Annotated in this window: 70 protein-coding genes (2 of these 70 cut by a window edge); 49 read left to right on the top strand and 21 right to left on the bottom strand. The window is 53.1% G+C overall.

Translation table 11 applies throughout. From position 1 onward, the window contains the following. Positions 1–798, bottom strand: the start of a protein-coding gene (locus ACO6S1_RS19795) for a primosomal protein N' (RefSeq protein WP_422344241.1). The gene continues 1392 nt to the left of window position 1, outside the view; only the first 798 of its 2190 coding nucleotides appear in the window; the start codon lies at positions 796–798; the stop codon falls past the left edge of the window. 75 nt (positions 799–873) lie between these two features. Here ACO6S1_RS19795 and ACO6S1_RS19790 point away from each other — a divergent pair, with 75 nt between their 5' ends. Both ACO6S1_RS19790 and fsa read left to right on the top strand, forming a co-directional pair. Then, positions 874–1548 (top strand): DUF4197 domain-containing protein, encoded by a 675-nt coding sequence (locus ACO6S1_RS19790; protein WP_422344240.1) that lies wholly within the window; start codon positions 874–876, stop codon positions 1546–1548. A gap of 138 nt (positions 1549–1686) precedes the next feature. Continuing rightward, positions 1687–2340, top strand: coding sequence for a fructose-6-phosphate aldolase (fsa, locus tag ACO6S1_RS19785; protein ID WP_422344239.1), 654 nt, complete (start codon positions 1687–1689; stop codon positions 2338–2340). A gap of 222 nt (positions 2341–2562) precedes the next feature. Here the strand turns inward: fsa and ACO6S1_RS19780 are convergent, their stop codons facing one another. Beyond that, positions 2563–3783 carry a penicillin-binding protein activator gene (locus ACO6S1_RS19780; protein WP_422344238.1) on the bottom strand — a complete coding sequence of 407 codons (1221 nt, stop codon included), beginning with the start codon at positions 3781–3783 and terminating at the stop codon, positions 2563–2565. Between the two features lies 1 nt (position 3784). On the opposite strand from ACO6S1_RS19780, the gene rsmI reads away from it, so the two are divergent. The 3 genes from rsmI to gshB all read left to right on the top strand — a co-directional run bounded on the left by rsmI (position 3785) and on the right by gshB (position 6084). Next, complete coding sequence (gene rsmI, locus ACO6S1_RS19775; RefSeq protein ID WP_422344237.1) at positions 3785–4630, top strand: 16S rRNA (cytidine(1402)-2'-O)-methyltransferase; 846 nt, start codon at positions 3785–3787, stop codon at positions 4628–4630. After that, positions 4627–4995, top strand: coding sequence for a YraN family protein (locus ACO6S1_RS19770; RefSeq protein ID WP_422344236.1), 369 nt, complete (start codon positions 4627–4629; stop codon positions 4993–4995). Before rsmI ends, ACO6S1_RS19770 begins: the two co-directional genes overlap by 4 nt. A 129-nt stretch (positions 4996–5124) precedes the next feature. After that, positions 5125–6084, top strand: a complete 960-nt coding sequence (gene gshB, locus ACO6S1_RS19765; RefSeq protein WP_422344235.1) for a glutathione synthase — start codon at positions 5125–5127, stop codon at positions 6082–6084. 250 nt (positions 6085–6334) lie between these two features. Here gshB and ACO6S1_RS19760 read toward each other — a convergent pair whose 3' ends face one another. The 3 genes from ACO6S1_RS19760 to hemW all read right to left on the bottom strand — a co-directional run bounded on the left by ACO6S1_RS19760 (position 6335) and on the right by hemW (position 8979). Further along, a complete protein-coding gene (locus ACO6S1_RS19760; RefSeq protein WP_422344234.1) occupies positions 6335–6685 on the bottom strand; it encodes an endonuclease domain-containing protein in 351 nt (116 codons plus the stop codon). Positions 6686–6772: 87 nt separating this feature from the next. Continuing rightward, entirely contained in the window at positions 6773–7672 is a 900-nt protein-coding gene (locus ACO6S1_RS19755; RefSeq protein ID WP_422344233.1) for a tyrosine recombinase XerC, read from the bottom strand. 110 nt (positions 7673–7782) lie between these two features. Then, the gene (gene hemW, locus ACO6S1_RS19750; RefSeq protein WP_422344232.1) at positions 7783–8979 is read right to left on the bottom strand and encodes a radical SAM family heme chaperone HemW; all 1197 of its coding nucleotides are present in this window, start codon (positions 8977–8979) and stop codon (positions 7783–7785) included. On the opposite strand from hemW, the gene ACO6S1_RS19745 reads away from it, so the two are divergent. Next, complete coding sequence (locus ACO6S1_RS19745; RefSeq protein WP_422344231.1) at positions 8971–9669, top strand: CAP domain-containing protein; 699 nt, start codon at positions 8971–8973, stop codon at positions 9667–9669. The genes hemW and ACO6S1_RS19745 overlap by 9 nt on opposite strands. Before the next feature lie 13 nt (positions 9670–9682). On the opposite strand, the gene rdgB is transcribed toward ACO6S1_RS19745, so the two are convergent. Both rdgB and rph read right to left on the bottom strand, forming a co-directional pair. Beyond that, entirely contained in the window at positions 9683–10315 is a 633-nt protein-coding gene (gene rdgB / locus ACO6S1_RS19740; protein ID WP_422344230.1) for an RdgB/HAM1 family non-canonical purine NTP pyrophosphatase, read from the bottom strand. Between the two features lie 8 nt (positions 10316–10323). Beyond that, positions 10324–11037, bottom strand: coding sequence for a ribonuclease PH (gene rph, locus ACO6S1_RS19735; RefSeq protein ID WP_422344229.1), 714 nt, complete (start codon positions 11035–11037; stop codon positions 10324–10326). A 124-nt stretch (positions 11038–11161) separates the two neighbouring features. On the opposite strand from rph, the gene hrcA reads away from it, so the two are divergent. Both hrcA and grpE read left to right on the top strand, forming a co-directional pair. Further along, on the top strand, positions 11162–12205 hold the full coding sequence (gene hrcA, locus ACO6S1_RS19730) for a heat-inducible transcriptional repressor HrcA (protein WP_422346250.1): 1044 nt from the start codon (positions 11162–11164) through the stop codon (positions 12203–12205). Continuing rightward, positions 12202–12816: a nucleotide exchange factor GrpE gene (gene grpE, locus ACO6S1_RS19725; RefSeq protein ID WP_422344228.1), complete on the top strand. Its 615-nt coding sequence runs from the start codon at positions 12202–12204 to the stop codon at positions 12814–12816. The genes hrcA and grpE overlap by 4 nt, the downstream gene beginning before the upstream one ends. A gap of 62 nt (positions 12817–12878) precedes the next feature. Here grpE and ACO6S1_RS19720 read toward each other — a convergent pair whose 3' ends face one another. Further along, on the bottom strand, positions 12879–13667 hold the full coding sequence (locus tag ACO6S1_RS19720; RefSeq protein ID WP_422344227.1) for an SDR family oxidoreductase: 789 nt from the start codon (positions 13665–13667) through the stop codon (positions 12879–12881). 207 nt (positions 13668–13874) lie between these two features. Between ACO6S1_RS19720 and ACO6S1_RS19715 the strand changes: the two genes are divergently transcribed. Then, on the top strand, positions 13875–14468 hold the full coding sequence (locus ACO6S1_RS19715) for a PadR family transcriptional regulator (RefSeq protein ID WP_422344226.1): 594 nt from the start codon (positions 13875–13877) through the stop codon (positions 14466–14468). Positions 14469–14470: 2 nt separating this feature from the next. On the opposite strand, the gene ACO6S1_RS19710 is transcribed toward ACO6S1_RS19715, so the two are convergent. Further along, positions 14471–14956 (bottom strand): GNAT family N-acetyltransferase, encoded by a 486-nt coding sequence (locus ACO6S1_RS19710; protein WP_422344225.1) that lies wholly within the window; start codon positions 14954–14956, stop codon positions 14471–14473. 135 nt (positions 14957–15091) lie between these two features. Here ACO6S1_RS19710 and ACO6S1_RS19705 point away from each other — a divergent pair, with 135 nt between their 5' ends. Continuing rightward, on the top strand, positions 15092–15880 hold the full coding sequence (locus tag ACO6S1_RS19705) for a hypothetical protein (protein ID WP_422344224.1): 789 nt from the start codon (positions 15092–15094) through the stop codon (positions 15878–15880). A 37-nt stretch (positions 15881–15917) separates the two neighbouring features. On the opposite strand, the gene ACO6S1_RS19700 is transcribed toward ACO6S1_RS19705, so the two are convergent. Then, complete coding sequence (locus ACO6S1_RS19700) at positions 15918–17273, bottom strand: GntP family permease (RefSeq protein ID WP_422344223.1); 1356 nt, start codon at positions 17271–17273, stop codon at positions 15918–15920. Positions 17274–17792: 519 nt separating this feature from the next. On the opposite strand from ACO6S1_RS19700, the gene ACO6S1_RS19695 reads away from it, so the two are divergent. Together ACO6S1_RS19695 and ACO6S1_RS19690 are read left to right on the top strand one after the other, a co-directional pair. After that, positions 17793–18137, top strand: a complete 345-nt coding sequence (locus tag ACO6S1_RS19695) for a PilZ domain-containing protein (protein ID WP_422344222.1) — start codon at positions 17793–17795, stop codon at positions 18135–18137. Positions 18138–18188: 51 nt separating this feature from the next. Continuing rightward, positions 18189–18716 carry a thermonuclease family protein gene (locus ACO6S1_RS19690; RefSeq protein ID WP_422344221.1) on the top strand — a complete coding sequence of 176 codons (528 nt, stop codon included), beginning with the start codon at positions 18189–18191 and terminating at the stop codon, positions 18714–18716. On the opposite strand, the gene ACO6S1_RS19685 is transcribed toward ACO6S1_RS19690, so the two are convergent. After that, complete coding sequence (locus tag ACO6S1_RS19685; protein WP_422344220.1) at positions 18688–19281, bottom strand: rhodanese-like domain-containing protein; 594 nt, start codon at positions 19279–19281, stop codon at positions 18688–18690. The genes ACO6S1_RS19690 and ACO6S1_RS19685 overlap by 29 nt on opposite strands. 161 nt (positions 19282–19442) lie before the next feature. Here ACO6S1_RS19685 and ACO6S1_RS19680 point away from each other — a divergent pair, with 161 nt between their 5' ends. Together ACO6S1_RS19680 and ACO6S1_RS19675 are read left to right on the top strand one after the other, a co-directional pair. Next, the gene (locus tag ACO6S1_RS19680; RefSeq protein WP_422344219.1) at positions 19443–20081 is read left to right on the top strand and encodes a lysophospholipid acyltransferase family protein; all 639 of its coding nucleotides are present in this window, start codon (positions 19443–19445) and stop codon (positions 20079–20081) included. Then, on the top strand, positions 20078–20875 hold the full coding sequence (locus ACO6S1_RS19675) for a DUF1295 domain-containing protein (protein WP_422344218.1): 798 nt from the start codon (positions 20078–20080) through the stop codon (positions 20873–20875). Before ACO6S1_RS19680 ends, ACO6S1_RS19675 begins: the two co-directional genes overlap by 4 nt. A gap of 3 nt (positions 20876–20878) precedes the next feature. On the opposite strand, the gene ACO6S1_RS19670 is transcribed toward ACO6S1_RS19675, so the two are convergent. The 3 genes from ACO6S1_RS19670 to ACO6S1_RS19660 all read right to left on the bottom strand — a co-directional run bounded on the left by ACO6S1_RS19670 (position 20879) and on the right by ACO6S1_RS19660 (position 22595). Further along, positions 20879–21538 (bottom strand): DsbA family oxidoreductase, encoded by a 660-nt coding sequence (locus tag ACO6S1_RS19670; protein WP_422344217.1) that lies wholly within the window; start codon positions 21536–21538, stop codon positions 20879–20881. 27 nt (positions 21539–21565) lie between these two features. Then, on the bottom strand, positions 21566–21928 hold the full coding sequence (gene clpS / locus ACO6S1_RS19665) for an ATP-dependent Clp protease adapter ClpS (protein WP_422344216.1): 363 nt from the start codon (positions 21926–21928) through the stop codon (positions 21566–21568). Positions 21929–22166: 238 nt separating this feature from the next. Next, positions 22167–22595: a phasin family protein gene (locus tag ACO6S1_RS19660; RefSeq protein WP_422344215.1), complete on the bottom strand. Its 429-nt coding sequence runs from the start codon at positions 22593–22595 to the stop codon at positions 22167–22169. Positions 22596–22614: 19 nt separating this feature from the next. Here ACO6S1_RS19660 and ACO6S1_RS19655 point away from each other — a divergent pair, with 19 nt between their 5' ends. Then, the gene (locus ACO6S1_RS19655) at positions 22615–23019 is read left to right on the top strand and encodes a hypothetical protein (protein ID WP_422344214.1); all 405 of its coding nucleotides are present in this window, start codon (positions 22615–22617) and stop codon (positions 23017–23019) included. A gap of 397 nt (positions 23020–23416) precedes the next feature. Here the strand turns inward: ACO6S1_RS19655 and ACO6S1_RS19650 are convergent, their stop codons facing one another. Together ACO6S1_RS19650 and ACO6S1_RS19645 are read right to left on the bottom strand one after the other, a co-directional pair. Further along, on the bottom strand, positions 23417–24274 hold the full coding sequence (locus ACO6S1_RS19650; RefSeq protein WP_422344213.1) for a sterol desaturase family protein: 858 nt from the start codon (positions 24272–24274) through the stop codon (positions 23417–23419). Positions 24275–24388: 114 nt separating this feature from the next. After that, the gene (locus ACO6S1_RS19645) at positions 24389–25402 is read right to left on the bottom strand and encodes a helix-turn-helix domain-containing protein (protein WP_422344212.1); all 1014 of its coding nucleotides are present in this window, start codon (positions 25400–25402) and stop codon (positions 24389–24391) included. Positions 25403–25588: 186 nt separating this feature from the next. Between ACO6S1_RS19645 and ACO6S1_RS19640 the strand changes: the two genes are divergently transcribed. Together ACO6S1_RS19640 and ACO6S1_RS19635 are read left to right on the top strand one after the other, a co-directional pair. After that, positions 25589–26638, top strand: coding sequence for a type III polyketide synthase (locus ACO6S1_RS19640; protein WP_422344211.1), 1050 nt, complete (start codon positions 25589–25591; stop codon positions 26636–26638). Beyond that, positions 26635–27177, top strand: coding sequence for an isoprenylcysteine carboxyl methyltransferase family protein (locus tag ACO6S1_RS19635; RefSeq protein ID WP_422344210.1), 543 nt, complete (start codon positions 26635–26637; stop codon positions 27175–27177). Before ACO6S1_RS19640 ends, ACO6S1_RS19635 begins: the two co-directional genes overlap by 4 nt. 1 nt (position 27178) lies before the next feature. Here ACO6S1_RS19635 and ACO6S1_RS19630 read toward each other — a convergent pair whose 3' ends face one another. Both ACO6S1_RS19630 and ACO6S1_RS19625 read right to left on the bottom strand, forming a co-directional pair. After that, on the bottom strand, positions 27179–29497 hold the full coding sequence (locus ACO6S1_RS19630) for a TonB-dependent receptor (RefSeq protein WP_422344209.1): 2319 nt from the start codon (positions 29495–29497) through the stop codon (positions 27179–27181). Between the two features lie 267 nt (positions 29498–29764). Continuing rightward, positions 29765–29965 (bottom strand): hypothetical protein, encoded by a 201-nt coding sequence (locus ACO6S1_RS19625; RefSeq protein WP_422346280.1) that lies wholly within the window; start codon positions 29963–29965, stop codon positions 29765–29767. On the opposite strand from ACO6S1_RS19625, the gene ACO6S1_RS19620 reads away from it, so the two are divergent. Next, complete coding sequence (locus ACO6S1_RS19620; protein ID WP_422344208.1) at positions 29898–30065, top strand: DUF4019 domain-containing protein; 168 nt, start codon at positions 29898–29900, stop codon at positions 30063–30065. The genes ACO6S1_RS19625 and ACO6S1_RS19620 overlap by 68 nt on opposite strands. 140 nt (positions 30066–30205) lie before the next feature. Here ACO6S1_RS19620 and ACO6S1_RS19615 read toward each other — a convergent pair whose 3' ends face one another. Further along, the gene (locus ACO6S1_RS19615) at positions 30206–32239 is read right to left on the bottom strand and encodes a proprotein convertase P-domain-containing protein (protein WP_422344207.1); all 2034 of its coding nucleotides are present in this window, start codon (positions 32237–32239) and stop codon (positions 30206–30208) included. A 53-nt stretch (positions 32240–32292) separates the two neighbouring features. Continuing rightward, complete coding sequence (locus ACO6S1_RS19610; RefSeq protein WP_422344206.1) at positions 32293–32706, bottom strand: hypothetical protein; 414 nt, start codon at positions 32704–32706, stop codon at positions 32293–32295. A 336-nt stretch (positions 32707–33042) separates the two neighbouring features. On the opposite strand from ACO6S1_RS19610, the gene rpsL reads away from it, so the two are divergent. The 31 genes from rpsL (at position 33043) to rimK (ending at position 53577) form a co-directional block, all read left to right on the top strand. Beyond that, entirely contained in the window at positions 33043–33414 is a 372-nt protein-coding gene (rpsL, locus tag ACO6S1_RS19605; protein WP_067198316.1) for a 30S ribosomal protein S12, read from the top strand. Positions 33415–33450: 36 nt separating this feature from the next. Then, entirely contained in the window at positions 33451–33921 is a 471-nt protein-coding gene (gene rpsG, locus ACO6S1_RS19600) for a 30S ribosomal protein S7 (RefSeq protein WP_422344205.1), read from the top strand. Between the two features lie 152 nt (positions 33922–34073). Further along, the gene (gene fusA / locus ACO6S1_RS19595) at positions 34074–36167 is read left to right on the top strand and encodes an elongation factor G (RefSeq protein ID WP_422344204.1); all 2094 of its coding nucleotides are present in this window, start codon (positions 34074–34076) and stop codon (positions 36165–36167) included. Between the two features lie 154 nt (positions 36168–36321). Further along, positions 36322–37512: an elongation factor Tu gene (tuf, locus tag ACO6S1_RS19590; protein WP_422344203.1), complete on the top strand. Its 1191-nt coding sequence runs from the start codon at positions 36322–36324 to the stop codon at positions 37510–37512. A gap of 126 nt (positions 37513–37638) precedes the next feature. Beyond that, positions 37639–37950: a 30S ribosomal protein S10 gene (rpsJ, locus tag ACO6S1_RS19585; protein ID WP_066744965.1), complete on the top strand. Its 312-nt coding sequence runs from the start codon at positions 37639–37641 to the stop codon at positions 37948–37950. Positions 37951–38163: 213 nt separating this feature from the next. Further along, positions 38164–39006 (top strand): 50S ribosomal protein L3, encoded by an 843-nt coding sequence (rplC, locus tag ACO6S1_RS19580; protein WP_422346249.1) that lies wholly within the window; start codon positions 38164–38166, stop codon positions 39004–39006. Positions 39007–39009: 3 nt separating this feature from the next. After that, positions 39010–39636 (top strand): 50S ribosomal protein L4, encoded by a 627-nt coding sequence (gene rplD, locus ACO6S1_RS19575; RefSeq protein ID WP_422344202.1) that lies wholly within the window; start codon positions 39010–39012, stop codon positions 39634–39636. Then, positions 39629–39937, top strand: coding sequence for a 50S ribosomal protein L23 (locus ACO6S1_RS19570; protein WP_422344201.1), 309 nt, complete (start codon positions 39629–39631; stop codon positions 39935–39937). Before rplD ends, ACO6S1_RS19570 begins: the two co-directional genes overlap by 8 nt. 6 nt (positions 39938–39943) lie before the next feature. After that, the gene (gene rplB / locus ACO6S1_RS19565; RefSeq protein ID WP_348300105.1) at positions 39944–40780 is read left to right on the top strand and encodes a 50S ribosomal protein L2; all 837 of its coding nucleotides are present in this window, start codon (positions 39944–39946) and stop codon (positions 40778–40780) included. Positions 40781–40782: 2 nt separating this feature from the next. Beyond that, on the top strand, positions 40783–41058 hold the full coding sequence (gene rpsS / locus ACO6S1_RS19560; RefSeq protein WP_108810515.1) for a 30S ribosomal protein S19: 276 nt from the start codon (positions 40783–40785) through the stop codon (positions 41056–41058). Next, positions 41058–41441: a 50S ribosomal protein L22 gene (rplV, locus tag ACO6S1_RS19555; protein ID WP_335659276.1), complete on the top strand. Its 384-nt coding sequence runs from the start codon at positions 41058–41060 to the stop codon at positions 41439–41441. Before rpsS ends, rplV begins: the two co-directional genes overlap by 1 nt. A 3-nt stretch (positions 41442–41444) precedes the next feature. Continuing rightward, positions 41445–42140 (top strand): 30S ribosomal protein S3, encoded by a 696-nt coding sequence (gene rpsC / locus ACO6S1_RS19550; protein ID WP_422344200.1) that lies wholly within the window; start codon positions 41445–41447, stop codon positions 42138–42140. A 24-nt stretch (positions 42141–42164) separates the two neighbouring features. Then, the gene (rplP, locus tag ACO6S1_RS19545) at positions 42165–42596 is read left to right on the top strand and encodes a 50S ribosomal protein L16 (RefSeq protein ID WP_207987482.1); all 432 of its coding nucleotides are present in this window, start codon (positions 42165–42167) and stop codon (positions 42594–42596) included. Positions 42597–42600: 4 nt separating this feature from the next. Beyond that, complete coding sequence (rpmC, locus tag ACO6S1_RS19540) at positions 42601–42813, top strand: 50S ribosomal protein L29 (protein ID WP_422344199.1); 213 nt, start codon at positions 42601–42603, stop codon at positions 42811–42813. Positions 42814–42822: 9 nt separating this feature from the next. Further along, a complete protein-coding gene (rpsQ, locus tag ACO6S1_RS19535) occupies positions 42823–43134 on the top strand; it encodes a 30S ribosomal protein S17 (RefSeq protein ID WP_422344198.1) in 312 nt (103 codons plus the stop codon). Between the two features lie 61 nt (positions 43135–43195). After that, entirely contained in the window at positions 43196–43564 is a 369-nt protein-coding gene (rplN, locus tag ACO6S1_RS19530; protein ID WP_207987484.1) for a 50S ribosomal protein L14, read from the top strand. A gap of 2 nt (positions 43565–43566) precedes the next feature. Further along, complete coding sequence (gene rplX / locus ACO6S1_RS19525) at positions 43567–43887, top strand: 50S ribosomal protein L24 (RefSeq protein ID WP_422344197.1); 321 nt, start codon at positions 43567–43569, stop codon at positions 43885–43887. Further along, on the top strand, positions 43880–44458 hold the full coding sequence (gene rplE, locus ACO6S1_RS19520) for a 50S ribosomal protein L5 (RefSeq protein WP_422344196.1): 579 nt from the start codon (positions 43880–43882) through the stop codon (positions 44456–44458). Before rplX ends, rplE begins: the two co-directional genes overlap by 8 nt. Positions 44459–44526: 68 nt before the next feature. After that, on the top strand, positions 44527–44832 hold the full coding sequence (rpsN, locus tag ACO6S1_RS19515; protein ID WP_108810506.1) for a 30S ribosomal protein S14: 306 nt from the start codon (positions 44527–44529) through the stop codon (positions 44830–44832). A gap of 12 nt (positions 44833–44844) precedes the next feature. Beyond that, positions 44845–45240, top strand: coding sequence for a 30S ribosomal protein S8 (rpsH, locus tag ACO6S1_RS19510; protein WP_335659283.1), 396 nt, complete (start codon positions 44845–44847; stop codon positions 45238–45240). Beyond that, positions 45240–45773 (top strand): 50S ribosomal protein L6, encoded by a 534-nt coding sequence (rplF, locus tag ACO6S1_RS19505; RefSeq protein ID WP_422344195.1) that lies wholly within the window; start codon positions 45240–45242, stop codon positions 45771–45773. The genes rpsH and rplF overlap by 1 nt, the downstream gene beginning before the upstream one ends. Before the next feature lie 3 nt (positions 45774–45776). Further along, positions 45777–46130 (top strand): 50S ribosomal protein L18, encoded by a 354-nt coding sequence (rplR, locus tag ACO6S1_RS19500; RefSeq protein WP_422344194.1) that lies wholly within the window; start codon positions 45777–45779, stop codon positions 46128–46130. 1 nt (position 46131) lies between these two features. Continuing rightward, positions 46132–46893 carry a 30S ribosomal protein S5 gene (gene rpsE, locus ACO6S1_RS19495; RefSeq protein ID WP_422344193.1) on the top strand — a complete coding sequence of 254 codons (762 nt, stop codon included), beginning with the start codon at positions 46132–46134 and terminating at the stop codon, positions 46891–46893. A gap of 6 nt (positions 46894–46899) precedes the next feature. Beyond that, the gene (rpmD, locus tag ACO6S1_RS19490; RefSeq protein WP_422344192.1) at positions 46900–47079 is read left to right on the top strand and encodes a 50S ribosomal protein L30; all 180 of its coding nucleotides are present in this window, start codon (positions 46900–46902) and stop codon (positions 47077–47079) included. Positions 47080–47125: 46 nt separating this feature from the next. Continuing rightward, complete coding sequence (rplO, locus tag ACO6S1_RS19485) at positions 47126–47680, top strand: 50S ribosomal protein L15 (RefSeq protein ID WP_422344191.1); 555 nt, start codon at positions 47126–47128, stop codon at positions 47678–47680. A 179-nt stretch (positions 47681–47859) separates the two neighbouring features. Next, positions 47860–49233 (top strand): preprotein translocase subunit SecY, encoded by a 1374-nt coding sequence (secY, locus tag ACO6S1_RS19480; RefSeq protein ID WP_422344190.1) that lies wholly within the window; start codon positions 47860–47862, stop codon positions 49231–49233. Positions 49234–49276: 43 nt separating this feature from the next. Continuing rightward, positions 49277–49927 carry an adenylate kinase gene (locus tag ACO6S1_RS19475; protein ID WP_422344189.1) on the top strand — a complete coding sequence of 217 codons (651 nt, stop codon included), beginning with the start codon at positions 49277–49279 and terminating at the stop codon, positions 49925–49927. A gap of 84 nt (positions 49928–50011) precedes the next feature. Next, on the top strand, positions 50012–50611 hold the full coding sequence (locus tag ACO6S1_RS19470) for a hypothetical protein (RefSeq protein ID WP_422344188.1): 600 nt from the start codon (positions 50012–50014) through the stop codon (positions 50609–50611). A gap of 130 nt (positions 50612–50741) precedes the next feature. Then, positions 50742–52097 carry an NADP-specific glutamate dehydrogenase gene (gdhA, locus tag ACO6S1_RS19465; protein WP_422344187.1) on the top strand — a complete coding sequence of 452 codons (1356 nt, stop codon included), beginning with the start codon at positions 50742–50744 and terminating at the stop codon, positions 52095–52097. 123 nt (positions 52098–52220) lie between these two features. Then, positions 52221–52661: an ATP-dependent zinc protease gene (locus ACO6S1_RS19460; protein ID WP_422344186.1), complete on the top strand. Its 441-nt coding sequence runs from the start codon at positions 52221–52223 to the stop codon at positions 52659–52661. Positions 52662–52671: 10 nt separating this feature from the next. Further along, complete coding sequence (gene rimK, locus ACO6S1_RS19455; RefSeq protein ID WP_422344185.1) at positions 52672–53577, top strand: 30S ribosomal protein S6--L-glutamate ligase; 906 nt, start codon at positions 52672–52674, stop codon at positions 53575–53577. Positions 53578–53642: 65 nt separating this feature from the next. Here the strand turns inward: rimK and ACO6S1_RS19450 are convergent, their stop codons facing one another. Continuing rightward, positions 53643–54234 carry the 3' portion of a succinylglutamate desuccinylase/aspartoacylase family protein gene (locus ACO6S1_RS19450; RefSeq protein ID WP_422344184.1) on the bottom strand. 461 nt of this gene lie beyond the right edge of the window, so the window shows 592 of its 1053 coding nt (coding positions 462–1053); its start codon lies beyond the right edge, outside the window — the gene reads right to left on this strand; the stop codon is at positions 53643–53645.

Genomic DNA, 54234 nt, shown 5'->3' with positions numbered 1-54234 from the left:
CTTGAAACGGTCGAGAAACGGTTCGGTGAGCGCAATTTCGGGGAGCAGTACCAAAGTCTGCTTATCCTGGCGCAGGGCCTCGGCCACCGCTTCAAAATAGACCTCCGTCTTGCCAGAGCCGGTAACGCCGTCGAGCAAATAGGGCTGGAACGCCGCATCCCTCACGGCGCTGACCAGGGTATCGCTCACCCGGCTTTGATCATCGCTGAGATCGACCTTGGCAAAGTCCGGATCAGGCTGTTTAATTTCGGCAAAGGCCGATACCTCATGGCGATCCAGCGCGCCTGTTTTCTCAAGCCCTCTTATGACCGCAACCGATACGTCAGCCTTGAACGCCAGTTCGCTGATCGTGCCTTGCACATCGACTAGCTTTTCTAGTGCCTGTTCCCGCTGCGGGGTCATCCGGTCCGGAACATTGCCGTTCAGTCGATATTCGATAATCGGGCGATTGTCGGCAAAGGCCGCTCCGCTGGAAAGGACCATCCGCAAAACCGATGCCGGCGCAGCAAAATAGTAACGCGCGGTCCATTCAATCAATCGCCTCAGCGGTGCGGAAAGCGGCGGTACGTCGCGCAATTCCAGCAAGGGGCGCAGTTTCTTTGCATCGATCTCGTCTACCGGAAAGCTCTCCGCCTCCCAAACCACGCCCGGTAATTTGCGCGGGCCTAGCGGTGCCATCACGATAGAACCCGGACGCGCGTCCATGCCTTCGGGTATGCGGTAATCAAGCGGTCCCAGTGCGGCGTTAAGCAACAGCACTCGGGCCCGGTCTTTGGCAGGTTCATGAACGCGATTCATCCGGCCCGTATAAGCATGCTTTGGGATTGCGTCACCAACTGCTATGCAATTGCGGAGGGATTAGGGGAGTAGACCATGGAAAATATCAATCGCCGCAATTTTCTGGCCGCAGGCGGCGCGGCTGCGATGCTGGCCTTGCCGGGTTGTTCTAGCCTTCCGGCCCTGAGCCTGACGGAAGCGGTCAAGCGTCTCTTGACCCTGTCATCGCAAAATGCCTTTGCCGAATTGATGCAGCCCAATGGCTTTTTTGACAGCCAGGTTGCCCGCATATCGGTTCCAGACCGGCTCGGCGGAACACGGGTCACCAATATTGCCACGGCAATGCTGCGATCCAGGCCGATCCAGAAACGGTTGCTGAAGCAAGTCAATCGTGCCGCCGAAAAAGGGGCAGAGCTAGCCGCTCCTGTAATTGCCGATACCATCCGCGGTATGAGCATCGCCGATGCCGCGGCCATCATCAGAGGCGGCGACCGCGCCGCGACAGATTTGCTACAGAGCCAGCTTGGTACGTCTTTGGCAACCCAGATATTGCCGGGGGTCAGCCAGGGACTGAACCTGTTCGACAACGAGATCATCAATCTGGTTTTGGGACAGGTCAGTGATATCAACTTTGCAGATATCAGTCAGGATGTGACCGCCAAGGTAAGCGATGCGATCTACAGATCCATCGGGGCGCAGGAAGCGAAGATCAGAGCCAATCCACAGGCCACTAATGACCCGGTGCTGATAGCTGCCTTTGGGCTCAGTTGATCGCTGGGGGATGAAAAGCCCCCAAGCTATCCACAGTTTTTTGCACAGCTTTTCTCAAACCGATATTTCACCCGGTGGTGAAAGGCGTTAGGCGTCATGCCAACGCAGTTTTCGTACCCGTACCAGGAGCCAGACGACATGAAATTCTTTGTTGATACCGCCGATACCGCTGAAATTGCCGACCTCGCCGCGACCGGCATGGTGGATGGCGTGACCACCAACCCGTCGCTGATCAAGAAATCGGGCCGTGATATCATGGAAGTAACCAGGGAGATTTGCGGTCTGACCGATGGTCCGGTTTCTGCCGAGGTGGTTGCGCTGGATCATGAAACCATGATGAAAGAGGCTGAGGTGCTGCGTAAGATCGCCGACAATGTCTGCATCAAGGTGCCGCTGACGATTGATGGCCTGAAAACCTGCAAAGCGCTGACCAGCGATGGCACGATGGTCAATGTGACGCTGTGTTTTTCCACGAATCAGGCGCTGTTGGCAGCCAAAGCGGGCGCGAGCTTTATCTCTCCTTTCGTTGGGCGTCATGACGACAACGGATTCGATGGGATGAAGCTGATTGACGATATACGGCTGATTTACGACAATTACGCCTTTGATACAGAAATCCTGGTCGCCTCCATCCGCCACCCGATTCATGTGCTGGAATCGGCGCGGATCGGTGCTGATGTGGGCACCATGCCACCGAATGTGATTCGTGGTCTGTTTAAACATGTGCTGACCGACAAAGGCATTGAAGGCTTTCTGGCCGACTGGAAAGATACCGGCCAGCAGATCGGTTGATCGCGCAGCAAAGCCTGTCCTACAAAGGAGGAGCTGTGATAGTATTGGTCACGGCTCTTTCTCAGATTTAACAAATTCTATGCGCACGCATATGACGGCGAAAAAGCGCGCTTATTTACATCCACTGATACTGGAGCCGAATGCCCAAAGGAACTGTGTACACTTTGTCAACTTGACAAAAATGCAACCGGGTTCAGCCTGACAGATGATGATCGGGTGGGGCTAAAACCCCTTGGGTGCCGGATCGACAACGCTAAAGCTGCCATTGCGGATTTCCTGCACTTCCAGGGCGCGTTCGGAAATGCCGTTGCGGCGGAAGCGGAAGACACCGTCCAGGCCGATAAACCCTCCGGAATCCGTCAGCTGGCTGATCGGAAAGGCGGTTCCGACTTGCCAGTTTTGCGCGACCTTAACGGTTAGCAAGACCGAGTCATAGCCGAGGCTGGATAGCCGGAAGGGCGCACGGCCATAGCGGCTGCGATATTTGTCGGCATATTGCCGGTAAAGTCCATCCGAAACACTCGCGAACCAGGCACCGCGCATCGATGGAGCACCGGCGAGATTGCTGCTGGTATTCCACAGATCGGTGCCAAGGATTTTGGCGCTGCCACTTGCATTCTGGCGAATATAGGGTGCTGCCCTGATGGCCATGCTGCCGTTGTCGGCGATGAGCACAGCATCAAAATCGCCATTTTGAGAAAGCTTCTTGGTGGCTGCTTCAACCGATTTGGAATCGCGATTGAAATTCTGGATCGATACCACCGTGCCGCCGACATCTTTCACGGAACGCAGCAGGCTGGAGGAGGCGCGCTGGCCGTAGACGCCATTGGGGACCAACGCGGCGAACCGATTCATGCCTTTTGATTTGGCATAGCTGACCACGCGGTTAATCGATTGGGACGGAATATGACCGAGCAGAAACACATTGTCGCCAGCGACACCAGCATCATTGGAAAAGCTGAGTATGGGAACACCTGCTGGCCGTGTGATATTGGCTACCGCGACGACATTATCGCTCAGCAACGGGCCAATCACCAGCTTATTGCCATCAGCAATGGCTTGGCGCGCTGCCACCGTAGCACCTTTTGCAGTGTCATAATTGGTCATGCGGATATTTTGCGCTTTGGTATCGAGCAGAGCCATCGTCGTAGCATTGGCAAGCGATTGTCCGACTCCGGCATTTTTACCCGATAACGGGACGAGCAGGGCAATACGATGGTGCTTTTGATCCGTCGGTAACTCGCTGGTGACCGGGGGAGGGGTTGGTGTTGGCGTGGTTGGACGTTCCGCGCCGCGCGGGACCACAGTCTCACAACCGGCCAGAAAGATGATCGACGCCAGGCCGGCATATTTCAGCAGGCTGCGGCGTCCGGTTTGGGCGGTGGTTTGCTCGGATGTTTTTTCATCCTGTCCTACATGCAAATTATCTGTCATGGCGTTCATTATGTCTGCTCCCGTTGAACATGGCCTGTATATCGTCGCCACGCCAATCGGCAACCTCGGAGATTTGTCGCGCCGCGCAGAAGAAATTCTCGCTACCGCCGATATTATTTTAGTCGAAGATTCAAGAGTCACTGGTAAATTATTAAATTATATCGGTAAAAAGAAGAAAATGATGGTCTATAATGACCACAAGGGTGCCGCCGAGCGTGAGGAAATTTTGACCGCCATAGGATGTAAAATTGTCGCACTTGTCAGCGATGCCGGCACGCCGCTTATCTCCGACCCCGGTTACAAGCTGGTTCGGGACGCGCAGGCAGCAGGCGCATATGTCACCACTATCCCCGGTCCCAGCGCCGCCATCGCCGCGCTGACCCTGTCCGGATTGCCCAGTGACCGGTTTTTGTTCGAAGGTTTTTTGCCCAGCAAAACAAAGGCGCGGAGCGAAGTTCTGAAAGAATTGGCGCCGATCAAGGCGACACTGGTCTTTTACGAAAATGGCTCGCGGCTCGGCAGCATGCTGACAGATGCACGTGATATTCTGGGTGATCGTCCGGCGGCTGTTATCCGCGAGATTACCAAGAAGTTTGAAGAGACCGTGACGGGCGGATTGGCGAAACTGGCCGAGCGCTATGCCGATGAAAAACCCAAAGGCGAGATTGTCGTCGTCATCGGACCGCCGCTGGCAGACGAAGCTGCCAGTGAGTCTGATATCGAAGACGCGTTGCGCGAAGCATTGGAGCGGCTTCCGGCATCCAAAGCGGCAGGCGAGGTGGCGCGCGCTTTTGGGGTGGACCGCAAGCAGCTTTATGAACTGACCAACCGGTGGAAGGCGGAAGAACAGCCATGAAATATCCCGCTGCGAAGAGGGAGCGGGCCGAACAAGCGGGACGGCGCGCAGAGAGTATCGCTGCGGGATGGCTGCGATTGCATGGTTGGCGGATATTGGCGCAGCGTGTGCGTACGCCGCGCGGCGAGGTTGATGTCATTGCCAAGCGCGCCGGACTGGTCGCCTTTGTCGAAGTGAAAGCGCGCACGAAAATAGAAGATCTGGAAACCGCCATCGATCATCACCGGCTGAAACGCGTCGCTGCTGCGACTGAAATTCTCTATCCGGAATATTGCAAGAATGGCGAAGATGCGCGGATTGATGTAATTTTGGTTGCACCGCGCCGCCTGCCGACCCATTTAACCAATGTCTGGCACGGGTTTTGAGGAGTTGGGGCCTTTCCATGAGGCTGTATTCCTGCGAAGGCAGGAATCCATCTCCCGCTCTATCGGCTTTGCAATCGTCGGAGATAGGCTCCTGCCTGCGCAGGAGCACACACTAAAAAAGAGGCTTACATGACCCTGAAAATTGCCATGCAAATGGATCCCATGGAAACCGTCAATATCGAAGGGGACAGCAGCTTCGCGCTGATGATCGCGGCGCAAAAGCGCGGGCACAAGCTCTATCATTATAATGTCAAAGATCTGACCTATCTGGCCGGTCGCCTGACTACGCTCGCGCATCCGGTAAAGGTGCAACAGGTGGAAGGGGATCATTACGCATTTGGCGAACAAGTGCGCCTGGATCTGGGCAGCGACATTGATGTCGTGCTGATGCGGCAGGACCCGCCCTTTGATGTCGGCTATATCACCGCGACCCATTTGCTCGAACGGCTAGAGGGTGAGACTCTGGTGGTCAACAATCCGGTATCGGTACGTAACGCGCCTGAAAAAGTCTATGTGCTGGACTATGCGAAATATATGCCGCCAACCTTGGTCACGCGAAACATCGAAGAAATCCGCGCCTTTCAGGAGGAGCATGGCGGCATTGTCGTCAAGCCACTGCACGGCAATGGCGGTAAGGCGATTTTTCTGGTTCCGGAAGATGGCAGCAATCTGAGCGCCTTGATCGAAGTGTTTAATCAGACTTGGCCAGAGCCGCATATGATTCAGCCCTTCCTTCCCGAGGTTCAGGATGGCGACAAACGGATCGTTCTCGTCGACGGCGAAGTGGCCGGTGCGATCAACCGCAAGCCCGGCAAAGGCGAGTTCCGCTCCAACCTGGCGCAAGGTGGCTATGCAGAGGCGGCTGGACTAACCGACCGCGAAAAAGAGATTTGCGCGGCAATGGGACCGGATCTGAAACGACTGGGGCTATTGTTTGTCGGTATCGACGTGATCGGCGGCAAATGGCTGACCGAGATTAACGTGACCTCGCCGACGGGAATTGTTGCGATTGATAAGTTTAATGGCACGGATACGTCGGGCATGATCTGGGATGCGATTGAGGGGCGGTTGGCAAGTGGTAGAGCCTAAGGTGGAAATATCTGCTGAGGAGGTTCGAGAGTTGTATTGCCTTTTGGAGGAAGTGAACGATTTGTTTCATCAGCGGATGATCTCCTCCTCCAAAACCCTCTCCCATAGGGAGAGGCAAGTGTAGCTTGTGAACTTGTTCACTAGCGCAACTCGGTGAGGGGTTCTTGCGATTGAGAGGTTCGAACCCCTCACCGACTGCGACTAGGTCCGTTTGGACCAAGTCTCCGTTGCCTCTCCCTATGGGAGAGGATTATTGGTTGCGGGCACTTCTTATGGCTTGCCGGATATCTTCCAGCACGCCGTCGAGATTTTCGAAAATCTCGTTGTTCCAGTATCTGAGCACGGAAAAGCCAGAGGCCTCTAAAATTCTTGATCTTTCTGCATCGCCCGGGTTTTCGCCATGTTGGCTGCCATCCAGCTCGATGATCAATTTGATCTCGTGGCAGAGAAAATCGGCGACGGCATTTCCAATGGGTGCCTGTTGCCTGAATTTGGCGTTTTCCAGTTGGCGTGATCGTAATTTGGACCAGAGCAAGATTTCGGCATCAGTGCGCTGTGTTCTGAGTGTGCGGGCAATGGGTGTCAGGGATTTCTTTGCCATGGTGCTCGTCCTGAAGTTCCAGCCCTTGCCGAGTTTCGCTAACAAACGAATTTGTTAGCTTCACTTGCCTCTCCCTGAGGGAAAGACTCAACCAGCCCGAGGATGCGCATTCTGATACACATCGAGCAAATGCGCCGCATCGACCGCCGTATAAACCTGCGTGCTGCTCAAACTCGCATGACCGAGTAATTCCTGCAGGCTGCGCAGATCAGCGCCGCCGGCAAGCAAATGGGTGGCAAAGCTGTGGCGCAGGGCATGGGGTGTGGTCTTGTCTGACAGGCCCAGCTTTCCGCGGGCTTGTTGGACCACGCGGCGGATCAGATTGGGCGATAGGGGGCCGCCGCGTTTGCCGCGGAAGATGGTTTGTTCCGCCGTCATGGCATGCGGACACAGATCGATATAATGCTCTATCGCTTCGCGGACCTGGGGAAGCAGCGGCACGATCCGCGTCTTGCCGCGCTTGCCGGTCACGCGCAGCGTGTCGGACAAGGGCAGGGCATCGCCGGTCAGATCGAGCGCCTCGCTGATCCGCAGGCCTGAACCATAGAGTAAAAGCAAGACCGCCCAGTCGCGGGCACCGATCCAATCTTCGTTAGCGCTTTCGGCAATATCCTCGGCCATCGCCATGATATCATCGGGCGAGGCAGGACGCGGAACGCCGCGCGTAACCTTGGGGCCCTTGATCTTCGGTATCTGGTTGTCGTCGCCGCCTACGAATTTCAGGAACGCCCGGATCGCCGACAATTCCCGCGCGGCGCTGTTGTTGGACAGGCTATCGCCCCGTCGAAAGGCAAGATAGGATCGGATATCGGCTTGCTTCAGCGCCTTGAGATCCTGCGAGCCAACCGTGCCGCCGATATGGTCCATCAGAAAGGCACAGAACCGTTCTGCCGTAGTCACATAGGCGCGGACCGTGTGCTGCGAACGCCGCCGCCCTTCGCGCAAATGGCGGGAAAAATCTTGAATGAGGGCGTTGGCGCTATCCATTGGCAGAATCTAGCAGCGCTAGCGGATAAAGTCCAAATATCCGATGTTGTGCTCCGCACTTGATGCGGAGCCCAGTGTGGCTGTCACGCTCATCTACCCTAGGCTCCGCATCAAGTGCGGAGCACGTCCGATATTAATTTCGGCAGAATGGCGTCAAGCAGCGGCATGCCTTTCGGTTGGACCGTAAGTCGGACACCATCGCGGTCTACAAGTCCTAAAACGGAAAGTTTTTGAATCTCCGCCTGATCGACCATATCAACAATCGCCAATCCGGTTTTTTCGGCCAACGCGTCCAAATCAACGCCTTCGCCCAGCCGCAGCCCCATCATCAGAGCTTCTGTGGCCTGCACATCCGGAGATAGCGCCTGTTCCACTTTCAACCCATTGCCATTGCGCTCAACCGCCGACAGAAAATTCTCTGGCTTTTTGTGCCGCTCCGTTGCCGTGTTCAGCCGCCGTCCGTGCGCGCCGGGACCGATGCCGATATAATCGCCATAACGCCAGTAAGTGAGGTTATGGCGACCCTCCTGTCCGGTGCGGGCATGATTGCTGATCTCATAAGATGGAAGGCCCGCTGCCTTGGTCAAGTCCTGCGTCAGATCGAACAAATCCGCGCAATGGTCATCGTCGGCCGGAACAAGCTTTCCGGTTCGCACGAGCGTTTCAAAGCGGGTGCCGGGTTCGATGGTGAGCTGATAGAGAGAGAGATGGTCGGTGCCAAAATCCAGCGCTTGTTCGAGTTCCGATCGCCAATCATCCAGACTTTGGCCAGGGCGTGCATAAATCAGGTCGAAGCTTACACGGTCGAAATTTTGCTGCGCGGTTGCGAGCGCCGCAAGGCCTTCCGCAACATCATGGGCACGGCCTAAAAACTCTAGTGTTTGATCATCAAGCGACTGTAATCCCAAGGAAACTCTATTGACACCAGCAGATGCAATATCTGCAAACTTACTGGCTTCCACTGACGACGGATTGGCCTCCAATGTGATCTCGCAACTGTCCATCAATCCCCACAGCTTGTCGGCCTCTGCAATCAGCTTAGCGACGAGCTGAGGGCGCATCAGCGACGGGGTGCCACCGCCAAAAAAAATCGAGCTAATCCGGGGTTTTGGATTAACTTTATATTCATGTCTGAGATCGAAAAGGAGCGCGGTCTGCCATGCGTCATGATCTACTTGATCACGGACATGGCTGTTAAAGTCGCAATAGGGACATTTGGCGATACAGAACGGCCAGTGGATATAGAGGGCAAGCTCTTCAAGGTCCGTCTGCTGCGTTGAAATGGGAGAGGACGGGATATGAAGCATCAGCGCACCACTAAGCAGGGACGTTATTTCGTGCAAGCGGCAATGCTGGCATTATTGGTTGGCTGTGGCAGCGAAGGCAGCGGTTCTCCAGACGTAACGCTGCCCGGTACTCCGACGCCTAGCCCGACACCTGCACCGACCCCGGCTCCCACTCCGACACCCACACCGGCGCCCACACCAACGCCGACCCCGGCTCCTACGCCTACGCCGACACCCACACCCACACCCACACCCACACCCACACCACCGGGTAGTACGATGCTGCAGGTCATGCTGGCCTCTCACAATGCCGCGCGCGCCGAAGTTGGTGTCCCAGCGGTTGAATTGGATGCCGCGCTCAGTGCAGCAGCGCAGGATTATGCGGAAACACTTATCGCCAACGGCCGGTTTGAACATAGCCCAGGATCTTCACGGCCCAATCAGGGCGAGAATCTTTGGGCGGGAACAGCGGGTGCGTTTTCTTTTCAGAATATGGTCGATGGTTGGATCAACGAAAAACAATTTTTCGTGGCTGGCACTTTTCCCGATGTTAGCACTACCGGTCGATGGCAGGATGTAGGCCACTATACGCAAATCATCTGGCGCGAAACGACCAAGATCGGGTGCGGTCTTGCCAGTAACGCCCAACGCGATGTTTTGGTGTGCCGCTATAGCCCGCCGGGCAATTTCATTGGTCGAACCGTTCCCTGATCATCAGGCGAGCTCAGTTGAGGCAGGCTTTGACGAGCTTATCGAACGCATCGGCGCGATGGCTCATATCGTGCTTTTTCTGCGGATCCAATTCGGCAAAAGTTTGTTTAAAACCAATGGGTTGGAATACAGGATCATAGCCAAAGCCCATGGTTCCACGGGGTGGCCAAACTAACTGTCCTTGCACGGAACCTTCGAAAACTTCCGTATGTCCGTCGGGCCATGCGAGCGCCAGAGTACAGATGAAATAGGCGCTTCGGTCTATATCCGGACCCAACTCTGCCAATTTTCCCTCGACCTTGCCCATCGCCATATACCAGTCGCGACCGGGCCCGCCTTCGTAAATGTCGGCCTCTGCCCAATCAGCGGTATAGACACCCGGCGCTTCATCCAGAGCCGCGACGCATAATCCGCTATCGTCGGCAAGCGCAACGCAGTCCGCACCTTCCGCACTGGCGCGCGCCTTCAGCAGAGCATTTTCCGCGAATGTTGTTCCGGTTTCTTCCGGTTCCGGAAGGCCCAGTTCGCCAGCGGATACCGGTTCTATGCCAAATGGAGCCAGCAGGGCGCGGATTTCCTTTACCTTGCCTTGATTGTGGCTGGCGATGACAAGCTTTCCGGGTTGCAGTTTGCGGTGTTCGGTCATGGGCGTGCTTACGAAACCGCCTTATCCTGCGCCTCAAAAATCTGACCGCAGCCGATTTTCGCAAGCCGCATCAACCGCATCAGGCCTTCGTCATCAAATGTTTCGCCTTCCGCCGTTGCCTGCGCCTCAGCAATATTGCCGTCGCCGGTCAGTACGAAATTGGCATCGGCACCAGCATTGCTGTCCTCATCATAATCGAGGTCGAGCACGGGATTGCCGTTGTAAATGCCGCAGCTGATCGCCGCGATCTTCTGTTCAATCGGGTCTTCGCTGATCAATTTTTCATCGAGCAGGCCGTTTACCGCTAGTCGCAGCGCAACCCATGCGCCGCTAATCGACGCGGTCCTTGTCCCGCCATCGGCCTGTATAACGTCGCAATCGATAGTAATCTGACGCTCACCGAGTTTCTTCATATCGACAACTGCACGTAAGGAACGGCCAATAAGGCGCTGAATTTCCTGCGTCCTGCCAGATTGTTTGCCGCGTGCCGCTTCGCGAGAATTGCGGGTATTGGTAGCGCGGGGTAGCATCGAATATTCGCCGGTAACCCAGCCTTCACCCTTGCCGCGCAGCCAAGGTGGAATGCGCTCTTCGATACTCGCGGTACAGATGACCTTCGTATCACCAAAGCTGATCAGGCAAGACCCCTCTGCATGTTTTGTGAATTGAGTCTCGATAGAAATAGCACGCATCTCGTCCAGCGCGCGTCCTGATGGGCGCATGTATGATTCTCCTGTGGCTTTGGAGAGGTGTCCCTATCTGGTTGTCTAAGGGGGTGCAACTGACGATCTTTATGTTAAACAATGGATGCTGGAAAGCCGTGATCATATCCCCTATCTTAACCTGATGACCACCACACCCATCACCGAAATGAACGACCGGACTCGCGATATTTTTCGCGTGGTGGTGGAATCCTATCTCGATTCCGGTACCCCGGTCGGCTCGCGAACCATATCAAAGGCACCGGGTCTTGAACTTTCGCCGGCCTCCATCCGCAACGTCATGCAGGACTTGGAAGAACTCGGACTGCTCGCCGCGCCGCATACCAGCGCCGGACGGATGCCGACTGAGCTGGGACTGCGGCTATTTGTTGATGGCATGATGCAGGCGGCCGAACCCTCGAAGGAAGAACGCGATGCGATCGAAAGCCAGATTAGCGAGCGCGGCCCGGTAGAAGATGCCCTGCGCGCAACCACCAGTATTTTGTCAGGTCTTTCGTCATGCGCCGGCCTGGTAATGGTGCCCAAACGGGAGCCAAAACTCAAACAGTTCAGCTTTGTGAAGCTGTCGGAAGGTCAAGGGCTCGCCATTCTCGTGTCACAGGATGGAAACGTGGAAAATCGTGTTCTCGATCTTCCGATCGGGATTTCCGAATCCGCATTGGTCGAGGCAGGTAATTACCTAACAGCACAATATGGCGGGATGACACTGGCACAGGCCTTGTCCCGAATCGATCGTGATATTCAGGCAGGGCGCACAGCGATTGACAAGGCGTCGGAAGATCTCGTCCAGCGGGGCCTCGCGACCTGGACCCAGGATCCGGCAGAGCGACCGATACTGATTGTGCGGGGACAGGCGAATTTGCTTGAAGACAGCGCGCTTGAGGATCTTGACCGTGTTCGGCAATTGCTTGACGAGTTGGAGGGCAAACAGGAAATTGCGCGTCTTCTAGATAATGCCCGAGATGCAGAGGCTGCTAAAATATTTATTGGTGCAGAGAATAAATTATTCTCCCTTTCCGGTTCATCTGTGATAGCGGCCCCCTATAAAGATGGCGACGGACAAGTGGTCGGCGTGGTCGGGGTTATTGGCCCCACCCGCTTGAACTATGCCCGCGTCGTACCCATGGTAGATTTCACAGCACAAACGCTGTCCAGATTGTTGAAATGAGTGACGAAATAATGAGTGATACACAGCCACAAGAAAATGAAGATGCGAAACTGGACGAAGCCGCCGCCGCAGAGCTGGAAGGTGTGCCCGAAGCATTGAAAGAAGGCAGAGATGAGGCCACTGATGAAACGTCTCAGGAAGAGCGTATCGCGGCCCTTGAAAAGGAACTGGCGGAAGCCAAGCAGCAGGTTCTTTATGCACAGGCGGAAACCCAGAATGTCCGCCGCCGGCTTGAAAAAGATGCGCAGGATGCCAAAGCCTATGCCGCGACTGGATTTGCCCGCGACATGTTGAGTGTTTCCGATAACTTGCAGCGTGCGCTTGCAGCCATTCCGACTGAAATCAAGAATGAAGAAAAGTGGAAAGGTCTGATCGGCGGTATCGAAGCGACCGGCCGTGAGCTGGAAACAGTGTTCGAGAAAAACGGTATCAAGCGCGTCGCTTCCGTCGGTTTGCCGCTAGACCCTAACCAGCACCAGGCGATGGTCGAAGTGCCAACGGACGAGCAGGAGCCGGGAACCGTGGTGCAGGAAATGCAGGCAGGCTATATGATCAAGGACAGGTTGTTGCGGCCTGCATTTGTGGGTGTGGCGAAGAAACCGGAAGAATAGGTTAGCAGCGCTAGTCGTAGCGACCACAACCCAGACAGGTGAGCATAATGCTCACACCGGGATCAAAAAATTGAATTTCCCATACCGCCGTCGATGGTCAGGCTTTGCCCCGTTACATAGCCGGCCATCTCGCTGCAAAATAGAGCCACAAACGCCCCCATATCTTCCGCATCACCAAAACGCCCGACCGGGATGCGGACCTGTTTGACGAATTGCGCGACTTCTTCGTCGTAGCTGGTGCCATTTGCTTCAGCCTGACTTTCGAACATATCCCTGATCCCGTCGGTATGATGCATGCCGGGAAGAATGGTGTTGATCGTGACGCCATGTTTGGCGACCTGTTTTGCTACCGCTACACTATAGTTGACCAGCGCGGATCGCGGTGGACCTGAAAGAACGCGCATTGCTGCGGGATATTTGGCCGCGCCAGTTGCGATATTGACGATACGTCCCCATTTGCGTTCGATCATTCCATCAATCACCGCCTTAATGAAATCGACCGGGCTAAGAAGCGTAAGCGATAGCGCTTTTTCCCAATCTTCACGATCAACCGTACGGAAGTCTCCCGTGAAAGGCGGCGGCGAACAGGTTGCGACCAGGATATCGGGGTTGGGGCAGATGGAGAGAATTTTTTCCCGTCCTTCGTCACTGCTATGATCTGCGACGATCGGGGTGATGGTGGCACCGGTTTCTTTTGCCATTTGCTCGCAGCTTCGTTGCAATCGTTTTTCCCCTCGCGCAGTCACAAAAAGTTCCGTCTTTTCCCGAGCAAGCGCCAGCGCTGCACCGCGCCCCAATCCGGCGCTGCCGCCATTTACCAGAGCCACTTTTCCCGAAATGCCCAAATCCATATCGCTATCCTTCCACTTCGTTTCGTAGCAGCTGGCTGGTCCGATGCCGACTAGCCAATATGGGATAAGCAATAGCAGAAGGATCCAGCTGGAAAAATTCACCCCTTTCATTTCAATGTCTTGTAAGTTTTTTGATTGCCATCCCTTGCGTCTTCCATCTAAAGATATATCTTAGAAACAGCTTAGATATAAATAGAAGGACCTATCATGCGATATTCAAACTATAATGATTGCGGACCTGGTTCCCGGCGCGGTAAACGTTGGGGTGCTATGAACGGACAGAAATTTGCGCGTGCTTTTGCCGCTGCCGCCTTTGAAGGAGCCAAAGCCAAGCGCCGTGCGCGGGTTTTTCAGCGTGGGGAGTTACGTCTGGTACTACTTCATCTGATTTCTCAGGAGCCGCGTCATGGTTATGACCTGATCCAGCAGATTGAAGAACTTACCGGCGGTCAGTATGCGCCAAGTCCGGGGATTGTTTACCCTACGCTGACACTTATGGCCGAGATGGATCTGATTGATGAGCAGGTCGATGATGGCGGTAAGAAAATCTACTCGATCACCGACGCCGGAACCGCGTTGCTGGGTGAAGAAGAGAAGCATGTCGCTGATATTCTCGCTCGATTGGAAGGCATCGCGCAAATGGATCGGGCTTCCGATGGTGCATCGATCCGCCGGGCTATGAGCAATATAAAAAGCGCAATCCGCATTCGTCTTGCTGATGAAGAGAAGGGATCCGAGAAAATTCTCGACGTCGCAGCGATTATCGATGAAGCCGCGAGCAAGATTGAGCGACTGAAATAGACTTACAGTTGCAGCACCATCTGCACATTGCAGCGCGCATAAGGGGTGGGCCAGAGTTCCACTTGTGTCAAATGCTCGAAACCACATTTTTCATAGAGACCAATAGCGGCAGTCAGATCGCTATTGGTCTCTAGCCAAATGGCATCAGCCTGCATTTCTCTGGCCTGCTCAATCAACGCTTCAAGAATGGCCCGACCAATACCCTTGCCCCGGATATTTTTCCGCGCCGACATTTTTACGATTTCTAGCCATTTGCGATCATCTGCCGGATGATGATGTGGCGTTAAAATCGCTCCGGTTCCAACAACCTCACCGTTCAATTCAGCGACGATAATCTGCCCGCCCACGCTTAATATAGTTTCCTCAGGCCGCTCCAATTGATCTCGATCGCTTTGTTCAACCGAAAAAGACTCTTCAATCCAGTCGAGATTGAGATCGATAAAGGCGCGACGATCTGAGTCCTGATAAAGGCGCGTGATCACGTTCATTGCAAAACTGGTCTTTTTTTTCCTATCTACTTGGTCAGTTTGCCTTATTTATCCTTCCATGTCAGCCCAGTGATTGCTGACACTGAGCCAATGGCTCCTACAATCAACTCGGGTCGCAAGCTGGAGGGGATTATCATGAAAACTTGGATGAAGGTTGTTCTCGGAATTGTCGCCGGAATTTCCGTTTTGGTGGGTGGAATTTTTTGGCTGACCGGAGACGTCACCAAGGCGGGTGATGAATTTTTTGCCGCTGTGCAGAATGACGATATAGACGCGGCTTACGCTCTACTGTCTGACGATTTCAAGGCGGGGACCAGCGAAGATGAGCTGAAATCCTATCTAGCCGCCAATGCTTTGAACAAGATCAAGGACGCATCCTGGGGTGGCCGGATGATGACGGGCGGTGTCGCGGAATTGGAAGGCACCATCACAACAGAAGGCGGAAGCAAGATTCCGATCAAACTGCGCTTGATAGATTCGGAATCAGGATGGCGGATCAATGCGATTGAGAAGGAAAGTGCTGGGTTCAAAAACAGCCCCAGTGGTTCGGCTGCAGTTCCGCCAATTGGGAAACAGCAGGCGCTGTTTCGCGATACGATCACGGTCTATGCGGAATCGCTCGCGGATCGGAGCATGCAGAAATTGTGGGATAATTCCGCAGGGATTTTTCGCCGACAATTCAATGTCGAGCAGCTGAACGAGGCCTATGAGCGAAATTACAGATTTGCCGGAGACTATGCTGAAATCAGCAAGATGGCACCGATTATTGACGATTCCCGGATTGATCAGGACGGCTTTCTTGTCATCAAAGGTCATTATCCGATTAAACCGAAGCCGCTCTACGTCCGGCAATCCTTCGCCTATGAAGGCGTTAAATGGGTAAGCAGCGGGCTAGTCCTGCAGGTTGGTCAGCCACCCGAGTGATTGTTTCGGCTCATCAGACGATCCCGGCGTCCTATCGCTAGAACATCGTAAACATCGCCACCGCCATGATCGTACCGATCACCGGTATCACCACAGTCAAGGCCCCGACTGCGCCATAGGCATCTTTATGGGTCTCCCCGCAAACCGCGCGGATGGTGGTGACGACATAGCCATTATGCGGCAGGCTATCGAGAGCGCCGGAGGAGATTGCCACGACCCGGTGCAGTTCGTCCGGCTGTGCGCCTACGTCCAGATAATGCGGCGCAATCAGGGGCAGGGCGATGGTCTGGCCGCCGGAGGCAGAACCAGTCAAGCCAGCAATAACGGTCACGGCAATAGCCGCCCCGATTAGCGGACTTCCCGGAATGTTTTGCACGATCACCAAGGCTTCCTGAAAAGCGGGAGACAGTTTTGCAACCGCTCCAAAACCGACCACCGCACAGGTGTTGGTGATCGCGACAACTGCGCTCGTCGCTCCGCGTGAAAAGGCTTCCGGCATTGCCTTCAGTTTCCGATATCCTACGGCCAGAGCTACTATCGCACCGGATCCAAGGGCGGCTACCAGCGCCCATTTGTCGAGTGAGGTTGTCGGCAATATCGATGACAACGGCCCCATATCTTGCGGATATTGGAAGATCAGGAAAATGCCGAGCACGGCAACCAATGGCAACAAACACAAGATCGGTGCGGGCAGGGCGCCATAGTCAGTATTGGCATCATCCGTCTCGCGGCCGACAAATGTTTCGCCATTGGCCACAGCGCGCTTCACCATCCAATTGAGCCAGAACTGTCCGGCAATTGCCATGAAGACCGCAACAATCAGGCTGACTTCCCAGCCGGCATAAGCGGTGGTGCCAAGAAATTCCATGGGGATCAGGTTCTGGATCTCCGGACTTCCTGCCGTGGTCATCGTGAAAGTCACCGACCCGAATGCGAGTGCAGCCGGAATGAATCTGCGCGGTAAATTGGCTTCGCGGAACAGGTGCACTGCCAGCGAGTAGACCGAAAAAGCTACGATGAAGACGCTGACGCCGCCATAGGTTAAGACAGCACAGGCGGCGACCACGGCAAGTACGGCATGTTTGATCCCGATTTTCTCGATGATCCAGTGAGCGACGCTGGCCGCTGCTCCGGATGCGCCCATAATCTCACCGAATATCGCGCCGAGCAGGAACATGAAGAACCAGCTTTTGAAGAAGCTGACAAAACCGTCCATATAGGCGGTTGCGAAATCTGGCGCGCCCTCTGCTGCTAAAGGCGGCAACCATGCCAGTCCGCTGGTAGCGGCGACAATTGCGGCGGCAATTGGTCCGGCGATCAGAATATTCACGCCCTTTACCGTCATATAAATGAGCAGCGCGAGCCCGCCAATTAAACCAATTGCTGATAGCATGCGTCAAGATCCCCGTTGTTATGCCTGTCTATTGGCAGAGGAAAGGAACAGGCGGCAAGGATCAATTTAGATGATTGTGCGAACCGTCTTTGGCGAGCGTGGGAAACGCGCTTGTTTCAGACGAAGTTGACAACATGAACACAGTCCTTTTGGGCCTTCGACAGCGCCATGAATTTCAAAGTTCACACAATTCTCACTATGGAGATTGGAGGATTATTCAAAAATGAGAAAGAGCCGGGTCGATAATATCATAACCGGATCAATGTAGGACAGGGCTTTTGATCCGAAAAATCCCTGTGAAAATAATCATCGGAATCTACAAGATTAACCATGAAGATGGCAGAAAATAAGGAATTTCAGCGATTTCGATGCCTTTCTATTAACCAGACAAAACGGATATGCTGTTAACCTTTGTATAAGCATCTGTTGCTAATTGTGAATGCTGGAACTGGTTTTAAGGATCAGCGAACCCGCCAAAGAGTTCAGGCTCTCAGGCATTCTGGTCAGGATTTAATAGCGATGCAGGGCAAACCTAATCAGCAAGTGAAATTCAAACGCGGCGATGACCGCACATCCAGGCGTTCGGGCGTTGAAATTCTTGCAGAAGTGCGTGAGCCTGGTCTCGGTCGAATTCAAGCTATGATAATCGACCTGTCGCTAACGGGATTTCGCATGCGCTGTATTACGCGCCTGACCGGGGAGAAGAATATCTTCATGGCGCTGCCATCATTTTCGGCCATCGAAAGCAAGATATGCTGGATTGAAGGCGACGTTTACGGTTGCGAATTTGTCCAGGCACTGCACCCGGCTGTGTTTGACCATATCGTATCGCGATACCCAACGCTGAAAATGAGCGGTTCCTAAACCCCCTTTGATATATATTGCGTGAGGCCGGTATTCGGTTAGGATCGCCTCATGGCGGTCAAAAAGCTTTCTCAAAAAATCAAAATGTTATTGGTGCTGGTCGCTGTGGTTGGCGGATCATTGGCACTGCAACGTTGGGCGAATATTGAGGAAACGATTAGGGTTGATGGCCAGACCGTCAGTGTGATTGATGGAGACAGTTTCAAAGACGCCACTGCGGAATATCGCATCTATGGTATTGATGCGCCAGAATATCGCCAGACCTGTAAAGACGCGGAAAATCGCGACTGGCCCTGCGGCAAATCTGCGCGCACTGCGCTGGCCGAAGCGCTCAGAAAAGGCGAACATAACTGTGATGTCCGTGCACGCGACCAATATGGCCGAATGATCGTAAGCTGCTGGACCGACGATCGGGATCTTGGCGCTTCTTTGGTTGAGTATGGCCATGCGATCTCTTCCGATAATTTTGACCAGGTCATATATGGGCGCGAAGAAGCCCGCGCCGAAAAATCCAAACGCGGTATTTGGCAAGGAAGCTTTGAAAAGCCTGCTAGTTGGCGCGCGTCGCATCCTCGTTAGGATTTTGTGACAATTGCGATGGATTCGCCGTCAGAACTCTTGGGGTTCCGGTCCATCGAACAAGTGGGTCAGCCATATGGGTTACGCCGCTTAGCTCGAAGATATTTTCATATCCATAACCATAGAGATTTATGAATGTTGGAATATTGAGCGCCAGCGGCGCGCGCTTTAGCGGAATGGGCGGGATATCATCGCGAAAATTATTGTTGCAGTAAATCAGGATCGGGCGTGATTTGTCACCCAGTAGCTTGGTGAGCTTTTCTTCGGTGAAGTCTGAAAAAGGAATGTTGATTGCGCCATCAATATGACCTTGTGCAAAGGCGGCCGCCGATCGGCTGTCCAATATTATCGCATTCTGCTGTTTCGCAATTGCGTTGAACTTTTCCAAATCGACTAACCGGGCTTGGCGATATTCGCCAAGTTCTTCGGTCAGCTGGAGAAAGCCGGCATAATCAACCTGCGGTAATGCTTCTATTTCAGAAGCGGCCAGGGTTTGTGCTATAGAGGGTTGCAGGGAGAAGGATGAAAGGAAGATGGCAGATGCCATTAGCAGTGATGTTTTCATGATCTTTGTCCCTATTTTCACAAACCGCTTGAAATCTATACTTTTCGGATTGCCAAAAGCTGAACCGCCACTATTTTGGCCGTCAAATCTGACGTTGCGCTTAGGTGAAATGAAACTATTGTCATTTCACAGCCGCGAGCAGGATCGCAATCGGGGGAAGCGTGCACGATAATATCAAACCTAATTGGCTGTCGGAGATTGTCCGGCGCTTTTCCGTGTTCGTCTATACCATTACCGGCTGGACGGCCGTTCAGGAAAATCCGGCGCCACGGAAATGCGTGATCATTGCTGCCCCGCACACCAGCAACTGGGATTTCATTTACTTTTTCGGGCTGACCAACAAGCTGAAAATCCAATCCTATTGGATTGGTAAGGATACGCTATTCAAGTGGCCTTTTGGTGACATGATGCGGCGCATGGGCGGTATTCCCGTCGACCGGTCCAAATCGAATAACATGGTGGATGCCATGGTCGCGGAGTTTGAGAAGCGCGATGATTTCATCCTTACCATTCCGCCAGAAGGGACACGCGGCAATGTACGGCAATGGCGAACCGGTTTCTATTATATTGCGCTGAAAGCCAAAGTGCCGTTGATCGTCGGGATGATGGACTATGCCAAAAAAACCGGCGGACTGGGTCCGGAAATCGAAGTGACCGGCGACTATGAGGCCGATATGGCCAAAATCAGCAGTTTCTACCATCGCGTCACACCCAAATTTCCCGACAAAGCGATGGACGATATCGTCCATACCGATCCCGGTTTGAGCTCGGCCAGCGAGGGGTCAGGGACCAAGCCGTGAATTTGCTGATAGCGCTCGGCCAAAATTTTGGTCTCTTGGTCGGTGTAATGATCATTCTGTGGCTGATTTCAGTCAAGATCCGGGATGTTTCGTTTATTGATGCCTTCTGGGCCTACGGTATGGCGATCATGGCTGGTGCATCGATCCTGCAGGCAGGCAATGCCGGCTGGCTCGGTTGGACTATCTTTGGCCTGACGGTGACTTGGGGTGTGCGATTGGGCACGCATCTCTACTTGCGCTGGAGCAAGGAAGGCGAAGACCCGCGCTATACCAAGATTATCGGCACGGCGATGAAGAAAAAGGGCTGGAGCTTCGCGAAGACGGCTCTGATCAAAGCATGGGTTTTGCAAATACCGCTGCTGTTCCTGGTCTGCTTGCCGGCCCAGATCGGGATATTGCTGGCGGGTGATCAGGGGCTTGGGCCCGTGGCGATTATAGGGCTGGTGCTTGCGGTTATCGGTATCGCTTTTGAAACAATCGGCGATGCGCAGCTGAAGGCCTTTAAGGCAGATCCATCGAACAAGGGCAAAGTGCTCGATACAGGTCTCTGGCGTTATACGCGGCATCCCAATTATTTCGGTGATTTTTGCACCTGGTGGGGCATCTGGCTGGTCGCAACGCAAGTCGGCTGGCCGGCCTGGCTCGCGATTGTGGGGCCTTTGTTCCTAAGCTTCACGCTGACCAAATGGAGCGGTGCGCCGATGCTGGAATATGCTCTGCGCAAAAACCGGCCGGATTATGTCGACTATATCGAGCGGACATCCGGTTTTTTCCCGATGCCCCCCAAGAAATAGCTTCTAGGCCGCGGCCGCGAGAACCTTGTTCTCTATAATCTGGGCGAATACATCGCTGTCCTGTGCGCCGGGGACCATGAACTTCTTGTTGAAGATAAAGGCCGGAACCCCGGATATGAACCGGTCCTGCCACTCCGCTTCGACAGCACGAACGTCGGCGGCATACATGTCGCTGGCCAGCAGGCTGCGTACGCGTTTTTCATCGAGGCTGACCGAAACAGCGATCTCCGTGAGTATCTCATGATCACTCACATTTTTGCCATCGGTAAAATGGGCCTTGAACAAAGCCAGCTTGAGCGCCGTCTGTTTGCCGGTCTCGCCAGCCCAGTGGAGCAGGCGGTGGGCATCGAACGTGTTCACCATCCGCATATTCTCATGATAGCTAAACTCGAAGTCGAGATCGCTGCCAGCATTGCGTAGCCGTTCGCGATTGGCTTTGCTCTGTTCGGGCGTGGCTCCATATTTCTGGGCCATATGCTCGTTAATATCCTGCCCCTCGGGCGGCATGTTCGGGTTGAGTTCAAATGCATGCCAGGCGAGGGCAAATTCTGCTCTGCCTTCAAAGCGCTGCATCGCCTGTTCAAGCTTCTTGAACCCGATAATGCACCACGGACAAACAACATCAGAGACAATATCGACGGTAATCACCGGGGTCTCTGACATATCTACTTCCTTATATTGGGTGTCGGATCAGGCTTTTTCTAGAGTGCACTGCAAGGGATGCTGGTTCTTGCGGGCAAAGTCCATCACTTGCGTGACTTTTGTTTCGGCCACTTCATAGCTGAAGGTACCGCAAATGCCGACGCCCTTCTGATGAACGTGGAGCATTACTCTTGTGGCTTCATCAATATCCATCTGGAAAAAGCGTTTCAGCACAAGAACAACAAATTCCATCGGGGTATAGTCGTCGTTGAGCAACAATACTTTGTAGGGATTGGGTTTCTTGGTCTTGGTTCGCGTTTTGGTAGCGATGCCGAGATCGGTATCATCGCTGTCTCCGAAGCCGTTATTGTCCGCTCCATCATCTTCATCCCCAGCCATATCTGCAGCCATCTGCTGGCGCCATTGGTCCGTTTCGCCGCGCTTGAAAAAGAGGGGGACGGCGTCAACGGATGAAGGGAAGAGAATCTCTGCTTTAATCATGTCCCACAGGATATGGTATTTCCCCCCTCGAGGGCAAGTGGCGGATTGATCAATCCGCGATGATTTTACGACAAATCGTCTGATTACGGTACAAATGAAAAAGGCCGCTCCCTAAGGAACGGCCTTTTACGAGACGATCAAAAGCTACTTAAGCGGCTTTTTTGATCTCTTTGCGGATGGTGCTGACGCGATCAGCGATTGGCTGATAGGCTTTGCCAGCCAATTTGGTCACGGCATCCACGTTGTTTGAAGTCTGGTCCATAACGCGGTCCAGGCTGTTGCGCATGAAGTCAGCTTGCATTTCAACGAACTCTTTTGGCGTCGCAACATTGAAAGAACTTTTCAGAACGTTGCTTGCTTCCGCGAAGTTTTCGCGGGTGTATTTAACGTTGGTTTTGCCAATTTCCTGAGCACCTTGAGCGGTGATTTTGCCGCTTTCGACGAGCGTTTCAACGTTAAGACGGTTGAATTCAACGGCGTCTTTAGAGACTTCAACAGCGCGGTCAGCGACTTCTTTAGCGCGTTCCTGAGCAGTTGTGGTCAGCTTTTCCAGTTGAGCTTGCAGTTTGGCAGCCATGTCCTGAAGAGCCTTTTTGTTGATCGTAGCGGCTTTTGGAGCTGCTTTTGGAGCTGCTTTCTTTACGGTTTTCTTCGCAGCTGGTTTTGCGGTTCTTTTCGCAGTTGTCATTTTGGTCATTCCTTTTTTAACAATCTTTTTGGCGGTAGGTTTTGCGGCCGTTTTGGTTGCAGGCTTGCGTGCAGTAACCGGCTTCTTAGCCGCCACTTTCTTCGCAGGAGCCTTTTTAGGAGCCGCTTTCTTTGCTGCAGGCTTCGTTGCAGCGGGTTTTGAAGCCGTTTTGGTTGTTGCAGCAGCAACCGGCTTTTCTGCAGCAGGAGCTGCAGCGGTTGTTGTCGCGGTGGTTGGTGCTGGATTTACAGCTGCTTTTGGAGCAGGTGCTTTTGCAGCGGTTACAGGTTCTGCAGATGCCGCGGCTGCATAAGCCGCTTCAGCAGAGAGGCTGGCGGGCTTGTTAGCAGCCGGAACAGCCTGTTTATCAGTCGTGTTTGTATCAGCCATCTTTGCTTCCATTCGTTTGTTGCAGTGCACAAATAGGGAAGGCTTACGTTAAAGTCAAGGAAAAATGTTGCAGTGCAACATAAATGGCAAATTCAGGTTAAAACACCATTTATACCAAACAGTTATCTCAATTTTCGACGATCGGTCGATCCGCCAGTTTATACAGAAAATACACAGAATCGGCAAAAAATATTTTTTCTTCTGCTCTGCAACATAATGGTCATCCCCTATCGTTCATGATGGAGGATGACCATGGCTAAACCTATCACAGGCTGGCCTTTGTAGGAAAGATGAAATTCCTGGTTTGTCTGTCGGACCGGTCAGATAAGATTGGTCGTGGTGGCGACAGCAAGCAACGAGAACGCGGCAATGCAGATATTGGCTGTCGTGCCGACCGACAGATGGATCGGCTTCGCTACAGCATTAAAGCGGGCTTCATAATCGGGGTGCTCTGTTCCCATCATCCGATCCCACCAGGTAAAATAGAGACCGAAATTGCTGTTCCCCTGACTATGGTGCAGATCATGATGGGTAGTTGTCGTGATCCAGCCAACATATTTGTTGCGCGTCCAGCCAGCTGGGAACAACTCTACGCCGGCATGGCCCATGACATTGCGCACAATCATATGAGCTAGGAACAGGAAGATCGCGAACGGATACATGCCACCGAACAGAACCGAGATGATGAACAGATAGATCGGTACAAAGGCAGCCTCGGCCATCGCCTCGAACGAGGAAAAGCTATAGGCCGCCCATGGCGTCGGGGTGCGCGACTTGTGATGGTGGAGGTGGGAAAAGCGGAACATGGTTTTGGTGTGCAGCCAACGGTGCATCCAATAGAAATAGGCATCGTGGGCGACGATCATCGCCAAAAGCTGCACGATGAATAGCGGCCAGCTGATCTCGCCAGTCATAACGGTGATCCAGCCGGACGCTTCCAGCAACACCGTGCTGATGGTCGTCAGACCGAAAACGAGGACCGTCCGCATGGAAGAGAGGAATTCGCGTTTATAATCAGCGAAACCCGCCTTGCGAGACTGGATGCGCCGGGCCGCGCTCCATTTGCCAAAGGCCCAGAGAATGAAAGACAGGGCACCTGCCGCGATCAGGTAGCGGCCCAGGTCGAAAGTAAAGGCACCGATCATATGATCAATTATGTCGTTGAATAGTCCGGGCATTTGCTTCTCCACCATGTCTTATGTTGTTCGATGAAGGCAAAGTGGCAGGAAGGATGGGATGTTTCTCTGCAATGTTGAAAAATGCTGTGCAATTTTGAAAATGATCAGATTATTTCAGTTTTGATCAATCGCTGCTTTTCTGAAATCACTAGGTGTCAGGCCGGTTTCGGCGCGAAAGGCGCGGTTGAATGGCGCAAGCGACCCATAGCCCAAATCCATCGCGATTGTCAGAATCGGCAAGTCCACCAGTGCGCGATCGGCCAGTTTCGCCTTGGCTTCGCTGATTCGATAGCCGTTGAGAAAGGATGAAAAATTGCGATGGCCAAGCTGTTTGTTGATCAGCGCGCGCAGACGATGTTCCTGCGTGTCCAGTTGCGAAGCCAGTGTGGCGATAGTGAGCGAGGGGATGCGATATTGGCCATCCTCCATCGCTGCGATCAGTTTGTCATGCAAAACGGTTTCGCTGGGGGACAGATTCGCGGATGCATATTTACTGGCTGGCGAATAGCCACGTTCGACCAGAACTTCCGGTTCGACAATGAGCAGTGCAGAACCAGCACACAAGACCAGTAAAAAGATAAAAGCAGCGTTCACCACGGATGCTGCCAACGGGACACTATGGCCACCGAACAGCAATTCGACGATGAGTACACCGCCGACCTGCAACCCGATCAAAAATGGCAAAAAGGTGCTGATCAGTCTCCGTTTCTCGACCAGATCATCCGCCCTGCCGCCAATCGCAACAATCAGCAAATGGACAATCAAGGCCAGTGAAACAATGCGGATGGCATCAAAGGTCAGCCATCGGTCCACAATGGACAGGTTTGTAATGCCCCATAGCAGGAACAGGATGAGCGAGGCGCCGATCAGGATTTTCTTGTTGATGGGGCGTTCAAACAGCTGGTGGCCAAATACCCAGGCCCAGATAGTCGTGGATACGGATATGAAATCAACGACAATTTCCAGCACACCTTCATTGGGCGAAAAGCCGGAGGAATTGATGATATAGGCCATGGAACTGATCAGCAGACCAATGGCTGCGATTTTGAGGTTCGTGCGTATCTTGCCTGCAATCAAGACAGCGATGATCATGATCTGCCCGCCAATGGCGAGCAGACGCAATGTCATATCAGCAAAAACCAAATCCAATCCGGCGATCGTTATACCTTCCCTGTTATATGCTATGCTAGCCCATCTTCTTCTGTTCGCAACGGGAATTTCGTTGATACGTTCGTTCGGGCAGTGCGGATATTATCCTTTGGTTTCTGAAACAGCTATGTGTAACAGCTTAGCCATGCAGCGCGAATATGTCCCATGTCCCAACTGAAATCGATCGCGACCGCCCTCCCTGACCATAAGATCAGCCAAGAGGATGTTCTGGCCGTGCTTGCAAAGGCGCGCGGGTCGGCATTGCCGGCGCGATTAAAACAGATATTGGGCAATAGCGGAATTGCGCATCGTTATATTGCGCGTGATCCCGACTATTATCTGGAACAGCGCAGCTGGCCGGAGCGCGCGCAAATCTATGATGAAGTGGGGAGGGCGCTGGCTGAGCGATCGGCCGCGGCGGCGTTGGATAAAGCTGCCTTGAAGCCGGTAGATGTGGACGCGATTGTGATGATCTCGACGACGGGCACCATGACGCCTTCCATTCCCAGCCGGTTGATCGACGCGATGGGTTTCCATCAGTCAGTACAGACTGTGCCGGTTTTCGGTTATGGTTGCGCCGGAGGAATTTTGGGGCTGCGGCTGGCCAATGATCTGGCGGATGCGGGTGGTGGGCAGAATGTCCTGTTGATCTCGCTGGAATTATGCAGCCTGTCCTATGATTACAGCCAGTTCGACAAGAAGAACATGATTGCTACCGCGCTTTTTGCCGACGGCTGTGCTGCAGCCGTTTTGACCGGCAAAGGCGCGCCAAGTGAAGGGCCGTCCTTCCGCGCCTTCGGACAAAAAACCTGGCCGGATACCCGCGATATGATGGGTTGGGATATAGGTGATACGGGTTTCGATCTGGTGCTTGCGCGAGATATCCCGACTTTTGTCGCTAAGGATTTCACGCCCTTCTGCGACCAGTTCCTGACCGAACAGGGTCTGGAAAAATCGGATATGAGCGAGCCTGCCTGTCATCCCGGAGGTGGCCGCGTGGTTGAGGCATTGGAAGACTATTTCGCGCCAGAACTGCCGGGCATTCCCGCAACCCGAGAGGTGCTCAAACAGCATGGCAATATGTCATCACCAACGGTGCTGTTCGTGCTGGAAAAACTACTCAGCGGTAACCCCAGGAGGCCGCTGTTGATGACGGCTCTGGGACCGGGCTTTACATCCGTACTGGGCATATTGGACCCGGCAGGAGCAGAATGATGAACGATTTAGGTGCGATTTTCACAACCCCGCCAACGCTCGTCACCTGGATTCTCATCTATATCGTAGCGCAGCGGCTGGGCGAACTGGTCTATGCCAACCGCAATACCCGGCGGTTATTGTCCGAAGGCGGAGAGGAATTTGGCGCCGACCATTATCACTGGTTTATTTTCCTCCACAGCGCGTGGCTCGCCATCATCTTCCTGCTGGTCGATCCGTTGCGGGAGTTAAACACGGCCGTGCTGGTGCTGTTTGTCGGTACCCAAATCCTGCGGGTCTGGACCTTGGCATCAATCGGCCGCTGGTGGACGACGCGGATTATATCAGCACCCCATTTCGACAAAGTGAGGCGCGGACCCTATAAATATGTCAGCCATCCCAACTATCTGGTGGTCGTGCTGGAAATCGTGATTGTGCCTTTGTTAATGGGTCTCCCGTGGGTGGCATTGTTATTTTCGATCCTCAACGCCATCCTGCTGCGCCATCGGATCGGTGTGGAAAACGAAGTGCTGGGAAAGCGCGGAAACAGCCAAGCCTAGGTCAGAATCGCGCCGTCAGCTGTACCCCGTAAAAGCGTGGTTCGGCCGGAATGAAGGCCGGTATCCCAAAAGCACCGCCGGTATTGCCGGCATCGAGCAGATAATTTTCATTGGTCAGGTTTCGCGCGAACCCGGCCACCTCAAATTGTTCATCGGCAAAGGATATTCCCGCGCGCAGATTGACAAGCGTCACCGCATCCTGACTGATTGCCTGACTGTTGGGAATTTCAAAGAATATCCGGCTGCGATAGGTTATGGTCGGCGTCATGAAGAAGCTGGTGCTATCATTGATCGGATAATCGACCGTTAGGCCGCCGGCGGCCTGTACCTCTGGCTGCAACCGGAAGCGGGCATCGCGAAACGCCGGGGCAATATCGTCCGTATTGTCTATGCCGCCATCAATATAGCCGATATTGGCGAACAGATTCAGCCAGTCGGCTGCCTGCACACTGACTTCCGCTTCGACCCCGAAATTCTTGGCGCTGCCAGCGCTTTCGGTCCGGGCAATCCCGTTTTCGTCGACCACGCTGACCTGAAATCCTTCATAGGTCTGATAGTAAACGCCAAGTGATCCGGACACTGGACCGAAAGACCCTTTCAAACCCACTTCGTAATTCCATACGGTTTCTTCATCGATGGCTGTGAAGTCGGCAATCGGGCCATTTGGACCGCTCGTTGCATCCAGATCGACTGTCGGCGAGCGGCGGCCTTTGGAGATGGTGGCAAAGCCGTTAACATCGTCGGAGAAGCGGTAGAGAATGTTGAAGCGTGGAAGAAAGGCGTCAAAACTGTCTTCCGTGCGGAAGGTTTGGCCGGCTGTATCTGTGACAGGAAACAAGGGCACGCCAGCAAGTACGGAATTGGGGGCGAATGCCCGATAGCCCGACCGACGCTTTTCGATAAGCGCACGGATACCAGCGGTCAGTTCCAGCTCCGGTATTGGGATCCAGGTTGCATCGGCAAAGACGGAATAGCTGTCATTCTTTCCCAGATTTTCAAATTCCAGTGTGTACGGAATGGCCGTAACCGCGCCATTGGTCAGTGCTTCGATAGCGACCCCGGCGGGAATCCCATCGGCGCTAACACAGGGCACACCCGGCACGACGCTGCCAAACAAACATTGTAAAAAGGTCACCTCATCCGTGGCAAGCGGCACGCGCTGGATGCCATCTTCGCGAAAAATGTTCCAGCCGAAGGAGCCGCGGAACGTTGTGCCATTATTATAGGAAAAACGAGTCTCGTGGCTCCACTGGTCACCCTCGGCATCCTCGGCAAATTCGAGATAGGTAGCTACCGAGCCATCGGCATCGAACACTTCATTGGAATCGAAATTGCGATAGCCGTTGACCATGGTCAGCGTCCATTCGTCAGCAAAATCCCATGAAAAGGTGAAATTGGCATCATAGACATCGCGGGTCAGGCCGAGCTCATCATCGCCCAAAATCTCCGGGAAAAAGGGCGATCCGCCAAGAAAGGCAGAGCCAAAGGGATCGGCTGGTCCCGCTGTCGTCGGCAAAGAGCCAGAGATAAACGGCGTTCCCGAGTTGCGTTGACGGTCATAGGTGAAAATCAGGTCGGCAGTGAAATCGTCGCTGGGCGTATAGCGCAGCGATCCGCGGATGCCGAGCTGGTTCTGCGCATAGAGATCGTCCTGATTGGGCGCGAGATTTTCGACATAGCCATCCCGCCGTTTATAGGCGAAGGCCACCCGTCCGGCGATGATATCCGACCCGGCATTGAGATGACCCGCCACCGTATAGGCGTCGAAATTGCCATAGCTGCCAGACAGCTCACCGGAAAAGCCCGGCTTCGGTTTGTTCGAAACGATGCTGATCGCGCCAACCGCAGAGGCCGTGCCGAACAGGGTTGCTTGCGGGCCTTTGATCACCTCAATCCGTTCGATGTCATACGCATCCTGATAAGAGCCGCGCGAGCGGGAAATATCGATGCCGTTATAGTAGAGCGTGACCCGCGGCGCCTGTTGGGCAGAACCACTGTCAGAGGTAATCCCGCGAATGACGACACCGGGGTTATTGGCGCTTTGTTCCTGAATATTCAGGCCGGGCACGAAGTTGGACAGCTCGTCGAGATCCGACACGCCCAGTTCACGAAGCCGTTCTCCGGTCGCGGCAGAAATGGTGATCGGCACATCGGTCGAGCGCTGCTCGATCTTCTGCGCTGTCACGATGATGACATTGTTGTCGCTGCTGTCTTCTGCAGCATTATCTAGATCATTCTGCGCCGCAGCGGGAGCGGCAAGGGCAGAAAAACAAAGCGCGGTTGCCAGAGCGGGCAGGGAGGTTTTGCATGTCAATTTCACGAGAATCAGCCTTTGATAGGAGCAGGGGATATGTGACTGTGCAAGTGCAGCATTGCTGTTACGGCGTGAGGCAATCCGTGTGACAGATTGAAGAAAATCATGGGTCTGAAATGTGACGGGCTGACTTTAATGAGCGGCCCTTCGCATCCGACCAGATTTCCGAGATCATCGGGTTGGTTTGATTCTCACTACCGTCCAAAAGGTCAGCTTCGCAAGAAGACAAATTATACGCATATTGGTGGCCAAATTCTGTTGAAGCGTTCCCTGTCATCGATGAACGGAGGCAAGTGCGGTGGTATCATCGGCTTGACCATGGCTGTGATTATACCAAACGGCGAGCATGTAGGAAAGGGCGGCCGGGCGATCAGCAAGCGACCAGCTATACGAATTTTTTGGCGCAGTGCTCTCGCGGACAGCAAGCAGCCAGGAAGCCGTCCCCGCGCCGCCATCCGGATATGAAATGGTCAAATTCCGTACCAGCTTCGAAAACAAGCCAGATGCCACGGAGACTTTGGCGCTGGTTCGGGAGGACGCGAGCTGGAAGGTGGTTGGTTACTGGATCGAGTGAATGGGTGGATCGCCTATAGAAAAAGGATGCGAGAGTCTGGGCAGGAAAAATTGAGGATTATCACCAGCATTTCCGCTTTATTGGTGGATTTTTTGGGTAAAAGCGCGCCATTATCGATCGCGGTTTCGAATATTATTTCGCTATTCAATGGTGACGTTGAAAATCAGTGCAACGCTTTCGCCCAGTGCAAGTGAACTGGCACTGCCGGTAACGACGCCAGAGTCAAATGACATGCCGTAGGGATCATTTTCATCTGCGCCTATGGAATCTTCGTCTTCTCCAATCATAGTACCAGAACAACTGTCGCTCGATTGAAGGCTTGCGGCAACGAAAGACAAATTCGGAGGAATGCTGTCAGTAACAGATATGTCGGTCGCTTCAGCACTGCCCATATTGGAGACCAGGATACAGTAGCGCACGATCGCTCCAGGTATGGCTTTTGGATTGCTGGCGCTGACTCCGTCCGACAAAACGGTCGATATTTTGCTGATTGCGAGGTTTGCGACAGGAATGCAGAACGTCATGTCATGCAGGGCGATTGCCTGTTGAGCCGGGTCCGCTGGTGCAAGGTTGTGGTTGCTATAAACAATGGTGATCGTATCCACCGGCGATGAAAAGGTGACAACGACGTTGCCGTTAGGCTGACTATCGCCTGAACCGGCATCTCCATATGCACCATTTCCAATAACATAATTGGCAATGCCGTTGGTTAGGGCGGGGATAACTGGGTTGCCATTGTAACTGCCGGAAACGATGATTTGATCGGCAAAGCCGCCAGGGTTATGATCAACATCGAAGATAGTGAATTGCACTCCATCGACTGCGACCGGCAGAGTAATCGTGGTAATGGCTTCCTGACTCTGGTTGGCCATATCTGTTAACTGAAACAAGGAATGTTGACCGGTGAAACCTCCGTTCACGTCATTCTGGCGCACCGGAGTCTGATCGCCGGTGAACGGGTCACTCAGCCAGGTTCCCTCGTTGGTAATGGCAAAGCTGATATTGCCAAGATTGGCAACGGCGTAAGTGCCGCTGATACTTCCCGGTGCCCAACTAACGGTATCCCAGTCAAAAATGGTGTTTCCGTTCGGACATATCAGCGTCGGCGGTGTGCCAGCAAGGCGACCCGCGGCGACAGTGAAGCTGGCCGTGTCATCATCGTCTTCCGCCGTTGATCCGTTATTCGGGATTGAGTCTGAATCAAAAGCGCTCGATGCGGAAATTTCCGCACTGTTGACGATCGTGGCGCCTGCAGCAGCTGTAACTGATACAATAATATTGATGGTCGCGGAAGCGCCCGGTGCCAGTGATCCGACTGTCCAGACGCCAGTACTATCGCTGTAACTTCCGGTACCGGATGAACTTTCATAAGAAACCCCTGCGGGTAACGTATCCTGAACGGTAATGCCCGTGGCCGTGAGCGCTGAATTGGCATTGTTTGTGACAGTAAGCGAGTAGGTCACATTGGCACCATTGACGGGGCTAGTATTACTGACGGATTTCGAAAGCGAAAGATCGGCAGACGGCGTTGAATCTGTCAGATACAAATCCGCGCGTTGAAAATTTCCGTCGTCGAAGTTTGGCTCAAAATCACATATTCTAAGCTGCCATGTGCCCAAGCTATTTTCGCCAATGAATGAGGAAAGCGCATTATTGGGGCGATAGTTGTGCTGATAGGCTGTGGACGGCGGATTGGGAGCTGTGCCGGAATGGCCATCGCTTGGATCAGAATTGACCACCGGGGAATGACTATCATCCAGCAAAACGTTATAGTTTGCCCCATCAACATTAACAGAATCGCCGTCGACGACCTGTACTTCCGTTCCCGAAGGAGAGCGCAGTCTTAGGCGGATATCTCCTCGCCAGCTGTGCGTGATGAACGCACCAAGGCTAACATTGCTGATCGTGAAACTGTCTCCAACAATAATGTTTTTGACCAGTTCGCTAGAGCAGGATGTAGAGTTGTTAATATCATTCCCGCCGCCTGCGCCTTCATTCAAAATATATTGATTGACCGATTGCGCCAGCGCGCTGGAAGGCATCAACCCCAATAACAAAAAAGCAAAGGCAAAAAATGCCCGAATGACCTCGCTGGTTGCTGTGCCTGCTTTTGATCCAGAGGAGTCTATCTTTTCCAGCGTTTCGAATTGGGTTCGTTTTCTGTACGATTTCATCGGCAGGCTAGGTCCAGTAAATCCAAAACTCGGTGTGTTTCCAATTGTCGGCATTATTCATGGCTCGATGCTTCTCGGCCGCCTGAAGGATTCTTGTGATTATTAGGTCTGGCTTGGCATCCATTGAAATGTCCGATCTTTTCTCGCCCGCCAACTTCAAAGGTCAAAGCAACGGGTGAACATTCGATCAAAACACCAGGAACGCGATTAGGAGCAATTGTCGATGATTGGTGGTTTGCGACGGGTAGTTTGGCTATCGCATCATCTGCCCCGCTATTTGCAAGCACAGCGACGATCGACAGTGTTGTTCCCAAAAAAAGCATAACCTGAACTCCCAAAATCACCTTCAGACAAACCGCAAAAGGCGTGCCAAATAATAGAAACGGGTCAAAATCAGACTTTTTAAGATCGAGACAGGAGGCGCTGGCCCAATAATTTCCAGATAAGGCAAGATATTGCCATTGCACTGGCAATATCTTGCAGTCTCTCAAACCGGGGCGGGCCGGCTAGGGTGGGCATAAGGGGCGGGTATCCGCTTCAGGGATAATGCGGATATTGGATCAATAGTGCCTCCGCGAACATTCCGTGGCGGTTTGAATCGCTGACATTGTTTCGAACGGCCAGGAACTGAACGCTATTAATGTCCCAGCCCTTGACCACCAAACGAATCCCCGCTAAGGGCCGCGCTTCTGTTGTATCGGGTTCTCCCAATCCCGCAGAAAACTTACATAGGCAAAACACTCAAGGCGATTTGGCCGAGAGAGTAACCCTAGTTTATCTAGATCCAATAAGGTGAAGACTTTATGCCAACGATTAATCAGCTCGTCCGTAAAGGGCGGGTGCCACAGAAGACGAAGTCCAAAGTGCCGGCCATGGAAGCCAACCCGCAGAAACGCGGCGTTTGTACCCGGGTCTACACAACGACTCCTAAAAAACCAAACTCCGCTCTGCGTAAGGTTGCCAAGGTTCGCCTGACCAACCAGCGTGAGGTCATCAGCTATATTCCCGGTGAAGGTCATAACCTTCAGGAGCATAGTGTTGTTCTCATTCGCGGCGGCCGTGTTCGCGACCTTCCCGGTGTGCGTTACCATGTGCTGCGCGGTGTTCTTGATACGCAAGGCGTTAAGGACCGGAAGCAATCCCGTTCCAAATACGGCGCGAAGCGTCCTAAGTAATATTGGCCGATAACAGGCTAACTGGAGTTATATAATATGGCACGTCGTCGTCGTCCTGAAAAACGGATAATCCTTCCTGATCCAAAATTTAAGGATCAGGTCCTTTCAAAATTCATGAACAACCTGATGATAGATGGTAAGAAATCTACCGCAGAGCGTATCGTATATGGTGCTTTTGACAGCATCGAAGCCAAAGCGAAAAAAGATCCGCTGCAGCTTTTCCATGATGCGCTGAACAACATCAAGCCGGGCATTGAAGTGCGCAGCCGCCGTGTTGGTGGTGCGACCTATCAGGTTCCTGTCGAAGTGCGCCCTGAACGTGCGCAGGCTCTGGCTATCCGCTGGATGATCAGTGCCGCGCGCGCGCGCAGTGAAACCACAATGGCTGCTCGTCTGTCGGGTGAAATTCTGGATGCTTCCAACAATCGCGGCAACGCGGTGAAGAAGCGTGAAGATTCGCACAAGATGGCCGAAGCCAACCGCGCATTTGCACATTACCGCTGGTAGCATTATATAAAGGCGCAGGGATCGCAGATTCTCTGTAAATTCCTGCGCTTTTCACATTGTTGTATTTGTAACCAATCAGGGCTGGTCATCGCTGGCCCCTTTCACTATATGGGCGGCGCTAATCAGGGCCCCTTAATTCTGGAGTAAAGACTATGGCACGCAGCCATCCGCTCGAACGATATCGCAATATTGGCATTATGGCCCATATTGATGCCGGTAAAACAACCACCACGGAACGGATCCTGTATTATACAGGTAAGTCCTACAAAATCGGCGAAGTGCATGATGGCGCGGCGACGATGGACTGGATGGAGCAAGAGCAAGAGCGTGGTATTACCATCACCTCTGCTGCGACCACCTGTTTCTGGAATGCCGAAGACCGCAAGGGTCCTGAGCACCGGATCAACATTATTGATACACCGGGCCACGTTGACTTCACGATTGAAGTTGAGCGTTCGCTGCGTGTGCTCGATGGCGCGGTAGCCTGTTTCGACGGCGTTGCCGGCGTTGAGCCACAGTCTGAAACCGTTTGGCGCCAGGCTGATAAATATAAAGTGCCGCGGATGTGCTTCATCAACAAGCTCGACCGGACCGGTGCCAACTTCAAATTCTGTGTCGATTCCATCGTAGAGCGTTTGGGTGCGACACCTGCTGTGCTGTATCTGCCTATCGGTATCGAAGCGAGCCTTGTTGGTCTGGTTGACCTCGTCAATCAGCGTTCGATCACCTGGAAGAACGAAGATCTTGGCGCTGAATATAGCTATGGTGAAATTCCAGAAGATATGGCGGATGAAGCCGCTGAATATCGCGAGAAGCTTATCGAGCTTGCTGTAGAGCAGGACGATGACGTGATGGAGCAATATCTCGAAGGCAACGAGCCTGATGCCGCGACCTTGAAGGCGCTCATCCGTAAAGGTACGTTGAACCAGAGCTTCGTTCCTGTGCTTTGCGGCTCGGCCTTTAAGAATAAAGGCGTTCAGCCTCTGCTCGACGCGGTTGTGGATTATATGCCAAGCCCGCTCGACGTTGCTGCCATCAAGGGCGTCAAGCTTGACGGCGAAACCGAAGACAGCCGTCCATCGAGCGACGACGAGCCATTTTCTGCGTTGGCCTTTAAAGTCATGAACGATCCATTCGTGGGCACACTGACTTTCTGCCGCATCTATTCCGGCAAGCTGGAAAAAGGCACGCTTTTGAACTCGGTCAAGGACAAGAAAGAAAAAGTCGGCCGCATCCTCGAAATGCACTCCAATGATCGTAAGGATATTGACGAGGCATTTGCAGGCGACATCGTGGCGCTGGCCGGTATGAAAACGACCACCACCGGTGATACGCTTTGTGATCCTGACAATCCGATCATTCTGGAGCGTATGGAATTCCCTGAGCCGGTCATCGAGCTTTCCGTGGAGCCTAAAACCAAGGCTGACCAAGAGAAGATGGGCGTTGCGCTTAATCGTCTCGCGGCTGAGGATCCAAGCTTCCGTGTGACGACTGACCATGAATCCGGTCAGACGATCATCAAGGGCATGGGCGAGCTTCACCTCGACATTCTCGTCGACCGCATGAAGCGCGAGTTTAAAGTGGAAGCCAATGTTGGCGCGCCACAGGTGGCTTATCGCGAATCTCTCGGCAAAGCTGTCGAAGTTGACTACACGCATAAGAAACAGTCCGGTGGTTCCGGTCAGTTTGCGCGTATCAAATTTGAAGTCACACCCGGTGAGCGTGGTGCAGGCATTACTTTTGAAGACGAAATCAAAGGTGGTAACATTCCTAAGGAATATATCCCGTCCGTTGAAAAAGGCATGCGTGAAACAGCTGAAACCGGTTCGCTGATCGGCTTCCCGATCATCGACTTTAACATTCGTGTTTATGACGGCGCCTATCATGATGTTGACTCCTCGGCTCTGGCTTTTGAAATTGCGGCACGTGCCGCGATGCGCGAAGCTGCCCAGAAGTCTGGCATCAAGCTGCTTGAGCCAATCATGAAAGTCGAAGTGATTACGCCGGAAGACTATCTTGGTGACGTGATCGGCGATTTGAACTCTCGCCGTGGCCAGATTCAGGGTACTGACACCCGCGGTATCGCTCAGGCTGTGGACGCGATGGTGCCGCTGGCCAATATGTTTGGCTACGTAAACGAGCTGCGCTCTTTCACACAGGGCCGTGCACAATATTCGATGCAATTTTCTCATTATGAGCAGGTGCCGAATAATGTTGCAGAAGAATTGAAGGAGAAGATGGCTTAATCGCCACTTCTCTTTTTTACGAGTAACCGCGCTTACCTTTTGGTTCTGGCTCAAGAAAAAAGCCTAGAGGTTAAAAGGGTGTTGACAGATTTGGATAGTCTCGCCAAAGCGCGGCACAGACTATCAAGACGATAGAAATTAGAGGTAATATAAAATGGCAAAAGCAAAGTTTGAACGCAATAAGCCGCATTGCAATATCGGCACCATCGGTCACGTTGACCACGGTAAAACCACATTGACCGCAGCGATCACGAAAGTGCTTGCTGAATCAACTGGCGGTGAAGCCGTAGACTTCGCGAACATTGACAAAGCGCCTGAAGAGCGTGAGCGCGGCATCACCATTTCAACAGCACATGTTGAATATGAAACCGAAGCGCGCCACTATGCGCACGTCGATTGCCCAGGCCACGCTGACTATGTTAAAAACATGATCACCGGTGCTGCTCAGATGGATGGCGCGATCCTGGTTGTGAACGCAGCTGACGGTCCAATGCCACAGACCCGCGAGCACATCCTGCTTGCTCGTCAGGTTGGCGTTCCTGCTCTTGTTGTTTTCATGAACAAAGTTGACCAGGTTGATGACGAAGAGCTTCTTGAGCTCGTCGAAATGGAAATCCGTGAATTGCTTTCTTCTTACGACTTCCCAGGCGATGATATCCCTGTTGTTAAGGGTTCTGCATTGGCAGCGCTTGAAGGTCGTGACGACGAAATCGGCAAAAACAGCATTCTGGAACTGATGAAAGCTGTTGATGAAGCAATTCCTCAGCCAGAGCGTCCAGTCGACCAGGCGTTCTTGATGCCAATCGAAGACGTTTTCTCCATCTCCGGTCGTGGTACGGTTGTTACCGGCCGTGTTGAAACCGGTGTTGTGAATGTTGGTGATGAGTGTGAAATCGTTGGTATCAAAGATACAACGAAGACGACTGTTACCGGCGTTGAAATGTTCCGCAAGCTGCTCGACTCCGGTCAAGCTGGCGATAATATCGGCGCCTTGATCCGCGGCGTTGCTCGTGAAGAAGTTGAGCGTGGTCAGGTTCTTTGTAAGCCTGGTTCAATCACACCGCACACCGAGTTCAGTGCAGAAGTTTATGTGTTGTCGAAAGACGAAGGCGGCCGTCATACGCCATTCTTCGCTAACTATCGTCCACAGTTCTACTTCCGTACAACGGACGTAACCGGTGAAGTCATCCTGCCAGAAGGTACGGAAATGGTTATGCCTGGCGATAACGTTACAATTAACGTGAAGTTGATTGCTCCAATCGCAATGGACGCCGGTCTTCGCTTCGCAATTCGCGAAGGTGGACGGACCGTCGGTTCTGGGGTTGTCAGCAACGTAACAAAGTAATATAGGACTGTTTCGCCGCCCGGGTCACTGATTCGGGCGGCCAGTTTTTCGCCGCTCCGGCTTCTTTTTTAAGAGAGAAAATCGGGGCGGTTTATTTTTGGCTCTTTGACATTGGTATAGGTTCATATGGAAACGCAGAATATTCGCATACGCTTGAAGGCATTCGATCATCGGGTTCTTGATCAGGCAACCGGCGATATCGCTGACACTGCTCGCCGCACTGGCGCGCTTATCCGTGGACCGATACCATTGCCAACGCATATTGAAAAATTCACCGTAAACCGCGGCCCGCACGTTGACAAAAAGTCACGCGAGCAGTTTGAGGTCCGGACTTACAAGCGGTTGCTCGATATCGTGCAGCCTACGCCGCAAACCGTTGATGCTTTGATGAAGCTCGATCTTGCTGCCGGTGTAAATGTAGAGATTAAGCTCGCTTAATGTGAGTGAAGACGCTGCCTTCAACGGGCAGCGGTGACATGGGAAACCGCCAGCGCATAAGCTGGGTCATGTGTCCCCCGTCTAGTTTGGTTGGTCTTCGGATCGGTTAAACGGTTTAGCCCGGACGGGGCGATATTCAAAAATCTGGGCTGAGTATTTTTAGGCACGCCCGCTGGCAATTCCGCACGTGGGCCTCTGTAAGGAGAAATGATCGTGCGTACTGGCGTGATCGCGAAAAAAATGGGGATGACCCGCTTGTTTCAGGAAGATGGTCGGCATGTGCCGGTAACCGTTCTTTCTTTGGAACAGTGCCAGGTTGTTGGAGCCCGCAAACAGGATCCGGATGGCTATTATGCTGTTCAGCTTGGTGCAGGCGCCCGTAAAGCGAAAAATGTAAACAAACCACAGCGTGAAGCTTTTGCTAAAGCAGAAGTAGAGCCAAAGGCTCGTGTTGCCGAATTCCGGGTTGAGAGCGAAGAAGGCTTGCTCCCCGTCGGTGCCACTATTACGGCTGACCACTTTATTGCTGGTCAAATGGTTGATATTCAAGGTGTGACACAGGGTAAAGGCTTTGCCGGCGCCATGAAGCGTTGGGGTTTCGGCGGTATGCGCGCAACCCACGGTGTTTCCATCTCTCACCGTGCTCATGGTTCTACTGGTCAAAACCAGGATCCGGGTAAAGTCTTCAAAGGTAAGAAGATGGCCGGTCATATGGGTGCGAAAAACCGCACACAGCAAAATCTGGAAATCGTCCGTACAGACGCCGCTCGCGGTTTGATCTTTGTGCGCGGCAGTGTTCCTGGCTCCAAAGGTGGCTGGTTACTGGTTAAAGATGCCGTGAAAGTGGCTCTTCCAGAAGGCGTTCCATTCCCGGGTGCAATGCGCCGCAACGCGGATGAGACGGCGACCGAAGATGCGCCAGCCGGCATGATCGAAGCGGATGCAGCTATTGAACGTCCGATTGGTCCAAGCGATGCTGAAATCGCAGCCGCTGCAGCAGAAAAGCCGGCAGAAGAGAAATCTGATGCGGCAGATGATGCAGGGAAGGAGGGCTAAGCCATGAAATTGAAAGTGAAAACCCTCGACGCCAAAGCCAAAGGCGACATCGATTTGAATGATGACGTGTTCGGTATTGAAGCGCGTGCAGATATCTTGCACCGTGTCGTCAACTGGCAGCGTGAAAAAGCACGTGGCACAGCCCGTCCAACGCGCGAGCGTAGCGACATTGCCCGTACCGGTAAGAAGTTTGGTAACCAGAAGGGCGGCGGTACCGCTCGTCATGGTGATCGCCGTGCTCCGATCTTCATCGGTGGTGGTAAAGCCCATGGTGCGCGCAAGCGTGACTTCAACCCGTCGCTGAACAAGAAGGTTCGTGCGCTGGGTCTGAAAATGGCTTTGTCCGACAAGGCGAAGAACGACAATCTGATCGTGCTTGAGAATATTGAATTGAAGGAAGCCAAAACACAGGCGCTCCTGGCCAATATTGCGAAGCTCGGTTTTGGTAAATCAGCGCTGATCATGGATGGTGATGATGTGAATGATGCATTTGCAAAGGCATCTAACAACATTCCACGTGTCAATGTGATGTCAGCTGCTGGTGCCAATGTTTATGACATTTTGAACCACGAGACTCTGGTGCTGACCCGCGCTGCAGTCGAAAAGCTGGAGGCGCGCTTCAATGGCTAAAAAAGAAGCAATAGACATTCGTCACTATGACGTAATTGTCGGCCCGCACATCACCGAAAAATCAACCTTGCTCAGCGAACATAATGCTGTGGTCTTCAAAGTTGCGAACACCGCAACCAAGCCACAGATTAAAGCCGCTATCGAGGCGCTGTTTGATGTTAAAGTCAAAGGCGTGAACACGATGGTGCAAAAGGGCAAGACCAAGAAGTGGAAGGGTCGCCCCTACACGCGCAACGATGTTAAGAAAGCTGTCGTGACTTTGGCTGAAGGCCAGACCATCGACATCACTACGGGAGTTTAAGGGCACATGGCATTAAAATCCTATAAACCGACAAGTCCCGCACGGCGTGGTCTTATCCTGGTCGACAAGAGCGGCCTGTGGAAAGGCAAGCCCGTCAAGAAGCTTGTTGAAGGCAAGCGCAAGACCGGCGGTCGTAACAATAAAGGTCATGTGACTTCTCGCGGTATCGCTGGTGGTCATAAGCAAAAATATCGTCTGGTGGACTTCAAGCGCCGCAAGTTCGATGTATCTGCGACCGTTGAGCGGATCGAATATGATCCTAACCGGACTGCTTTCATCGCGCTAATCAAATATGATGATGGCGAGCTGAGCTACATTCTGGCGCCACAGCGTCTGGCCATTGGTGACACTGTCATCGCCGGTGAAAAAGTGGATGTGAAGCCTGGTAACGCGATGAAATTGTCGCAGATGCCAATCGGTACGATCATCCACAATGTGGAAATGAAGCCAGGCAAGGGCGGTCAGATTGCTCGCTCTGCTGGTACATATGTCCAGATTGTTGGCCGTGACCGCGGTATGGTTATCGTTCGCCTGAACTCGGGTGAGCAGCGTTATATCCGCAGCGATTGCATGGGTACGGTTGGTGCGGTTTCAAACCCTGACAACTCGAACCAGAATTTCGGTAAAGCTGGCCGCACCCGCTGGAAGGGCCGTCGTCCTTTGACACGTGGTGTTGCGAAAAACCCTGTCGATCACCCGCATGGTGGTGGTGAAGGTCGGACCTCCGGTGGTCGTCACCCAGTGACACCATGGGGCAAGCCAACCAAGGGCGCTCGTACCCGTAAGAATAAAACGACCGACAAGATGATCATCCGGTCGCGTCACGCTAAGAAGAAGAGGTAAGCATGGCTCGTTCCATCAAAAAAGGTCCATTTGTTGACCTCCATCTGCTGAAAAAAGCGCAAGACGCTCAGGAAGCTAGCAAGCGTTCGCCGATCAAGACATGGTCGCGTCGTTCTACAGTTCTCCCTGATTTTGTTGGGCTGACTTTCAATGTTTATAACGGCCAAAAATTCATTCCTGTATCCGTGAATGAAGACATGGTTGGCCACAAGCTTGGCGAGTTCGCTCCTACGCGTAACTATTACGGCCATGGCGCTGACAAAAAAGGCAAGAAATAATGGGTAAGGCATCATCACCCCGCCGCGTTGGCGACAATGAAGCTTTGGCTGTTGGCAATTCCATCCGTGGATCTGCCCAAAAGCTGAACCTTGTTGCACAGCTTATCCGCGGCAAGAAAGCGGAAGACGCTTTGAACATCCTGTCCTTCTCTAAAAAGAGCATGGCCAAAGATGTGAGCAAGGTGCTCGCTTCCGCCATCGCCAATGCCGAAAACAACCATAATCTGGATGTTGACGCATTGATCGTTCAGGAAGCCAGCGTTGGCAAGGGCCTCACCATGAAGCGCTGGAAAGCCCGCGCACGTGGACGTTCAGCCAAGATCATCAAGCCATTTAGCCGCGTTCGCATCGTTGTCCGCGAGCACGAAGAAGAAGAGGCGTAAACCATGGGTCAAAAGAGTAATCCTATCGGGCTTCGCCTGCAGATTAACCGGACTTGGGATAGCCGCTGGTATGCGGAAGGTTCCAATTATGGCGATCTCTTGATGGAAGACATCAAGATGCGCAAATTTATCTTGGAAACCGTGCCCCAGGCTGCGATTTCCAAAGTTGTGATTGAGCGTCCGGCCAAAACCTGCCGCGTTTCCATCTATGCTGCTCGTCCCGGTGTTATCATCGGCAAAAAGGGCGCGGACATTGAAAAGCTGCGCCGCAAGCTCAGCGACATGTCTTCCAGCGATGTGTCTTTGAACATTGTTGAAATTCGCAAGCCAGAAGTTGACGCGCAACTAGTCGCACAAGGCATTGGCGATCAGCTGATCCGCCGTGTTGCCTTCCGCCGGGCGATGAAGCGTGCTGTTCAGTCCGCTCTGCGTCTGGGTGCTGAAGGTATTAAAATTGTTTGTGGTGGCCGTTTGGGCGGAGCAGAAATTGCCCGCGTTGAATGGTATCGTGAAGGCCGCGTGCCGCTCCATACGCTGCGCGCCAATATTGATTATGCTGAATATGAAGCTCTGACGGCTTACGGTATTATCGGTATCAAGGTCTGGATTTTCAAAGGCGAGATATTGGGTCACGACCCGATGGCTCAAGATCGGTTGATGGTGGAAGCGCAAACTTCCGGCGTTCGCCCCTCTCGTTGATTTTTAGGGAATAGGTAAAGCATCATGCTGCAACCAAAGAAAACAAAGTTCCGGAAGGCTCACAAGGGCCGGATTAAAGGAAAAGCTCCAGGCGGCACGACGCTGAACTTCGGTTCTTATGGTCTGAAAGCGATGGAACCAGAGCGGATTACTGCTCGTCAGATCGAAGCGGCTCGCCGTGCGATCACCCGTCATATCAAACGGCAAGGTCGTTTGTGGATCCGTATCTTCCCGGACGTGCCGGTTTCAAAGAAGCCTGCCGAAGTCCGTCAGGGTAAAGGTAAGGGTTCGGTCGAATATTGGGCTTGTCGGGTAAAGCCAGGCCGCATCATGTTTGAACTGGATGGTGTTCCAGGTCCGATTGCTGCGGTTGCTTTCGAGCGTGCGGCGATGAAGCTTCCGATCAAGACAAAAGTTGTGGCTCGCCTTGGCGACACGTCACATTTGGAAGGTTAAGGACATGAGCAAGACAGAAGATTTGCGGACCAAAACCGACGATCAGCTTGAAAGCGATCTGGGCGAGCTGAAGCGCGAGGCATTTAACCTGCGCTTTCAGTCTGCGACCAACCAGCTCGAAAAGCCAAGTCGGATACGCGAAGTGCGTCGCACGATTGCGAAGATTAAAACCCTGCAGAACGAGCGCGCGAAAGCGGCGCAAGCAGAAAAGGCGTAAGGAACCGATATGCCAAAACGTATTCTCACCGGCACGGTAGTGTCAGACAAAGGCGACAAGACTATTGTCGTCAACGTCGAACGCAAAGTGAAGCATCCGCTTTACGGAAAAATTATGCGGCGGTCCAAAAAATACCACGCGCATGATGAAAAGAACGAGATGAGCACTGGCGAAACTGTGCGCATCGAAGAAACAAAACCGATTTCCAAGCTTAAAACTTGGAAAGTGCTGGACCGGGTTGGCGCTGCGGCGGCTCCTGCCACACCAAAGGTTGGCGAAATTACTGCTGCAGACGAAGGCGAAGTCAAAGCCGAAAGCTGAAGCTAGCGAAGTTTAACTGTGCTCTGATGATTTGGGGCGGAATGAAGAAGGAATTGGATCAATGATCCAGATGCAATCGAACTTGGAGGTCGCTGATAATAGCGGAGCCAAACGCGTGCAGTGTATCAAGGTGCTGGGCGGTTCCAAGCGCCGGTTTGCTGGCGTTGGCGACATTATTGTTGTGTCGATCAAGGAAGCTGCACCGCGCGGTAAGGTCAAAAAAGGTGATGTTCACCGGGCTGTTATCGTTCGCACACGCAAAGATATCCGCCGCAAAGACGGTTCGGTTATCCGCTTCGATACCAATGCTGCTGTGTTGGTCAACAATGCGAAGGAGCCGATTGGCACCCGTATCTTTGGCCCAGTGGTTCGCGAATTGCGTGCCAAGAAGCATATGAAAATCATCAGCCTTGCGCCGGAGGTGCTATAATCATGGCCAATGCAAAGATTAAAAAAGGTGACACCGTTGTTGTTCTGTCCGGCAAGGACAAAGGCAAGTCCGGTGAAGTGACCAAGGTAATGCCAAAAGACGGTAAGTTGATCGTCGCTGGTGCAAATATTGCTGTGCGTCACCGCAAACCGACACAGGCCAACCCGCAAGGTGGTCTGGAACGCCGTGAAGCACCGATGCACATCAGCAAGGTTGCTCTGGCCGATCCTAAAGATGGCAAGCCGACACGGGTTCGCTTTGAAGAGAAAGACGGAAAGATGGTTCGTGTAGCCGTCAAATCCGGGGAGAAAGTCGATGGCTGATAAATATTTGCCACGCATGCGTAAAAAATATGACGACGAGATCGTCAAAGCCATGCAGGAAAAGTTCAACTACTCCAATCACATGGAAGTACCAAAAATCACCAAGATCACACTGAACATGGGTGTTGGTGAAGGTAGCCAAGACAAGAAGAAAGCCACGACAGCTGCGGCTGAAATGGAACTGATTGCTGGTCAGAAGCCTGTCATTACCAAGGCGAAAACGTCAATCGCGACGTTCAAGCTGCGTGAAGGCATGCCGATTGGTTGTAAAGTGACATTGCGCCGTGAGCGGATGTACGAATTTCTTGATCGTCTGATTACAGTGGCCATGCCGCGTATTCGTGACTTTCGTGGTCTGAATCCAAAAAGCTTTGATGGCCGCGGTAACTTCGCGATGGGCATTAAAGAACAGATTATTTTTCCTGAGATTGCCTATGACGACATCGACGTGGTGCGCGGCATGGACATTATCGTGACGACGAGCGCGAAAACGAATGACGAAGCTCGTGAGCTTCTCAAACTGTTCGGTTTCCCGTTCCCACAGGAAGAAGAAGAGCAAGCAGCGGCATAATCCGCGAGAAATAATTTTTTAAGTTTCCGGTTTTCGGAAACACGCAAGAAAGGAAGAGAACTTAAGTCATGGCGAAACTGAGTTCCATTAATAAAAACGAACGTCGCAAGAAGCTGGTGAAGAAATATGCCGGTCGTTATGCGAAGTTGAAGGCGATGGCCAACGATCAGTCTCTCGACGAGACCGAGCGTTTGATGGCGCGTCTGAAAATGGCGGAAATTCCGCGCAACGGCAATCCAACCCGTGTGCGTAACCGCTGCGAAACAACAGGGCGTCCACGCGGCTATTACCGCAAGTTTCGTCTCTGCCGCATCGAGCTGCGTGATATGGCCAATAAAGGCCTTATCCCCGGCGTAACGAAATCTAGCTGGTAAAGGGAAGATAATATGGCTTTTACCGATCCCTTGGGTGATATGCTCACCCGTATCCGTAACGGACAGCAAGCGCGCAAAGACAGCGTGGTTAGCCCCGCATCCAAATTGCGTGGTGCTGTTCTCGAAGTTCTGCAGCGCGAAGGTTATATTCGTGGCTACAGCGAAGAAGAGGTGAACAAGCACCCCGGTCTTCGTATTGAACTGAAATATTTTGAAGGCGAGCCGGCTATCCGCCACGTGGCCCGCGTTTCAAAGCCTGGTCGCCGTATCTACAGCGGTTCGCAAGAACTGCCGACGGTACGCAATGGCCTGGGCATCACAATCGTTTCGACGCCAAAAGGTGTTTTGTCTGACGCAGAAGCGCGCCAGCAAAATGTCGGCGGCGAAGTACTCGCAGAGGTGTTCTGATGTCTCGTATCGGCAAAAAAGCAGTAAGCATTCCTGATGGCGTAACTGCCACGATGGAAGACGGTCTGGTCAAGGTCAAAGGACCAAAGGGCGAGCTATCGACCCCGATGGTTGATGACCTGAGCTATGAACTGAGCGATGGCGGTTTGTTGGTAACCCCTGCAAACAAGACCACCCGCGCCCGTGCCTATTGGGGCATGCAGCGGACGCTGGTTCAGAACCTGATCGACGGTGTAACCGAAGGTTTTACCAAGGTTCTCGAAATTAACGGTGTTGGTTATCGTGCCGCAGTGAAGGGCAAGACCCTGAATTTGCAACTCGGTTTCAGCCATGACGTTGATTTCCCCATTCCTGAAGGGATCACCATCAAGACACCGGATCAGACGACTGTCGAGATTTCGGGCATTGATAAACAGCAGGTTGGTCAGGTTGCCGCAGAAATTCGGCGCTGGCGCAAACCGGAGCCTTATAAAGGCAAGGGCATTAAATATCGCGGTGAATATGTTTACCGCAAAGAAGGGAAGAAGAAATAAGCCATGGCTAATCTTTCTTTATTCAAACGGCGTCAGCAACGCGTTCGCACCAAATTGCGTAAGCGCGGGCTCACAAAGCCTCGTTTGTCTGTGCACCGCACAGGTCGTCATATCTATGCGCAGGTCATTGATGATGCAGAGGGCAAGACTGTTGCCGCTGCTTCGACAATCGACAAGGCGTCCAAGGTAAAAACCGGTGCGGACAGCGCAGCGGCAGCCGATGTTGGCAAGCGCGTTGCAGCAGCAGCGAAAAAAGCAGGCGTCAAGGAAGTAATTTTTGACCGCGGCGGTTTCCTTTATCACGGACGTGTGAAGGCTCTTGCTGACGCGGCCCGCGAAGGCGGATTGGAGTTTTAATATGGCTGATGAAAACACAACACCAGAAGGTGCAGCACAGCCCGGTACAACCGGCGAAGGCAACCAGCCTGAAGCCGCTGTAGCACCTGAGAACAAAACCGGCGGTAACGAACGTCAAGGTCGCGGTGGAAATCGCGGCGGTGGCCCTGGCGGTAATAATCGTGGCGGCGGACGTGGCGGTCGTGATGGCGGTCGTGGACGTGGCGGCCGCGGCAATAATGACGGCGGCGAAGAGCTGATCGAGAAACTGGTTCACATCAACCGTGTTTCCAAAACTGTTAAAGGCGGTAAGCGCTTTGGTTTTGCGGCATTGGTTGTTGTTGGCGACGGCAAAGGTCGTGCTGGATTCGGTAAGGGTAAAGCACGTGAAGTGCCTGAGGCCATTACCAAGGCAACGGCAGCGGCGAAAAAGAAAATGGTTCGTGTTCCATTGCGTGAAGGTCGTACCCTTCACCATGATGGCACTGGTCAATTCGGCGCAGGTAACGTGACATTGCGTTCGGCACCTCCAGGTACCGGTATTATTGCTGGTGGTCCTATGCGTGCGGTTTTCGAGAGCCTTGGTGTTGCCGACGTGGTGACCAAGTCTAACGGAACGTCCAATCCTTATAACATGATCCGGGCAACATTCGTGGCGCTTGGTGAGCAGACCAGCCCTAAGTCTGTGTCCCAGCGGCGCGGCAAGAAAATTGCTGACCTGCTTGGTCGCGGCGGCGCTTCTGAAGCACAGGCTGAGGCCGATGCTGCAGCAGTTACGGAGTAAGGCATAATGGCTAAAGTAAAAATCAAGCAGATTGGTTCGCCAATCCGTCGTCCGGAAGATCAGCGCAAAACGTTGATTGGACTGGGCCTTAACAAGATGCATCGTATCTCCGAATTGGAAGATACACCGGAAGTGCGTGGCATGATCCGTAAGGTGCATCATCTTGTAGAGGTTGTTGAAGGTTAATCCCAGAAAACAACCGTGCGAATAAAAGCGAAAGCGAGTACACGACATGAAATTAAACGAACTTAAAGATAATGATGGTGCGCGCAAACTGCGTACCCGCGTTGGCCGTGGTATCGGTTCCGGCAAAGGCAAAACTGCCGGACGTGGTCAAAAGGGCCAGAAGTCTCGTTCCGGTGTTTCCATCAATGGTTTTGAAGGCGGTCAGATGCCCCTTCACATGCGGATCCCGAAACGCGGTTTCAACAACCCGTTCGGTACAGATTATGCGGAAGTTAATCTGGGCATGATCCAGAAGTTCATCGACTCCAAAAAGCTGGCCAATAAGGGCACGCTGGATCAGGCGGCTTTGAATGCAGCTGGTTTGACGCGCGGCGGTAAAGACGGTGTTCGTCTGCTCGCCAAAGGTGAAATCAAGGCGAAAATTACAATCGCTGTTGCTGGTGCTTCCAAAGCGGCTATCGAAGCGGTTGAGAAAGCTGGCGGTAAGGTCGAAATTCTTGCCGGTGCAGCAGTGCATCGTCCAAAGAACGAGAAAAAAGCGGTTGCTTCGAAGCCCGCGAAAGAGAAAAAGGCCACCAACAGAGCCAAAAAGAAAGATTGATTTAGTCCAATCATGGCCCCGCTACGCTCTATTGCTTAGACGGGGCCTTTCTTTTTTACCCCTATTGGCTGTGCTAGATGCCCAAGAGCCTTGTTTTTCGGGCAGCAACATCCGATATGGGATCGATGCATTGATTTGAGGGCGAAACGCCTTCATGAACGGCGGGCAAGGAACTACTAATGGCATCAAAAGCCGATCAGGTCGCAGCAAATTTGAGCCTGGCAAAATTCGGAGAAGCAACCGAGCTTCGCAAACGTATCTGGTTCACTCTGGGCGCGTTGGTGGTTTTCCGCCTGCTCAGCTTCGTACCACTGCCTGGTGTCGATCCAGTCGTGCTAGCGGATCTATATGATCAGACCCGCGGTGGTGTTCTCGACATTTTCAACACATTTTCCGGCGGTTCGCTGGAGCGGATGAGCCTCATCGCATTGGGCGTCATGCCATATATTACGGCATCGATCGTCGTGCAGTTGGCAGCCGCTTTGTCGCCGACATTGGCCGCAATCAAGAAAGACGGTGAAGCCGGTCGCAAGAAACTCAACCAGTATACACGCTACGGAACGGTCGGTTTGACCGCCGTTCAGGGCTATTTCATCGCCGTTGGTCTGGAAAGCTTTGCCTCGCAATCCGGCCTTGCCGCTGTTGTCAATCCCGGCATGGGCTTCCGCATTGGTGCGGTTATCAGTCTTGTCGGCGGTACGTTGTTCCTGATGTGGCTGGGCGAGCAGATTACCAGCCGCGGTATCGGCAATGGTATCTCGCTGATCATCATGGCCGGTATTGTGGCGCAAATGCCCACTTTCGTCGGCAATCTGATGGAAGGCAGCCGCACCGGATCCATCGGCGCCCTGACCATCATCGGTCTGATCGCCATGGTTGTCGCCTTGGTTCTGTTCATCAGTTTCATGGAGCGAGCTCAAAGGCGCGTGCTCATCCAATATCCCAAGCGTGCTACGCAAAATGGCGTAATGCAGGCCGACCGTAGCCATCTTCCTCTGAAGGTAAATACGGCAGGCGTTATCCCGCCGATCTTTGCATCTTCGCTCCTGCTGATGCCGCTGACGGTTAGTCAATTTGCTGGCAATACAGCTGCGGGTGAAAGCGCTGGCGGTGATTTCATTATCGCTCTCAACCAATATCTATCGCATGGGCAGCCGCTCTATATGGCGCTCTATGCCGCCGGCATCATTTTCTTCTGTTTCTTTTACACAGCGGTTGTTTTCAACCCCGAAGAAACGGCTGAAAATTTAAAGAAAAACGGCGGTTTTGTGCCTGGCATCCGGCCCGGTAAAAATACCTCGGATTATTTGGATTATGTGCTGACACGCATCACCGTGGTTGGCGCTGCTTATCTGGCGCTGGTTTGTGTGCTGCCGGAATATGTCATGGCGCAGACCAATCTGCCGCTATTCTTCTTGGGCGGTACCAGTTTGTTGATCATCGTGAACGTGACCGTCGATACCGTCACCCAGATTCAAAGCCATTTGCTGGCTCTGCAATATGGGGATCTGCTGAAAAAAGCGAAACTCAAAGGCGGCCGCCGTAAACGCTAATTATTTCCTCCGGGATTGGTAAGGTTATAGGGGACAGTAACTTATGGACATCATCCTGTTGGGACCGCCGGGTGCGGGTAAAGGCACTCAGGCCGGACGTCTGGAAGACGAGCATGGCATGATCCAACTGTCCACTGGCGACATGCTGCGCGCTGCCGTCAAGGCTGGCACAGAGGTTGGGCTGAAAGCCAAAGCCTTGATGGATGCCGGCGAGCTGGTCCCTGATGAAGTTGTCTCGGGTATTATTGGTGACAGGCTGGACGAGCTGGGACCTGATCAAGGCGTTATTTTTGATGGCTATCCGCGTACCGAGGCGCAGGTCCATTCTCTTGACGAGATTTTGACGGCTCGCAATCGCAAGCTCGACCATGTCATTGAACTGGCCGTGGATGTTGAAGCACTGGTTGAACGGATCACGGGTCGCTTCACCTGCGGCAATTGCGGTGAAGGCTATCACGACACGTTCAAACAGCCCGCCAAGGAAGGCGTATGCGATGTTTGCGGGTCAACCGAATTCAAACGCCGTCCGGACGATAATGAAGAAACCGTCCGCACGCGCATGAACGAGTATCGTGCCAAGACACAGCCTATCCTGCCAATCTATGAGACGCGCGGTATTGTTACGAAAGTCGACGGCATGGGTAGCATGGATGCCGTGAGCAACGCTATTGAGGCAGCACTGGCGCTGGACTAATTCCGTGTATCAGCTTTGGCTGATAGATATTGCCAGTGATAGGAACGCCTACTAGTCTCTCCTACAACAAGGGGGAGACACAGATTGTTCCGATTCATATTACCATTGGTAGCTGCTCTCAGCGCCACCGTCGTGCAGGCAGAAGTTACCAACACGTCCGATAACGGCTTTACCGTAACGCATGCCGCCGCAGTGAACGCCGCTCCTGATGTCGTTTGGAAAACCATCATTGCGCCGGCCCGCTGGTGGAATGGCGAACATAGTTTTTCCGGCGACGCGGAAAATTTCTATCTGGTGCCGCAGGCAGGCGGCTGTTTTTGTGAACTGCTTCGCACGACGAGCGAAGAAAACATCAAATCGGCCGAAGGCAGCGTGCAGCACATGCGTGTGATTTTTGCACAAAATAACAAGGCTCTGCGGATGTCAGGCGCGCTTGGGCCGTTGCAAGGCGAGGCCGTGACCGGCACCCTGACCATCGGGCTGAGACCTGATGGCGAAAATACTGCGGTATCCTTTGTTTATAAAGTCGGCGGCTATATGGAATTCCCGGTCGATCAGATTGCGCCTGCCGTCGATGCTGTGATCGGCGAGCAGCTAACCCGGCTTGCCGCGCTTTATGCACCGGAAGAAGATGTGGAAGCGGAGCACGGGGAAGAACCGGAGGGCACGAAAGAAGCTGAATAATAAGGGCTGAATATCAAGGCTTTACCTATCGAACAAATTGCCGTTAATATGACGCCTACATCAAAAGCGATTCGAGGGCATCGCGGTTGATAACGGGCGCGCAGATAATCACCTAAGGGGGAGTAAGACGATGGCCGTTTCCGATCATGTAGATTTACCAACATTCATGGAAGGCGTGAAGAAGCGTAATCCCGGGCAACCTGAATTTGTACAGGCTGTACAGGAAGTAGCGCAGGATATTTACGGCTTCATCGAAGACAAAGAGGCCTATCACAGCGCCCAGATATTACGCCGGATCGCGGAACCGGATCGTGTCGTTTCCTTTCGCGTTTGTTGGGAAGATGATAATCACAATATTCGTGTGCAGCGCGGTTGGCGGGTTCAGAATAACAATGCCATTGGTCCCTATAAGGGCGGGATTCGGTTTCATCCGAGCGTGACCGAAAGCGTTCTTAAATTTCTCGCCTTTGAACAGACGTTCAAAAACTCGCTGACTGGTTTGCCCATGGGCGGCGGTAAGGGCGGCTCCAATTTCAACCCCAAGGGCAAGTCTGACGCTGAAGTCATGCGTTTTTGCCAGGCCTTCATGACAGAGCTATATCGTCATATTGGTCCTGATACTGACGTACCTGCCGGCGATATCGGCGTTGGTGGCCGCGAAATTGGCTATATGTTCGGCCAGTATAAACGCATCACCAATCGTTGGGAGGGTGTGCTGACGGGCAAGGGACTCGAATATGGTGGTTCGCAAATGCGGCCCGAAGCGACCGGCTATGGCGCCGTATATTTTCTTGAAAATATGCTCAAGCATAAAAAGGACAGCATCGAAGGCAAAAATGCCGTTATCTCGGGTTCCGGCAATGTGGCGACGCATGCGGCGGAACAGATAACCAAGCAGGGCGGCAAAGTCTTGACCCTGTCGGATAGCGGCGGGTTCATTCATGATCCCGACGGGATTGATCAGGAAAAGATCGACTGGATTAAAGACCTCAAGAACAACCGTCGCGGGCGCATCAGCGAATATGCGGATGAGTTCAAAGGCTCTTCCTATCATGGTGGCGAGCGGCCATGGAGCGTTGCTTGCGATGTTGCGCTACCTTGTGCGACCCAAAATGAGCTCAATCAGGATGAAGCAAAAACATTGGTCGACAATGGCGTGATGGCGGTATCGGAAGGCGCGAACATGCCGACCACATTGGAAGGTGTTCATGTCTTCCACGATGCGAAAATCATGTATGGCCCGGGCAAGGCTGCCAATGCTGGCGGTGTTGCGGTTTCCGGTCTGGAAATGAGCCAGAATGCAGAACGCATCGCCTGGGACAATGAACGCCTAGGCAATATGCTCACCGACCTGATGCGCGGCATTCACGAGAAATGCGTCGAATATGGCGATCAGGGCGATGGCTATGTCGACTATGTGAAGGGTGCGAATATCGCAGGCTTCAAGAAAGTTGCTGATGCGATGCTGGCTTACGGCGTCGTCTAAAACTGCGCTAGGCCAACAGTCACGGCTTGAGCCGAATATACTTGCCTATCATGATACCATCGACCACATATTCGGTCGATGGTATCAACAAAATCTGAGAAGCCTGCGAGGCTCCGCAAAAAATTGAAAGAGCCGTGCGAAATTGGCTGGTGCGAACTGATCAGCTTGCCGGATCTTGCGATAGCAAACATCCACGCGAAGATTGATAGCGGCGCGGCGACCTCGTCGCTTCATGCTGTTCGCATCCGGCCCTTTGAACGGGCTGGCGAACAATGGGTGCGCTTTACCGTACCGAAATCTCCCGAACATGCTGCACAAGACTGCGAAGCAAGGGTTTATGACCATCGCGCTATAAAAAGTTCCAATGGTAAAACCGAGCAAAGATATGTAATAGAGACATTAATCACGTTGGGGCCGCTAACATGGCTCGGTCATATCACCTTGGCAAACAGGCAATCCATGGCATTCCCCATGCTGGTGGGGCGTCGCGCACTCCGACGAGGGTTTCTGGTCAACAGTGCCAAGCGCTGGATGCTGGGACGACCCGAAGAACTCGAAATATGAAAGATACACTATGAAAATCGCTATGCTTGCACGGAATCCGAAGCTGTACTCACACAAGCGATTGGTTGAGGCGGCTGAGGAACGCGGGCATGAAATGCAGATTTTGAACACTTTGCGTTGCACTATGAACATCACCTCTCACCGGCCGTCTATCCTTTACAATGGCGAGACGCTGACTGGGTTTGATGCTGTTATTCCTCGCATTGGCGCGTCGATTACCCATTACGGGCTTGCTGTGCTGCGCCAGTTTGAGATGATGGGCGTCTGGCCCCTGAACGAAAGCGTTGCAGTTGGTCGATCGCGTGACAAGCTGCGCTCGATGCAGATATTTGCCAAACATGGCCTGGGTTTGCCGGTTACGGCTTTTGCCCATGATCCCAAGCAAACCGATGAAGTTCTGAAGATTGTCGGCGGCGCGCCAGCGGTCATCAAGCTGTTGGAAGGAACACAGGGCATCGGTGTGGTCTTGGGTGAAACTGCCAATTCGGCAAAGTCCGTGGTTGAGGCATTTCGCGGGCTCAACGTGAACATTCTTGTGCAGGAGTTTATCAAGGAGGCTGGCTCCAGTGATATCCGCATTTTCGTGGTCGGCGGCAAGGTGGTAGCGGCAATGAAGCGCACAGGTGCAGAAGGCGATTTCCGGTCCAACCTCCATCGTGGCGGGTCGGCTAAAATGGTCAAGATTACACCGGAGGAACGGTCAACCGCGATCCGCGCGGCCAAGGTCATGGGCTTGAACGTCGCCGGCGTCGATATATTGCGCGCCAATCATGGTCCGGTGATTATGGAGGTGAACAGCTCACCCGGGCTGGAAGGCATTGAAAATGCCACGGGCAAGGATGTCGCCGGACAGATAATCGAGTTTATCGAGGCAAAGGCGAAGACCGGCAACACGAAAACCAAAGGTAAGGGGTAAGCCTGAAACCAGCCGGTCAAAAACCGTTGCGGATCACGGGACAAGGCGCGCCGCGCTCATCCTCGCTAGATAACCTCGTCTTCATCGAGCAACTGGTCGCTGTATAGAGCATCCTCGATTTTCTCGACGCGCTCACCCACGGTATCGAATACTCGAACCTGTGCAATGTGGAGCAGGGCATCGCCCTGATTGACCACCGGCAGGTTCGAATGGCCAATGACGATGCCGTCGTCGGGGGCGATAATGGCTTCTTCCCCTTCGCCAAATATGTCGCTGACGATGGCGACAACATCGCCTTTATGCACTTTGGTTCCTGATGGTGCCATTAGCCTGCAAATTCCGCCTTTGGTAGACCGGAGCCATGCGGTTTTCGTCGCCTGGGCAGGGGGCGCGCCGCGTTTGCCAAGACGCTTGGTTTGGATAATGTCCAGTTTGCGCAGAACGCGCAAGATACCGTTTACGCCTGTGAGCACCGAAAACTCGTCAAAACGCAAGGCTTCACCGGCTTCCATCAGCAGCATGTCAACTCCCGCTTCCCGTGCAAGTGCGCGCAAGGAACCCGGGCGCAATTCGGCTTCGATGACAACCGGCGCGCCAAATTCTATCGCGAAGTCCTTTAGTTCAGCATTGCCGGAAGCAATCCGGATTTGCGGCAGG

The sequence above is a fragment of the Parasphingorhabdus sp. genome (genome assembly GCF_965233695.1).
Lineage (GTDB): Bacteria > Pseudomonadota > Alphaproteobacteria > Sphingomonadales > Sphingomonadaceae > Parasphingorhabdus.
The sequence above is the reverse complement of the archived record's forward strand: the minus strand, read 5'-3'. Positions and strand labels throughout refer to the sequence as shown.

Coding starts and splice junctions, on each gene's coding strand:
- ACO6S1_RS19790 (WP_422344240.1), top strand. CDS start 874: ATGGAAAATATCAATCGCCGCAATTTTCTGGCCGCAGGCGGCGCGGCT.
- fsa (WP_422344239.1), top strand. CDS start 1,687: ATGAAATTCTTTGTTGATACCGCCGATACCGCTGAAATTGCCGACCTC.
- ACO6S1_RS19780 (WP_422344238.1), bottom strand. CDS start 3,783: ATGAACGCCATGACAGATAATTTGCATGTAGGACAGGATGAAAAAACA.
- rsmI (WP_422344237.1), top strand. CDS start 3,785: ATGTCTGCTCCCGTTGAACATGGCCTGTATATCGTCGCCACGCCAATC.
- ACO6S1_RS19770 (WP_422344236.1), top strand. CDS start 4,627: ATGAAATATCCCGCTGCGAAGAGGGAGCGGGCCGAACAAGCGGGACGG.
- gshB (WP_422344235.1), top strand. CDS start 5,125: ATGACCCTGAAAATTGCCATGCAAATGGATCCCATGGAAACCGTCAAT.
- ACO6S1_RS19760 (WP_422344234.1), bottom strand. CDS start 6,685: ATGGCAAAGAAATCCCTGACACCCATTGCCCGCACACTCAGAACACAG.
- ACO6S1_RS19755 (WP_422344233.1), bottom strand. CDS start 7,672: ATGGATAGCGCCAACGCCCTCATTCAAGATTTTTCCCGCCATTTGCGC.
- ACO6S1_RS19745 (WP_422344231.1), top strand. CDS start 8,971: ATGAAGCATCAGCGCACCACTAAGCAGGGACGTTATTTCGTGCAAGCG.
- hemW (WP_422344232.1), bottom strand. CDS start 8,979: ATGCTTCATATCCCGTCCTCTCCCATTTCAACGCAGCAGACGGACCTT.
- rdgB (WP_422344230.1), bottom strand. CDS start 10,315: ATGACCGAACACCGCAAACTGCAACCCGGAAAGCTTGTCATCGCCAGC.
- rph (WP_422344229.1), bottom strand. CDS start 11,037: ATGCGCCCATCAGGACGCGCGCTGGACGAGATGCGTGCTATTTCTATC.
- hrcA (WP_422346250.1), top strand. CDS start 11,162: ATGACCACCACACCCATCACCGAAATGAACGACCGGACTCGCGATATT.
- grpE (WP_422344228.1), top strand. CDS start 12,202: ATGAGTGACGAAATAATGAGTGATACACAGCCACAAGAAAATGAAGAT.
- ACO6S1_RS19720 (WP_422344227.1), bottom strand. CDS start 13,667: ATGGATTTGGGCATTTCGGGAAAAGTGGCTCTGGTAAATGGCGGCAGC.
- ACO6S1_RS19715 (WP_422344226.1), top strand. CDS start 13,875: ATGCGATATTCAAACTATAATGATTGCGGACCTGGTTCCCGGCGCGGT.
- ACO6S1_RS19710 (WP_422344225.1), bottom strand. CDS start 14,956: ATGAACGTGATCACGCGCCTTTATCAGGACTCAGATCGTCGCGCCTTT.
- ACO6S1_RS19705 (WP_422344224.1), top strand. CDS start 15,092: ATGAAAACTTGGATGAAGGTTGTTCTCGGAATTGTCGCCGGAATTTCC.
- ACO6S1_RS19700 (WP_422344223.1), bottom strand. CDS start 17,273: ATGCTATCAGCAATTGGTTTAATTGGCGGGCTCGCGCTGCTCATTTAT.
- ACO6S1_RS19695 (WP_422344222.1), top strand. CDS start 17,793: ATGCAGGGCAAACCTAATCAGCAAGTGAAATTCAAACGCGGCGATGAC.
- ACO6S1_RS19690 (WP_422344221.1), top strand. CDS start 18,189: ATGGCGGTCAAAAAGCTTTCTCAAAAAATCAAAATGTTATTGGTGCTG.
- ACO6S1_RS19685 (WP_422344220.1), bottom strand. CDS start 19,281: ATGAAAACATCACTGCTAATGGCATCTGCCATCTTCCTTTCATCCTTC.
- ACO6S1_RS19670 (WP_422344217.1), bottom strand. CDS start 21,538: ATGTCAGAGACCCCGGTGATTACCGTCGATATTGTCTCTGATGTTGTT.
- clpS (WP_422344216.1), bottom strand. CDS start 21,928: ATGGCTGCAGATATGGCTGGGGATGAAGATGATGGAGCGGACAATAAC.
- ACO6S1_RS19660 (WP_422344215.1), bottom strand. CDS start 22,595: ATGGCTGCCAAACTGCAAGCTCAACTGGAAAAGCTGACCACAACTGCT.
- ACO6S1_RS19650 (WP_422344213.1), bottom strand. CDS start 24,274: ATGCCCGGACTATTCAACGACATAATTGATCATATGATCGGTGCCTTT.
- ACO6S1_RS19645 (WP_422344212.1), bottom strand. CDS start 25,402: ATGACATTGCGTCTGCTCGCCATTGGCGGGCAGATCATGATCATCGCT.
- ACO6S1_RS19640 (WP_422344211.1), top strand. CDS start 25,589: ATGTCCCAACTGAAATCGATCGCGACCGCCCTCCCTGACCATAAGATC.
- ACO6S1_RS19635 (WP_422344210.1), top strand. CDS start 26,635: ATGATGAACGATTTAGGTGCGATTTTCACAACCCCGCCAACGCTCGTC.
- ACO6S1_RS19615 (WP_422344207.1), bottom strand. CDS start 32,239: ATGAAATCGTACAGAAAACGAACCCAATTCGAAACGCTGGAAAAGATA.
- rpsL (WP_067198316.1), top strand. CDS start 33,043: ATGCCAACGATTAATCAGCTCGTCCGTAAAGGGCGGGTGCCACAGAAG.
- rpsG (WP_422344205.1), top strand. CDS start 33,451: ATGGCACGTCGTCGTCGTCCTGAAAAACGGATAATCCTTCCTGATCCA.
- fusA (WP_422344204.1), top strand. CDS start 34,074: ATGGCACGCAGCCATCCGCTCGAACGATATCGCAATATTGGCATTATG.
- tuf (WP_422344203.1), top strand. CDS start 36,322: ATGGCAAAAGCAAAGTTTGAACGCAATAAGCCGCATTGCAATATCGGC.
- rpsJ (WP_066744965.1), top strand. CDS start 37,639: ATGGAAACGCAGAATATTCGCATACGCTTGAAGGCATTCGATCATCGG.
- rplD (WP_422344202.1), top strand. CDS start 39,010: ATGAAATTGAAAGTGAAAACCCTCGACGCCAAAGCCAAAGGCGACATC.
- ACO6S1_RS19570 (WP_422344201.1), top strand. CDS start 39,629: ATGGCTAAAAAAGAAGCAATAGACATTCGTCACTATGACGTAATTGTC.
- rplB (WP_348300105.1), top strand. CDS start 39,944: ATGGCATTAAAATCCTATAAACCGACAAGTCCCGCACGGCGTGGTCTT.
- rpsS (WP_108810515.1), top strand. CDS start 40,783: ATGGCTCGTTCCATCAAAAAAGGTCCATTTGTTGACCTCCATCTGCTG.
- rplV (WP_335659276.1), top strand. CDS start 41,058: ATGGGTAAGGCATCATCACCCCGCCGCGTTGGCGACAATGAAGCTTTG.
- rpsC (WP_422344200.1), top strand. CDS start 41,445: ATGGGTCAAAAGAGTAATCCTATCGGGCTTCGCCTGCAGATTAACCGG.
- rplP (WP_207987482.1), top strand. CDS start 42,165: ATGCTGCAACCAAAGAAAACAAAGTTCCGGAAGGCTCACAAGGGCCGG.
- rpmC (WP_422344199.1), top strand. CDS start 42,601: ATGAGCAAGACAGAAGATTTGCGGACCAAAACCGACGATCAGCTTGAA.
- rpsQ (WP_422344198.1), top strand. CDS start 42,823: ATGCCAAAACGTATTCTCACCGGCACGGTAGTGTCAGACAAAGGCGAC.
- rplN (WP_207987484.1), top strand. CDS start 43,196: ATGATCCAGATGCAATCGAACTTGGAGGTCGCTGATAATAGCGGAGCC.
- rplX (WP_422344197.1), top strand. CDS start 43,567: ATGGCCAATGCAAAGATTAAAAAAGGTGACACCGTTGTTGTTCTGTCC.
- rplE (WP_422344196.1), top strand. CDS start 43,880: ATGGCTGATAAATATTTGCCACGCATGCGTAAAAAATATGACGACGAG.
- rpsN (WP_108810506.1), top strand. CDS start 44,527: ATGGCGAAACTGAGTTCCATTAATAAAAACGAACGTCGCAAGAAGCTG.
- rpsH (WP_335659283.1), top strand. CDS start 44,845: ATGGCTTTTACCGATCCCTTGGGTGATATGCTCACCCGTATCCGTAAC.
- rplF (WP_422344195.1), top strand. CDS start 45,240: ATGTCTCGTATCGGCAAAAAAGCAGTAAGCATTCCTGATGGCGTAACT.
- rplR (WP_422344194.1), top strand. CDS start 45,777: ATGGCTAATCTTTCTTTATTCAAACGGCGTCAGCAACGCGTTCGCACC.
- rpsE (WP_422344193.1), top strand. CDS start 46,132: ATGGCTGATGAAAACACAACACCAGAAGGTGCAGCACAGCCCGGTACA.
- rpmD (WP_422344192.1), top strand. CDS start 46,900: ATGGCTAAAGTAAAAATCAAGCAGATTGGTTCGCCAATCCGTCGTCCG.
- rplO (WP_422344191.1), top strand. CDS start 47,126: ATGAAATTAAACGAACTTAAAGATAATGATGGTGCGCGCAAACTGCGT.
- secY (WP_422344190.1), top strand. CDS start 47,860: ATGGCATCAAAAGCCGATCAGGTCGCAGCAAATTTGAGCCTGGCAAAA.
- ACO6S1_RS19475 (WP_422344189.1), top strand. CDS start 49,277: ATGGACATCATCCTGTTGGGACCGCCGGGTGCGGGTAAAGGCACTCAG.
- gdhA (WP_422344187.1), top strand. CDS start 50,742: ATGGCCGTTTCCGATCATGTAGATTTACCAACATTCATGGAAGGCGTG.
- rimK (WP_422344185.1), top strand. CDS start 52,672: ATGAAAATCGCTATGCTTGCACGGAATCCGAAGCTGTACTCACACAAG.